Here is a 57526-nt window from a genome sequence, read left to right as displayed (position 1 = left end):
ACGGTTCCCTTCGCGGCGGACATTGAAAAGATGGGTCAGCATCGTGCCCCGGTCAGTACCTATGCTGAACGCAGTGTGGCTTGTGCCGCGTACCGGGCGCTGTTTGACGAACTGGAAAACGGAGTGGTTTCAACCCAATGAGCAAAGAAATTGAACGCAAGTTCTTGGTGGCGGCTGTGCCGGACCTGAGCAAAACGCAGATAGCGGTTGTGCGGCAGGGTTATTTGACGGCGCTCGACGACTCGACTGAGTTGCGGCTGAGGCAGAAGAACGATGCGTTCTTCCTGACCCTGAAAGGGGGCGGTGGTCTGGTCCGAGTTGAGCGTGAGGCACAGATTACGGCAGAGCAGTTCGAAACCTTCTGGCCCGAAACCGAAGGCCGTCGTGTCGAAAAAGAGCGATATACCGGACAATTGCCGGATGGGCTCATGTTTGAGCTGGATATCTTTTCGGGCGATCTGGCGCCATTGCGTCTGGTTGAGGTTGAATTCGACTCGGAACAAGATGCCGAAGCATTTGTGCCACCGAAGTGGTTCGGGACGGATGTGACGGAAGATAAACGCTATAAAAACAAGACGATGGCGACAAAAGGTATCCCGGTTTAGGGCTTTTGCGCCAGATAGATCGTCGTCTCCAGTCCGGGATTACAATTCCGGGCTGCAAATTTCCCGCCATGCATACGTGAAATCGCTGCGACCAATGCCAGCCCCAAACCGGCGTTGCGTTCTGTCCGCGCCGGGTCAAGTGTGACGAAAGGCAGTTGCAGGCGATCCAGTTCTTCGGGCGGGACGCCCGGGCCCTGATCGCGCACGTGCAGGCAGGCAAAACCGTTCGCCGTATCCAGTGACACTGTGATGGTCGACTTCGCGGGCGCATATCGCATCGCGTTTTCAAGCAGGTTGGACAGGGCCTGCGACAGAAGCGGGCGGTGCCCTTCGATAGGGGGGGCAGAGCCAGTGACGTCTAGTGTAATACCCTGATCCGCAGCAACAGGGTCGTATAGTTCGACAACATCGCCAACCAGTTGCTGCAAGTTGATGGTTTCAAACTGTTCGCGTCCAAGCCCGGCTTCGGCGCGCGAAATCTCGGTTAACTGTGCCAGAACACGCAGCACGTGATCTATTTCAGCCGTTGCCCGGGCTATATCCACTTCGCGGTCCAAATCGTTTTTTCCCGGCTCTGACAGGGCCTCGACGCGCTGGCGCAGACGCGACAGCGGAGACCGCAGGTCATGCGCAATCGAATTTGACGTGGTGCGCAGGTTGCTGATCAACTCCTCGATCCGGTCCAGCATGTTGTTCAAAGTGCCCGAGACCTGGTCGAATTCGTCCCCGGTTCCGCGCAGGGGCATCCTTTTGGACAAATCACCCGACACGATGTTTTCTGCCGTGCTGGCAATGTCCGAAAGGCGCGCAAAGACCAGACGCGTGAACAGCCAGCCGGTGATCACGCTCAACACAAAGGCGATCCCCAGCGCCAATGCGACTGATCGGAACAAGACGCGATCAAACTGCTGCCGCGTAGCGGCATCGCGCCCGACCAGCAAACGCTCTCCACCGGGCAGGCGGATCGAGGCGGCAGACACTGGAACAAGCTGGTCATTGTCGGCGCGGCGCAGCTCCAGATCGACCCAACCGCTGCCCGCTGCAACATTGACGGGCCAGGATTTCAGATTGCCCACCAGTTTGACCCCAAGCCGATCCGTCAAAAGGTAAAGCGCGTCTCGTTCAGAAGCACTTGGCAGGCGGCGCTCAATTGCTGTGATCAACCCAAGCAGACCACGCCGTTCATATTCATCTGCCAACCCTGTCAACTCAGCAGAGACAACCGAGCGTGTCTCGGATTCGATGCTTCGGTTCGCTGTGACGTAAACCAAAACCAACACCGACGCCGTCAGGAAGGTGCTGAGAAACATGCTGGTTGCGACCAGCCGTGTGCGGGAATTATTTAAAGAAAGCCGCAGGTTATCCATCAGACATCATGTAACCCGCACCGCGAACGGTTTCAATCAGGGGGGCATCGCCACCTTCATCCAGCTGCCGCCGTAGTTTCGAGATGTGGACGTCGACAACGTTGGTGTTTGGATCGAAGTGATAATCCCATACGCCCTCAAGCAGCATGGTGCGCGACACCACGCGGTTCTTGCGACGCAGGAAATACTCGAGGATCTGGAATTCACGTGGGGTGAGGGTGATCTCATGTCCGTTGCGGGTGACTTTGCGGGTCAACAGATCCATCTCCAGGTCTTTGCACGTGAGCATTGGCATTTCCTCTGCCTCCTGCGGGCGGCGCAACAGAGCCTCGATCCGGGCGTGCAGTTCCTGAAAGGAAAACGGTTTGACCAAGTAATCGTCAGCGCCCGAGCGCAGACCCTTGACCCGTTCGTCCACCGCGCTCATGGCCGTCAGCATCAGAACCGGTGTCTTCAATCCGGCCGCCCGCAAAGACTTGATCAGAGACAGCCCGTCCAAGCCCGGCAGCATCCGGTCCAGCACAACGGCATCGAACCCCCCATCTGTTGCGTGATACAACCCTTCGCGCCCATCTGCGGCGGTTTCGACCACATAGCCTTCTTCGCCGAACCCTTTGGCGATGAAGTCCCTGGTGTCAGCATCATCTTCCACGATCAACAGACGGCGGCTCATGGTCAGGCTCCTTTCTATCGGGATTTAAACACAATTTTCAGGTGATGCACATTGAATTCGGGGACCTTGCCGGGTGCTGGGCGTGCACCCGGCAAGCCCGGCAGACAGTGGACAATTCTGGTCCGCCGGGTGAGGCGCGCCGAAAATCCCCATCAAGCGGCGCGCCCGTGTTCAAGATCAGGCCAGTTCGACTGCGACGAAAATCTGGCTGCCACCGCGATTGATCAGCACCAGGGCCGGATCGGTTTTTTCGCTGTCCAGCGCTGCCTTCAACGCGTCGGGGGTGAACGTGTCCTGGTTGCCCAGTTTGACGATCACGTCACCACGTTGCAGACCGGCTTTTTCGGCGGGGCTGTCGGGTTTCAGGTTCGTAACCACAACACCTTCGACGGTCTCGGCGACACCTGTCTCGGCGCGCACCGTTTCGGTCAGCGGGGCCACTGTGACGCCCATTGTTGTGCCAGCAACCTCAGCTTCGAACGGCGTTTCGACCTGAGCAGACGCTGCCTGATGTTGGCCGATGGTCAAAGTGACCGATTCCTCTTTGCCGTCACGCAGAACGGTCAAAGTACTGTCAGTGCCAACTTTGGTCGTGCCGACAAGAATGGGCAGATCACCGCTGGAATCGACGGCTTCGTCATTGAAGGACAGGATCACATCGCCCTGCTTCAGAACACCATCTGCCGGGCTGTCGGCAACAACGTCAGATACCAGCGCGCCAGCGGAGGCATCGATACCAAGGGCTGCCGCAAGTTGCGGGCTGACATTTTGGATCGAAACACCCAGCCAGCCTCGGCTGACCTGGCCGTCGTCACGCAAATCGGCTGCGATATGCTCTACGATGTTCGAAGTCACGGCAAAGCCCAGACCAACTGATCCACCGCTGGGCGAATAGATGGCCGAGTTCACGCCAATAACCTCGCCATCCATATTGAACAGGGGGCCGCCCGAGTTACCTTTGTTGATCGCAGCGTCGGTCTGGATGAACTCTGCGTAAGGGCCTTCAGAGATGTTTCGCCCTTTTGCCGAGACGATACCAGTGGTTACGGTCGAGCTCAGGCCAAATGGATTGCCAATGGCCACAACGTCTTCACCAACGCGGATAACATCGCTGTCGCCCAGTTCAACGGCCTGCAGCTTTGTGTCTGCGTCGATTTTCAAGACGGCGATATCGGTTAGCGGGTCGGTGCCGACCACTTCGGCATCATAGGTGCGGTCATCATTCAGTCGAACGGTCACGGACGAAGCGTTGTCGACGACGTGGTGATTGGTAATGATGTATCCCGCTTCATCCATGACAAAGCCCGAGCCCAAACCCTGTGCCGGACCGCGCTGGGGTGCATCGAAACCTTCCGGAGCGCCGAACCGTTTGAAGAATTCGCCAAACGGATGTCCGTCAAAGTCAAAATTCTGTCCGGGTGCCGCGCCGGGCACGATTTCTTGTTCCGCGATGATGGTTACAACCGAAGGTGAAACGGTTTCGACCAAATCAGCCAGCGCCTCGTCCGCCATGGACGGCATAGCCGTGGTCGCCAGCAGCGCTGCGCCCAAGGCGCTGATGCCCGTCCAGTTGGAGGTCCGGGGAAATAAAAGCGAGGATTTGCGGATGCTCATATCTGTCTCCTGTATGTGTCGCGCAGATTCGACCACGCGTTGAAACAAGAGATGCGGCAGCAGGATTGGTCTTTCCTGAGGGATACGTGAAGAAATCTTAATTTTGCCACAAAGCGCGTGTTCTGTGGCGGCCGACGTCAAGTGGGATTCGTTAAAATCGCCGGGTTAAGGTGCGCGAATCGGAGGATTGTTGCTGAATTTGACGTCAAACTTTCAAAAACGTTGAATTATTATTGTTTTGTTGACAATGATCCAGCTGCAGGATGGGGAAAATGCCAACTCCTCCAATAGTTGTGTGCAAGCAGGTGTGTCGCCTGACTTGGCCAGAAAACTTTGGCTTTGATGAGGTGAATGTGCGCATAAGTTTGTGCATAATTTCGAATCGTCGCGGTGATCAACAAGACGAAATCGCCTTAAGGTTGATTGGCGGCACCTGCGTTGTTGCTCAAAAACCATTCGACCCAGGGTCAAGTTAACCATTCCTTCCAATTTTACGTTGTTTCGAACGATCAGATCAGTGAGGATGAACGTGCCCAAGTGAGGGGGAACCAAAAGCGCTAGGGGGCGCTGCTGGTTCACTCAGTCACCGAAAGTTTTAGCGGCGTGTTAACGAGGGGGTCTTGTTTAGGTTTGGCAGCTATTCAGTCGGGGTGCTTTGACAGCGCACTGGCCAGACTTTTGGGATTGAGAAAAGTGGTAGTCCTGTATTGGGCATCGGCCCGGTCTGAAAAGACCGGGCCGTGTTTATTCTGGGGTACGTTTCTTGCGCCACGTGTACCAATCATCTGGCGTGTCCAAATCCAGCAACGCGTTCCGGTCAGGCAGGCAGTGCAGGTGCACTTTACCCTGATGTGCCCGTACTACTTTCTGTGCGCCATCATCGCCCTGCAACGCTGAGAGTTGATCAAAGAGCGTCCGATCAAAGATCACCGGATGGCCGGGCTTCCCGTCTGCAGTAGCACCGCGCCAGATGAGACTGTCGGGGTGGGTCTGTCGCGCCGAGAGGACCGCGGCCAGATCGGCCTGAGTCAGGTCGGGTAGATCAGCCAACAAGACCATCACCGCACGAGCGTCAGGCGGTAGCTGCCGCATTGCCGCCCGCAGGCTTGCGTTCATTCCCTCTGTTGCGTCCGGGACAGGTACGGGTTGAACGTCCAGACCGCCCAGAGCCTTGTATCTGGGATGCGGTTCTGGGGGCAGGGCGACAAACACGGGTCCAACGGCCCGCGCGTTGCGCGCTGAACGCGTCAACAGCGGTATGCTGTCGATCAGTTGCATCAACTTGTCCACGCCGCCCATGCGGCTGGATTGCCCGGCGGCCAGCAGGATAATGGGAATGTCAGTCATGCCGTCACAATGCCGCCGGTCAAGCGCGCTGTCATCCCCTCATGCGTGTGCCGTCCGGGTCAAACAAAGGTGTCGAGAGTACCTTTGCATTGCGCATCTGTCCAAGGATTTCGATTTCAACCTCAAGCCCTTCGGACACGCGATCAGAAGGCAAGAAGCCCATCGCAATGGATTTTTGCGCGAAGTGAGAATACCCGCCCGATGTACAAAAACCGACCACAGCGCCGTCCAGCCAGATCGGCTCATAGGCGTTGACGTCCGCGTCGTCTGCATCGACCTCAAAGGCCACCAATGTACGGTCGGTCCCTTCAGCGCGTTCCGCCTCAGCAGCGGCGCGGCCGATGAAATCACTGTTCTTGCGGAATGAGATGAAGCGGTCCAACCCGGTTTCCGCAGCAGTGTAGTCAGGCGAGAACTCCCGCATCCACGAGCCGAAAAACTTGTCCAGCCTCAGGCTCATCATTGCGCGCATCCCAAAGGGAACCATGCCATGCGCTTGCCCGGCTTCCCACAAGGTCCACCAGAGTTGCCGTTGGGCCATCGGGTCGCAGTAGATTTCGTACCCAAGATCGCCGGTATAGCTTACCCTTTGAACGATACAGTCGGTCATGCCAACTGTCATGCGGCGGACATCGAGAAACTGGAAGTCGCTCAGATCATCCCGCGTACAGGCGGCCAGCACCTGCGTAGCCTTGGGGCCTGCAATCTGAAACCCGTTCAACCGGTCACTGATGTTATCGACGGATACGCCGTCCTGCGCATTTTGCAGGAACCAGCGCATGTGGAATGCCTGGCTGCCATATGAGGCCGTCAGTTGAAATTCGGTTTCGCTCAGGCAGGATACGGTGAAATCGCCGATCAGTTTGCCTTTGGGCGACAACATCGGTGTCAGAGACAGGCGTCCCGGTTTCGGGATACGTCCGGCCATGATCCGGTCCAGCCAATCCCGCGCAGCTGGTCCGGTGATCCGGTACTTTCCGAAGTTGTGGACCTCGTTGATACCCACGTTCTCGCGCACGGCCCGCACTTCGCGCCCTGTCGCACCGAACGCGTCAGAACGCCGGAACGAAGGGGTCTCGTACCCAGGCTCATCGCCTTGCGCAAAGTAGTTGGCGACCTCCAGCCCGTATTGTTGGCCCCAGACGGCGCCCAGATCACTGAAGATGTCATACATCGGTGTGGTTCGGTTTGGACGCGCAGCGGGCAGTTCCTCGTTTGGATAGGCGACACTGAAACGTTTCTGATAGTTCTCGATGACTTTGGCACGGGTATAGCCAGGGCTGATCCAATCCCCGAATCGGGCCACGTCCATGGCAAAGACATCACGTTCGGGCTCGCCCTCGATCATCCATTGCGCCAACGTCAGGCCAACACCGCCGCCCTGGCTGAACCCGGCCATAACACCGCAAGCCGACCAATAGTTGCGCATTCCGGGCACCGGCCCGACCAGAGGGTTTCCATCGGGCGCAAAAGTGAAAGGCCCGTGGATCACTGACTTCACGCCAGCTTCGGCCAGAACAGGGAAGCGTTTATAAGCGAACTCGATACTGTCAGTGATCTTGTCGTAGTCATCGGGCAGGAGTTCATGGCCGAACTCCCAAGGCGTACCGTCTACCGCCCAGGGTTTGCAGGGTTGTTCGTAGAAGCCGATGCAAAGGCCGCGCCCTTCCTGCCGGAGATAGCTTTCACCTGCCGGGTCCATCACATGAGGATGCTCGCCACCGGCGTCGATGATCGCTTCAATCTGAGGGATCGAGTCCGTGACCAGATATTGGTGCTCCATCGGATGCAGAGGGAAATAGACACCGGCCATCGCGCCCACCTCACGCGCCCAAAGACCACCTGCATTCACGATATGCTCGGCGTGAATGGTGCCCTTGTCGGTGATCACATCCCAAGACCCGTCCGGGCGTTGGTTGGTTTCACGCACCATGCAATGGGTTTCGATTGTTGCTCCGCCCATGCGGGCTGCTTTGGCATAGGCATGTGTGGTTCCCGAGGGGTCAAGATGCCCGTCCAGCGGATCATAGAGCGCGCCGATGATGCCGTCCGTATTGGTGATCGGGGCAATCTTCTTGATCTCGTCCGGCCCGACGATTTCAGTCTCCAGCCCCATAAAACGGTGCTTGGCACGCTCGGCCAGCAGCATGTCAAAACGGTCCTGATTGTCGGCCAGGGTCACACCGCCTACATGGTGCAACCCGCAGGACATGCCGGTGATCTCTTCCAGCTCTTTATACAGCCGAATGGTATAACCCTGCAGCGCTGCCATGTTTGTGTCGCCATTCAGTGTGTGAAACCCGCCCGCCGCGTGCCAGGTTGACCCGCTGGTCAGTTCGGAACGTTCCAACAGCATCACATCCGACCAGCCCAGCTTGGTCAGGTGATACAGAACCGAGCATCCGACGACACCCCCACCAATGACGGCCACTTGGCATGTGTTTTTCATCTGCACCTCCCACTGTTTGTGGGACGGTGCAAAGCAAAGATGCCAGGTGCTGTCAATTACGCGACAGAAGGTGTCGTTTTTGCTATTTGGTCCGGTTTAAAGCGGCCGAACTTTCAGGCCTGTGATGCGATTTCCATCGCGGGCTGTAACCTCGAACCGGAAGCCGTGGAAGGAAAACACCTGACCCACGATCGGGATCATTTGCGCTTCGTGTATGACCAGACCGGCAAGGGTGTTGGCCTCTTCATCCGGCAGTGACCAATCCAGCGCCCGGTTTGCGTCGCGGATGGTCATTGCGCCTTCGACAAGGTACTGACCATCTTCGGTCCTGGTGACAGGCACCTCTTCGTCGATGTCAAATTCATCGGCGATTTCGCCCACGATCTCTTCCAGAATGTCTTCCAGCGTAATCAGGCCGCGCAGCGAACCGTATTCGTCGACCACAAGTGCAAAATGGCTGTGCATTCGCAGGAACTCCCGCATCTGGTCGTCCAGAGTGGTGGTTTCGGGCACAAAATAGGGGTCGTTGGCTACCTTGCCGATGTCAAAGCTGGCCAGACGGTCGGTACCGCCGCGGCCGCCGGCTTGGGCATACATGGCGCGAAACAGGTCTTTGGCGTGAACCACCCCGACGATGTTTTCCGGCTCATCGCGAAAAACAGGCAGTCGCGTGTGCGGACTTTGCAGACACTGCTTCAGGATTGCTTCGGGGGCGGCGTTGGCGTCGATCATCTCGATGTTCGAGCGGTGCAACATGATTTCTTCCACCGTCCGTTCACCCAGATCCAGTGCACCCAAGATGCGGTCACGATCTTCCTTTTCGACCACACCTTCGGAATGGCCAAGCTGCAGGGCTCCGGCGATTTCTTCGCGCACGGCCAAGATGTTGCTGTCGGGGTCGATCCGCACGCCAAAGAGGCGCAAGACACCGCGCACCAGCAGACGCACCGCGGCCACGATGGGGGAAAACACCGTCACAATCACGCTGATGATTGGCGCTACCGCAGCTGCAGCCTTTTCAGAATTGGTAATCGCATAGGTCTTGGGCAACACTTCGGCAAAGATCAACACCAGCAAGGTCATGACCAGCGTCGCCAGGGCTACGCCGCTTTCGCCGAACAAGCGCGTGAACAACGCAGTCGCCAGCGAGGCCGCCAGGATGTTGACCAGATTGTTGCCCAGAAGAACCGATCCGATCAGACGTTCATTATCATCGGTGATCTCAAGCGCCTTTTTTGCCCCGCGTGATCCTTTGTCGGCTTGCGCCCTGAGCTTTCCACGCGAAGAGGCCGTAAGCGCAGTTTCCGAGCCCGAGAAGAAGCCGGACAAGACAAGCAAAAATAGGATCGCGCCAGAGGTAAACCAGAATGCGCTGTCGATCAGAGAGGGTGAGGGTTCCATTGGTCCTTGAGATTTAGAGTTCTGCATCCGTTATGGGGATACGGTCCCACCGGATCAAGGGCTTAGCCCTCGTCTTTCTTGGCGTCCTTGCTAAGCGGGTGATGCTGCAACACCAGTTCCGCAAGGCGTTCATCCAGAACATGGGTGTAGATCTCGGTCGTGGCGATGTCAGCATGACCCAACAAGGTTTGGATCGAACGCAGATCAGCTCCGTTCGCCAGAAGATGCGTGGCAAAGGCATGGCGTAATGTGTGCGGCGTGACTTTTTCAGGCGAAACACCGCCTTGCACGGCCAGTTCCTTGACCAGCAGAAAGAACCTGTGCCGCGTCAGGTGGCCCGATTTTCCGCGCGATGGGAACAGAAAGCGCGAACGTTGGCCGCCTTTCCCTACGGTCTGATCCTCTGCTTCATCCCGCACGGTCAGCCAAGCTGCCAATGCCTCTCGCGCGGGTGGGGACAGGGGCACCATCCGTTCCTTGCCACCTTTGCCCAGTACCAGCAGCATACGCGGATCGCCACGCGCCGAGGAAACGGGCAAGGACACAAGCTCGGTCACGCGCATTCCGGTGGCGTAAAGAAGTTCCATCATGCAGGTATTGCGCAACCGATCCGCTTTGGTGCGCCCAGTTTGCCGGGCGGCTTCAAGCAAGCGATCCACCTCGGGGACATCCAACGCCTTGGGAAGACGTTTCTGTCGCCCCGGACCTTTGATCTGAATGGCAGGGTTCACGTCGCGCCAGCCTTCTTCGAAGGCAAATCGATAGAGTTGCTTGATGGCCGACAAGCGTCGTGCACGGGTGGAACGGGACAAGCCCAGCGCATCGCAATCGATCAGATAGGCTTCAATCTGATCGCGATCGGCGTGTTCAAATCCCGTGACCCTGTGGTCCATCCACGCGGCAAGGTCTTTCAGATCACGCCCATAAGCCAGCAACGTGTTTGTCGCCGCTCCAAGCTCTGCCGCCTGCGCTTGCAGGAAAGTCGAAATCCAAAGCTCGTTGGTTGCCGGACCGCCCATGATCACCGCTCTTGCAGGATCAAAAGCGTTAGGGCGGCGCGGCGGACCGTGTCCTCCAACCCCACCTTTCGGAAGGTGGCGATAGCGCCGGTCAGATCGACCAGATTGCCGCGTGCGCCATGGGCAAACATTTGCATCGCTTCCAAAATGGCCTCGCCCAGCTGACCGTTGGCCAACAGCGCGTCGATGTCGCTGGGCACAGGCGCCGACCATTCAAATCCTTGTGCGATGGCATCTGCCCGGGGTGAGGGCGATACAGCCCGTCCGGGATCGCCTTGCGCAAGCGCTGCAAGGAACAATGTGTCGGTCGAGTTGTCGGGCGTAACAAGGGCTGCACGTTCATACATCTCGGACAACATGAGGATGCGCCAGCGCAGGATTTCAGTGGCGGTCACTGGCAAGGTAACTTGCGACAGGCGTTCTGCGAAGAGTTCCGCAAAGGGAACTTCAAGGCCCACGCTACGCATCTGTTGCCAGACAATGGGCAGTGTCTTTCCAATGGCCTCGGCATTGCCCGTGTTCAGTGCGCTTTCAAATCGTTGGATGGCCGAGACACGGTCCCAGACCGCGCCGGATGCGGCAGGATCACGTTCGGTGTAAAGGCCCAAGAGCTGATTTGGCGTCAATGCACCGATCCGTGTCAACCGTTCGGCAGCTTCGATCTGGGCCTTCCAACCCGCGACGTCCCGCAGATCTGCGTTGGCAAAGGCGCGCGGCAGAGGGGCGGACGGCAGGCGTTCCCCTATGGCTTCGAATAGCCGGAAACTCAGCGGGTCGGGGTCTTCAGGCTGCGGCAGATAGGCTGCACCTTCATAAAGCTCGGGGCTCAGAAACCGGTCCAGTACTGCAAGGTCTTCGGGCGACAGAAGTTCCAGCGCGTGCGCGGCTTCGAGTGTCAGCGCCGCAGACGCCCAATCCCCGCGACGCGCTTTGCAGAATATCTGCGCTGCATAGTTCTGCGACAGATGAGGTTGGGCAATCAGGGCGGTGCAACTTCGATCTTCGTCCCCGGTCAGCAGTGTCGCGTCAAACCAGCGTTGAAAACGCTCTTGCGTGTCAGTTGGACCGGCCAATTGCACGAGTGATTGTACAGGGTCTGCTGCGCCCAGCTGCATCAGTCGATCCAGGCGGGCCAATAGCAGCACCTCTTGCGCATCTGGCCCGGACGGGGCGCGGGATTCTGACAAGAGCAACGTGAACAGCAAACGCTGCATGGCGGGATTGTCACGAACAGGTATCTTGGAAATCAGTTCTGCCAGAAGGCTGGGATCACTGCTTTGCCAAAGGTCGATCGGCAGGCCCGTGACGGTGGACGACACAAGACCCAGCGGTTGTGACAGGGCCTCAAGCGAAGTCACCTCGATGTCCGGCAAGGCACCGTTTTGAGCCACAGGTGGCTCCAGCAGAACGGTTCCGGGAAGGTTTTCAGGCGGATTAGACAGCCAATCGATGGCCGACAAAGGGGCCTGCGCCTGTGCGGACCCTGCCAGAAAGACGACAAAAAGCGCCTGTTTAGTCGACATCCAGCACGACCGGTTCGCGGATTTCACTTTGGGGTGCTGAAAAATCCGCGCCAAAGAAAGGACCCACATAGGCATAAGCCACCAGCCCAATGAACCCAAGGCAAAGAACATATATCAGAAACTTGATTAGACGGCCCATGGCTTTACGCTGCCTCAATTTTTGATTTTGGCCAAGTTATAACTGGCATTTTTCCTAAGATCACGTCATTCACGTTGAAATGAGCGAAATTAAGCATAACACCCACATTTCGGACGCACAGGGCAGGTTTGATCTGCACAAAACCGTGGTTCTGGTGGGGATGATGGGCGCTGGTAAGACCGCTGTGGGCCGCGCCCTGGCGGCGCGCCTTGGCGTTCCGTTTCTGGACAGCGATGCCGAGATCGAATCAGCCGCCAACATGACCATCCCGGAAATCTTCAAACGTTATGGCGAACCTTTCTTTCGCGTGAAGGAAGCGCAGGTTATCGGACGCTTGCTGGAAGAGAAGAATGGTATCTTGTCAACCGGTGGCGGGGCGTTTTTGCAACCGGACAATCGCCGAACGATCAGCCAGCAGGGGGCCTCGGTATGGCTTCGGGCTGACCTGAACGTGTTGTGGAACCGGGTGCGCCGCAAGGATACGCGCCCGTTGCTTCGAACCGCTGATCCTTATGCAACGTTAAAGGCCCTCTACGAGGCGCGCGTGCCGGTTTACGCCGAGGCGGATTTGACGGTCGAGTCCGATGGCGATACCTCGATCGAGAATATGGTGGACCGGGTGGTCGTCGCTTTGCTGGCGCGCCCCGATGTTTTGGAACAGAAGTAATGCATCAAACAGTACACGTGGATCTGGGCGACCGTTCGTATGATGTTGAGATCGGGCCGGATCTTCTGGCGCGGGCGGGTGAGTGGATTTCCCCGCTGTTGTCGCGCCCCAAGGTGGCCGTCCTGACCGATGAAAACGTGGCTGACCTGCATCTGGACGCACTTCGCGCAGGGCTCAACGCTGCAGGGGTCGAGATGACAGCGCTGGCGTTGCCCGCCGGCGAAGCCACCAAAAGCTGGTCACATTTCGAACGCGCGGTTGAATGGCTGCTGGCAGAGAAAGTCGAACGTCGGGATGTGGTCGTGGCGTTGGGTGGTGGGGTCATTGGCGACCTTGCAGGTTTTGCTGCGGCTGTTCTGCGCCGCGGGGTCCGGTTTGTGCAGATCCCCACATCGCTTCTGGCGCAGGTCGACAGCTCGGTCGGGGGAAAAACAGGGATCAATGCGCCTCAGGGCAAGAACCTGATTGGGGCGTTCCATCAACCCTCGCTGGTACTGGCTGACACGTCAGTTCTTGGGACTATGACCCAGAGGGATTTTCTGTCGGGCTATGGCGAGGTCGTGAAATACGGTCTACTGGGCGACGCGGATTTCTTTGAGTGGCTTGAGGAAAACGGACCAAACGTGTCCGCCGGAGAGATGGCGGCGCGCGTGCGGGCTGTCACGCGTTCTGTGCAGATGAAAGCCGATATCGTGGCGCGGGATGAAACCGAACAAGGCGATCGTGCCTTGTTGAATCTGGGGCACACGTTCTGCCACGCGCTTGAGGCGGCGACGGGTTATTCTGACCGATTGCTGCATGGTGAAGGCGTCGCCATCGGTTGTGCGCTTGCGTTTGAACTGTCCTCGCGTCTCGGGTTGTGTTCACAAGAAGACCCAAGCCGGGTGCGGGCGCATCTGCGGGCCATGGGGATGAAGATTGATCTTGCTGATATTCCAGGGGATCTTCCAAGTGCCCAAGCGCTGGTGGACCTTATGGGGCAGGACAAGAAGGTTGTGGATGGGCAGTTGCGGTTCATTCTCGCGCGCGGCATCGGTCAGGCTTTTGTGACCTCTGATGTACCAAAGGATGCGGTTCTGTCGGTCTTGTCAGACGCTTTGGCAATGGCGTGATCCGGGGCCCTAGCGGCCCTGTATCACCATCAGTTCGCCGATGTTTTCGCGGGTGATATAGCCTACCATGCGCCCGCCATGGGTGGTAACCGCGATGGCTGGTGCGCCTTTGTGCAGGTGTTCCAACACCTCCTCAAGCCCGGTGGTCAGCGAGACCGAAGGGATATCGGCATCCATCACCGAAAGCGCAGCGGTTGATCTGGGCTGATCGCTGGCCAGAGCTGCGAACAAGCGATTCCGGGTCACAAAACCCAGAAGGGCACGATCAGAGTCCAGAACCGGAAACTCGTGCTGTGTCGTATGAATGACGGCTTGCGCTGCTGTGCTCAGCGTGTCCTTGGGGGACAGAGCGTGAAATTCGGTGATCATCGCATCCCGGGCCAATACGCGGCGCGCGGCGGACCGCAATGCAACATCCTGGCTTTCTGCATTGGCGGCAATGAACACAAACACCGCGATCAGGACAAGAATGGGGTTTGCCGAACTGAGCCCAAGGAAACCAAGCCCGACGGCGACGATCTGGCCGCCTATCGCCGCCACTCGGGTGGCTTTGACCCTGTCCATGCGCAGGCACAGAAGGGCACGGAACACCCGTCCCCCGTCCATGGGAAAGGCGGGGATCATATTGAACGCGGCCAGCAGCAAGTTGATATAGGCCAGCCTGTCCAATAACCCGGTTCCAGGCGAGTCGATCTGAGCAAAGGTTTCAAAGGGCGTCCCAGCGCCAAGGACAAAGAGTACGATCCAGATGACGATGTTCACCGCAGGACCCGCAAGCGCGACGTAAACCTCCTGCATCGGTTTTTCCGGCATGCGTTCCAGCCGGGCCAGCCCGCCGATGGGCAGCAGAGTTATGTCAGGGGTTTTGATGCCATAGCGCCGAGCGATGAGAGCATGGCCAAATTCATGCGCAACGACGCAGGCAAACAGCGCCAGAACAAAAATAAGGTTGTCGATGGCGGCTGGCAGACCACCTGCGGAATAGGCTGCAAAGCCGACCCAGGCCAACAACAGAAAGAAGGTGACATGGACCCTCAGTTCGGACCCGAGTAACCGGCCGAGAGAGAAGGACCATGTCATGTCATGTCTCCGTATTGATTAGAACGGAATCTCGTCGTCGTCGATTCCGCCCGATGCCGGCGCCGGAGAGCTGGACGGACCGCTGTAAGGGTCTCCGTATCCGCCGCCCCCGGCCTGACCACCGCCATAACCACCGCCGCTGCCGCCACCGCCTTCACCGCGCGCATCCAGCATCACAAGGGTAGAGCCAAAGCCCTGCAATACAACTTCGGTGGAATAGCGGTCCTGGCCTGACTGATCTTGCCACTTGCGGGTCTGTAATTGCCCTTCGAGATAGACCTTCGACCCTTTGCGCAGGTATTGCTCTGCTACTCGGACCAGACCTTCGTTGAAGATGGCGATCGAGTGCCATTCCGTGCGTTCGCGGCGTTCACCCGTGTTGCGATCTTTCCAGTTCTCTGACGTGGCAATGCGCAGATTGCAGACCTTGCCGCCATTCTGGAATGTCCGCACTTCGGGATCACGACCCAGATTTCCGACCAGAATGACCTTGTTGACTGAACCCGCCATGTTATTCCTCGTTCTGTTCTGACGTAAATGCGCCGAATCTGGCGCAATGAGTTTGCGTGACCCTATACGGCCTGCATCGTGGTTGAAAACAGTTGATACAACACTGTTGAACAAGAGTCTTACTGTAGTCTTTACCAAGCTTTCATTTTTTGCGGGAATACCTATACTCCGATTGGTTTCTTATCGAGCAGGATAGGCATTGATGCGTTCTTGGGTTGCTGGGTTTTCTGTTGTCTGCCTTGTGCTGGCTGTTGCGCCTGCGCAGGCGCAAACTTTGTCCACCAAAAGCCGTAAGGATATTTTTCTGAAGCAATCCAAGGTACTGGATTCGCGCGCAGCAACGCAGTATCGCGATTCCGCACGACTGAAGCCCAAGGCATCCCGCGCGCAAACCAGCAAGCGATATACCGGTAAGTATCGTGGCCAATATCTGGACTTGGCAAAGCAGGCGGCCCAGCTTCACAATATCCCCGAAGATCTGTTCCTGCGGCTTGTGCAGCAGGAAAGCGGATGGAACCCACAGGCGAAATCTCACAAAGGCGCGCTGGGATTGGCGCAACTGATGCCTCAGACGGCCGAACTGCTGGGGGTTAATCCGCACGATCCTAAGCAAAACCTGGAAGGCGGGGCCAGATATCTGTCCTGGCAGTATCGCAAGTTCAAATCGTGGCCGCTGGCGCTGGCCGCTTACAATGCAGGTCCCAAAGCGGTCGAAAAGCATGGTGGCATCCCGCCCTATAAGGAAACCCAGAACTACGTGAAGGTCATCTGGGGCGGGTAAGCTCGGATGCTGCGACGCAGAGCGTCCAATTCTTGATTCCATGCGACTTGTCCAACTAACCTGAAAGGGTACCACCTAGAAACTGGTGAGGCCCATCATGCCTGTCGACCACCCTCAAATTCCCAAAAAAACACTGGCCAACTGGCAGCAGCTTGTAGATCTGGTCGCCGAGTTGGCAGATGTGCCCGCAAGCCTGATCATGAAAACCGATGCGCCTGACCATGCGGTTCTGATCACCTCGGATCATCCCGAAAATCCCTATCCGGTCGGATTGACTTTCCAGCTGAATCCCAAGCTCTATTGTCAGGGTGTTCTGCAACGGGATGGAGAGCTGGTGGTTGAGGATGCCGCCTGTGATCCGGTCTGGTCCGATAATGACGATCTGGAACACGAGATGACGTTTTACATCGGTCTGCCTTTGAAATGGCCTGATGGATCGGTGTTCGGAACAATCTGCGTTCTGGATCGCAAGCAAAACCGTCGGGCATTGCTGTTCCGCGAAGGTCTGACCCAGTTTGCGCGCATGGTCGAGTCGGATTTGGCTTTGTTGCAAGAGGTTTATCTGCGCCGCGCTTTGGAAGAAAAACTGAATGAAACACTGGCGCAACTCGAAACGCGTGTCTCGGATCGCACGCGGGAATTGCGGGAAACCAACACAGCGCTGCGCGTGCTGCTGTCCAGTTTGGAAGATGATCGCAAGAGCCGTGACGCGGAAATTGTCGAACAGGTGCGTAGCCGGGTGCTGCCATATCTGGATAAGGTTCGAGCGCAGTTTGCAGGTGATGAGTCGCAGAGTGTTTACCTCGAACTGGCTGAGAAAAACCTGAACGAGATCACGTCCTCCCTGTCGGACAAACTGACCGATGCATTTTCGGTTATGACCCCGACCGAGATTGAAATCGCGCAGATGGTCATGTTTGGAAAGACAACCAAAGACATCGCCAAGGCCCTGTCGCGAGAGACCTCGACAATCGATTTTCATCGCAACAATATCCGCCGAAAACTGGGTCTTGAAGGGCGCGACCAGAACCTGCGTAGCCATCTTCTTTCAATTTCGTGATGCACGAATATGGGGATTGCCCCCATATTACACCCCTAATTTTCCGGTCTGAGCCAACATGGCTTGGCTTGTTACCCTCTGTGACGAGGTGCGGGCAAAACGCACACGTCCAACAGAGAGGTACACTAAATGGATCGCAAAGATCTGAAGCCGACCATCCTGAAGGGGGATAAGGATCATCTGGCACCGGGGTTGTCTCGTCGGTCGTTCTTCATGGCAGCAGGGGCTGCCGGTGTCGGTGCGACAGCTTCTGTGCTGGGTGCGAAACCGGCTGAGGCGCAGTCTCAGGCCTGGTTGCAGCCGGGGAACAACAACCATGTGATCGACCTGCAGGCGTCGACCGGGCAGGCCAGCACCGGGGCCGTTGGCATCGACTACTACGGTCATTGTGCCATCAAGATCACGTCCCCCAACGGAGCAACCGTGTTGTTCGACCCGTGGCGCGATGATCCGTCGGGTGCGTGGGGTCTGTGGTTCCGCAACGAATTCCCTCAGATCCCGGTGGATATCACCCTGTCGACGCATGCGCATTTTGACCACGATGCGATTGAACGTCCAAACTCGACGATGGTTCTGGACCGGATGGTCGGTAATTTCGAGTTTGCCGACCTCAAGATCACCGGGTTTGCCGACAAACATGCCTGTGTTGCACCGGGCTGGTATGATTGGACAAACGCGCTCGCAGAGTTCGGGGTGGAAGCCTGCCCGCCGAACAATGTGGGCCACATGGATATGGTGGTCTATCTGGTTGAAACCGGCGGAATCCGAACGCTGATCTGGGGCGACAACCGCCACAACCCGCCACAGGAGTTCTGGGATGAGATCGGACAGGTCGATGTCCTCACCCTTCCGGTGGATGGTTCGGAACATATCCTCAGTTATGACCAGGGCAACGATATCGTGGCCAAACTGAAGCCCAAGGTCATCATTCCCACACATTACCTGAACGAGGTCACGTCTTACACGCTGACCACGCTGCAATCCGCAGATGAATGGGTAAAGGGACAACAGAGCTACAAGATGCTCGACAGCGCCAGTCTTCAACTTGAAGCCGGAGAGATTTCCGGAATGAACCAGGAGTTCATGCATTTCGGCAACAACGTCATGACCGGCTGAGAACAATACGGGAGCCACCACTCACATTCTTACTCCCAAGCGTCGCCTGTCTCCCCCCAAAATGCGGCGAAAAAAGAAAGGGCCGGTCTGTGACCGGCCCTTTCTGTGTCTGATCTGGCGGTTATTCCGCCGCGACTTTGATCACCGGCTCCATCCGCGCCAGAATGTCTTCGGCCAGGTGACATTTCACCTGATGACCGTCCGCAAGGGTCTGCACCGGCGGAACATGCGTCTCGCAACGCCCATCCGGCACTTCGGATTTCCAGCGGCAGCGGGTCTGGAACGGGCAGCCCGGCGGCGGGCTCATGGCCGAAGGGATATCGCCATCCAGAACGATATGTTGCTTCTCGACCGAGGTATCCGCAATGGGCACGGCGCTCAGCAGGGCTTCGGTATAGGGGTGATAGGGCGGGGCAAAGACCTGATCCGTGGTGCCCAGTTCGACCACGTGACCCAGATACATCACCATGACCCGGTCACTGAGGTAGCGCACGATGGACAGGTCGTGGCTGATGAACAGCAGCGTCGTTTTGTGCTCACGCTGAATCTCCATCAGCAGGTCGGTAACGGCCGCCTGCACCGACACATCCAAGGCCGAGACCGGCTCATCTGCGACAACGATGCGCGCATCACCGGCAAAGGCGCGGGCAATACCCACGCGTTGTTTCTGACCACCGGACAGCTGGCGAGGCATCCGTTCCGCAAAGGCGCGCGGCAGTTTTACCAGATCCAGCAGTTCCAGCATCCGCTTCTTGCGTTCCGCCTCAGAGTTTCCGACGCCGAAGATTTCAAGCGCACGGATGATCTGACGCCCGACGGTCATCGACGGGTTCAGCGTATCAAACGGGTTCTGGAACACCATCTGAACTTCGCCAACCGTCTTGGCATCCCGTTCTTCAATGGGCACCTGCTCGATATTGCGGTTGTCCAGCAGGATTTGCCCGTCCGTCGCAGTTTCGAGCCCCATTAGAACTTTGGCAAAGGTGGACTTGCCGCAGCCGGATTCACCCACGATGGCCAGCGTCTCGGACTCATGGGCCTCAAAGCTCAGCGTCTCATTGGCCTTTACAACTTTCTTCTCGCCGCCACCGAACAGCGCGTTCGCGGCAACCTCATAATATTTCTTGAGGTTGTCCATCTTCAGAACAACGCGGCCGATCTCGCCCTTGTCCTTCTGATCCGCCAACGTAATGGGCGCGTTCCAGTCGATCTCCTGAAACTTCAGACAGCGCGTATGGTGCCGGTCATTGCCAGGCACGGCCTCCATCAAGATGTCTTTCGCGTCGCAGCGACCTTCTTCAAAATAATCGCAGCGCGGGCCAAAGTTGCAGCCCGGTGGCCGCTCATGGGGCAGGGGGAAATTCCCCGGAATCGCCACCAGCGGACGCGAGTTCTTGTCAGCCCCCGGCAGCGGGATCGAACGGAACAGCGCCTGCGTATAGGGGTGCTGCATCTCGTCGAACACATCCTTGATCGAGCCACGCTCGACCGCTTCACCCGAATACATCACGCACAGCCGGTCACAGGTTTCCAGGACCAGACCCAGATTGTGCGAGATAAACAGCATCGAAGTGCCGTATTTCTTGCCAAGATCCTTGACCAGTTCGACCACAGCAGCTTCAACAGTCACGTCCAAAGCTGTTGTTGGCTCATCCAGGATCAGCAACGCCGGCTTCGACATCAGCGCCATCGCAATCACGATCCGCTGCTGCTGACCACCAGAAAGCTGATGCGGAAAGGAATTCAGCATTCGCTCGGGGTCCGGCAGGCGAACGTCTGTCACAACTTCCAACGCCCGTGAATATGCTTCTTCCGTGCTGACACCTTCGTGGATCATCGGCACTTCCATCAATTGCTTGCCGATCTTCATCGCCGGGTTCAGCGATGCCATCGGCTCCTGATAGATCATCGCGATTTCGTTTCCACGAATGTCACGTAGTTCTTCGGTCGACATTTCCGCTAGATCGCGGCCTTTGAACTTGATCGTTCCGCCTACGACGCGACCGTTCTTGCCAAGGTCTTGCATGACACCCAGCGCCACGGTTGATTTACCGCAGCCGGATTCACCAACCAGCCCCACCGCCTCACCGGGCTGTACGCTGACCGAGAAATCCATCACGGCAGGAATTTCGCGCAGACGGGTGAAAAACGAAATCGACAGCTTGTCGATCTCCAGAATTGGCCCGTCATAATCCGCCATTTTGCTCATCTTGTTCACTCCTCACCAAATGCGGGGATCCCCTTCATCTGGCTGAAAATATCCCGGGGGTCCGGGGGCAGAGCCCCCGGCCTCGATCACGTCAGTCCTTCAGGCTTTCTTCGCGAAGACCGTCCGCCAGCAGGTTCAGACCAAGAACCAGCGACAACAGTGCAAAGGCAGGCGGAAGGGCAGGGTGCAGGTAGATCGACAGAAGCTTGCGCCCCTCGTTGATCGTAGACCCCCAGTCCGGGCTTTCAGGTGGAAGGCCCAGCCCGAAGAAACCCAAGGTTCCCAGCAGGATGGTTGTGTAACCAATGCGCAGACAGAAATCGACGATCAGCGGACCACGGGCGTTGGGCAGGATTTCCCACAGCATGATGTACCAGGGACCCTCGCCACGGGTTTGCGCCGCCGCGACGTAGTCACGGGTTTTGATGTCCAATGCCAGCCCACGCACGATACGGAAGACCGTGGGCGAGTTCACAAAGACCACCGAAACGAAGACCACCAGAATGCCGCCGGGGATATCGAACAGGTCCAAGTAAGTCGGCAGACCCCAGATCCGATAGGCTTCGGTATTGATGATGTAGCCATCGGTCGAGATCAGCGACAAATACAGCCAGATCGCCACGCCCAGAACACCGATCAGCAGCGGTGTGCGGAAATTCGGGCGTGTGTAATAGCGCGAATTCAGCAGTACTCCGATGAACAGGATCGGGAACACGAACAGCACAGCCGCCATATAGTTGGGCACCCCGGTCGCCACGATTTCCGGTGTCACCAGCAGATAGAACAGCAAGATCACAGGGAAGGCGAGGATCAGGTTCGCGAGGAACGACAGGAATGTGTCCAGACGACCTCCGTAGTATCCGGCAGGCAAGCCCAAAGTGATGCCGACCATGAAGGCGAACATCGTCGCCAATGGGGCGATCTGCACCACGACCCAGGCCCCCTTGATCATCCGGCTAAAGACGTCACGAGCCAGGTTGTCGCCGCCCAGAAGGTACCAGGCGTATTGTCCGTCCTCCAGGTTCGGCAAAGGTGTTCCGGGCACTTTGTTCTTCATGCCAGAGATCTGTACAAGTGGGTCATGGGTAACGATCAGATCAAGCGCGCCGAAGATACCGGTGAAGACCCAAAACATCACAAGGCCAAAACCGATCATGCCAATGGGGCTGTCATACAGTTTGCCGTATAGTCCCAACCGCCGCTTAAAGGCGATGGACATGGCGAACATGATGATCAGCGCGACCCATACCGGCATGAACTGTTGGGAAATTGCCCCAACAATGCCGGCGCTGGTTCCCATCAGGACGCCCAGCACCAGATAGGCCACAGCCAATCCAACACTGGCCAGGAAACTGTAGTTCAGCACAAGTTGGATCAGGCCGCGGACTCCGCCGCTCGAACTGACGGACCCATCCGAATTCACGATAATCTGCTCTTCGGGCAGGAAGATACTGGCAATGGTCCAGATCAAGATCGAAAGGATCAGCACCGCCAGTGCGATCATCAGCAATGGGTTCAGGAAGGCAATAGAGCCGGTCCAAGTAAGTGGTTCCATAATCTCACCCTCCTCTTATGAAATGCGGATGCGTGGGTTGAGGTAAACATAGCCGATATCCGAGATCAGCTGCGTTATCAGAACCACAAAGACCGACACGACCGAGATCGCCAGCAGAAGCTGGATGTCGTTGTTACCCGCCGCCTGAACAAGCGCCCAGCCGAAACCCTTGTAGTTGAACAGGGTTTCAACGATCACCACGCCATTCAGCAGCCATGGGAACTGCAGCATGATGACGGTAAACGGCGCGATCAGTGCGTTGCGTAGCGCGTGCTTCATGACGATGTTCGGGAATGACACACCCTTCAGGCGTGCGGTTCGGATGTACTGCGCCGTCATCACCTCGGTCATCGAGGCGCGGGTCATGCGGGCGATATAGCCCATACCATATAGCGCAATGGTCAGAACCGGCAGGAAGAAGTTCTCGAATGTCGGGTTCTCCATCGCTTGCGTCGCGGTTCCTTTGAACCACTTCAATCCAACAGTGGATGAGGTGAAAATGGCGATGAAGATAACGCCGGACACGTATTCCGGTGTTGCCGTCGTGATGATCGAGAATGTGGACAGAGACCGATCCAGTGCCGATCCCTCGCGCATCCCGGCCAGAACACCAACGATCAGCGCGGATGGCACCATCAGGACCAGAACCCAGAACATCAGGTAACCGGTATTGCCGAGACGTTTTCCGACAATGGTTCCGACTTCGTCCTTGAATACGGTCGAGTATCCCCAATCGCCCTGAAGAACACCGCAGTATCTAGCCGTGTCCTCTGCCGTTGAGCCGGGTCTTGTGCACGTACCCACAAACTGGCCATCGTCCAGTGTTTTCTGGAAGCCGGGCATCACGCCCAGCCATTGGCCGTATTTTACAAGTGTGGGCTGAAGATAACCGCGATTGTCCAACCAGGCTTCGACTTGCTCGTCTGACATCCGCTGGTTGCCCTGCGTTTTCGCAAGCTTTTCAAGGTTCGGGTATAGGTTGGTCAGGAAAAAGACGACGAATGTCAGACATAATGCTGTAAGCAGCATGACTCCGAACCGTCGTAGGATGAATAGTCCCATGTTGGCCCCTGTTGTTCAGGTATTCCGCAGATCATTGGACCATTTTCTGGCCTCGGACGTCCGACCCCGCGTCGGCAAGTCTGCGGCTGGAAAGGGGCGCCCGTATCAGGCGCCCCTTGTGGGTCTTTGACAGAGCTTAGGCAGCCCAGCCCCACTTGTAGTGGTGGTGTTCGAAGGTCACGTGCATGTCGGTGCCGACAAGACCCTCTTTCATGTGACGATAGAGCGAACGCCAATAGGGCTGAATAGTGACCCCATCTTCCTGCAGCAGTGCTTCGCCACGTGCCATGACTTCGCGACGCGCGTCCGCGTCAGCAATGGCAAGCGCCTCTTCCAGAATGGCGTCAAATTCGGGGCTTGCATAGCCGAACTCGTTCCAGGCTTCACCCGAACGATAGGCAAGCGCCCAGATCTGAACACCCAGCGGGCGTGGGTTCCAGTTGGTCGAGCTGAACGGATATTTCGCCCAGTCGTTCCAGAAGGTGTTGCCCGGCAGAACCGTCCGCTTGACCTTGATTCCGGCATCGCGCAGCTGCGCAGCCACCGCGTCGGTGGTGTTGCGGCGCCAGTCATCGTCGATCGAGATGATCTCGTGTTCGAAGTCACCGAACCCGGCCTCGTCCATCAGCGCCTTGGCAGCTGCGGGGTCGACCTTCTGCGGGGGCAGCTCTGCATATTCCGGGTGCAGCGGAGCCACATGGTGGTTTTCCGCTGGGGCACCACGACCGCCATAGCCCAGTTCCAGACAAACGGCGTTGTCGACTGCCATCTGAATTGCCTGACGGACACGCTTGTCTGCATAAGGCTTCTGACCGTCGAAATCGGCCAGCTGGTTCGGACGAATAACGATGGTTGCGGCAGTCACAACTTCGGACTTCGCATAGCCAAGACCATCCATCACGTCGATGAATTCACCCACCGATTCATAAAGCATGTCGACTTCATCGGATTCCAGCGCTGCCAGCCAGGCGGATGGGTCGGTGCCGTAGTCGATATACTCGATACGATCCAGGGCAGGGCGGCCATACACTTCATCACCCCACCAGGTGTGATCCGGGTTGCGAACCAGAACGGCTTTTACGCCAACCTCAAGTTCATCCATCAGATAAGGGCCGGTACCCACGTTGTTCAGCAAATCAGTCTCGCTGAACGAGCTGTGAACAATCGCGCCGGGATAGTCGGCCATACCCGGGATAAGCGTAATATCAGGCTTGGGCAGGTTCAGCTTGACCGTGGTTGCGTCAACTACTTCGATGACACCATCGCCTGCCTGACCCGAATCCGCGTCGATCAGCGTCGCAAAGCGTCCCGCCATCGAGTTGGTTTCCGAGGTCTTGTCACACCAGCGTGCGATGTTGCGGGCAACGTCGTCGGCGGTGAAGTCATCGCCATTGTTCCACTTGACGCCCGGACGGACATTCAGAGTGTAGACGGTCGCGTCGTCGTTGACTTCCCAGCCTTCCAACAGCATGCCGCGGAATGAACCGTCCGAGTTGTACTCGACCAGATATTCCAGCGTGCCGCGCGTTACGTTCGCGATCTGTGACCAGTCATAGGTTCTGGGGTCTTTGAGGGCGCGCACTTCCTGCTGCACACGCAGCGTGCCGCCTTCTTGCTTTGCCGCCTGGGCCACTGCAGGTGTCGGCAAGCCGATCATGCTGTAAGCCACGGCAGCTGTAACCCCAAGACCGGTTGCGCGCGTCATGAATTCCCGCCGGCTCAGCTTGCCGTCGCGGTATTCCTGAGCGTGCATCTCGGCCGCCCAGTGCACCTTGTCTTCGGTGGATACGTTATTCGTCATGGATGTCTCCCTGTGACATTGATTTTGTTGATTGATTTATGGCTCTACGCGACTTGGTTTCTCACGGTCGCCAGAGTGAAGATTTTTGGTTTTTGGACTCTGTACATCCCCATGTCGTTATTCGGCACCAGATTTTGGCCTAGGTCAATGTTCGAAATCGTCATTCGAAGTACAAAAACGACATTCTCGCGAAGTTGAGGGCGTGGGTCGACCTTATTCAAGCGGCCCAGAAGGGTGCTGAGATCCCCAATTCTTTTCTTCTTTTGTTAAGGCAAACCACAGAGATTCATTAAGTTTTGTTAAGTATTTAAGACTTGTTTACCGTCTCACCCGGATCGATTCGAAAATTTGGGGTATCATCTTGAGAAATCAACGTGATTCCATGTTTTCATTCGCGCCCGAAACCAGGTGCGCTGGCGTTTCGCAAATTGTCGTGTCGAAATCGTCGCTCGCGCGCGCGCTTGGTCCAAAGTCATGGAGCCATTCAGATAGGCCATAAGCTCTGGTACACCGATGGCCTTGCAGGCGGGTAAGGTGAGGTCAATGCGGTTTTGCATGGCCCGCACTTCCTCGATGGCGCCCCTATCCAGCATCTGGTCAAACCTGCGTTCAATCCGGTCCCAAAGCCACGTCTTGTCAACGTCAAACACAATCGGCACCGTGTCACTCAGGTCCAGAACCGGCGGTGGAGTGTCTGCCTGCCAAGACAAAAGGCTGCGCCCTGTGGCGCGTTGCACTTCCCAAGCACGCTGCACACGAGCCCGGTTGTTTGTGTCCAGCCCCGCCAGCGTTTCATTGTCGACCCCGGCCATAAGCTCTTGATGTGACAGAAGGTCTGCCTCGGCGCGTATGCCCTGTGGTGTGGCGGGAATCTGTGCCATGCCTTCGGTCAGCGCCGTAAAATACAAACCGGTGCCGCCCACGATGATCGGGCGCTGATCGCCGGTCAGCAAGGGAACCACCTCGCGCAGCCAGTGACCAGCCGAATACTCCTGATCATATGCGATGTGACCATAAAGAAGATGCGGTGCGCGGGCTTCCTCCTCAGCGGATGGTCGGGCTGAAATGATCCGCCAGCAATCATAAATCTGGCTGGCGTCCGCGTTGACGATCACTCCGCCGAACCGTTCGGCGATCTCTAGCGCCAGAGCTGATTTTCCCGATGCGGTCGGCCCTGCAATCAGAACCGGTTTGTGGTCGGGGATATTGGGCAACTGTCGAAAAAACTGCTCTGTTGATTGCTGTGCCATATGCGGTTGCCTCGATCCTTACCAACCGCATTGAACCTGCGGAGCTTTTGCTTCATTTTGCGCCGGAAATTAACCCCGTGCCAGCCCGGAGCGCAACATGACCCTTTCCCCTTCGTCAGAAACCACAGAAACCCCAAAAGCCAAGTATAACAGGGTCATGTTAAAAATCTCGGGCGAGGCTTTGATGGGGGATCAGGGATTCGGCCTGCACCCACCAACCGTTCAGCGCATCGCGCAAGAGGTGAAATCGGTTCACGATCTGGGTGTTGAGATCTGCATGGTCATCGGAGGCGGCAACATTTTCCGGGGCCTGAGCGGCTCGGCTCAGGGCATGGAGCGGACCACGGCGGATTACATGGGCATGTTGGCCACTGTGATGAACGCGCTGGGAATGCAATCGGCACTGGAAGAGAACGGGGTTTTCACCCGTGTGATCTCGGCCATTCGTATGGATGAGGTGTGCGAGCCGTATATCCGTCGTCGGGCCGTACGACATCTTGAGAAAAAACGGGTTTGTATTTTTGCGGCCGGAACCGGAAACCCTTATTTTACCACCGACACTGCAGCCACCCTGCGCGCCAATGAAATGGCGTGCGAGGCAATCTTCATGGGCAAGAATGGTGTTGATGGCGTTTACGACAAGGACCCAAAAGAACACGCAGACGCTGTGCGCTATGACACCGTCACGTACGACGACGTATTGGCCAAGCGACTGCGCGTGATGGATGCCTCGGCCATTGCGCTGGCGCGGGATAACAATCTGCCTCTGATCGTCTTCGGGCTGGATGAGCCAGGCGGTTTCCGTGGGATACTGGCGGGTGAGGGGACCTACACCAAAGTTCAGGGCTAAAGCAGACGCTAACGACCCTACAAAACCCCGGCTTTTCGTCGGGGTTTTCTTTTTGCCGTGACTTGACGGTCATGGACGTGCCTGTCTAAGTGTCGGTGCTCTTTTTTGACCAAAGAGCTGCCCTGTGGTTTGTCGTCTTTCGGCACAATCAAAGGTTGGGCTGGAAGACCTGCCATGATTTCTGAGAGGTCCGGAAACATGTGCGGGCATCTCATTGATCTGACTGCAAAACAAAGGAGACATGAGGCATGAGTTCTCTGGATACAGATTTCGTTCGGGCACAATTCCCGGCCTTTTGCGAACCCAGCTTGCAAGGTCAGGCGTTTTTTGAAAACGCGGGTGGGTCTTATACGTGCAAACCGGTGATCGACCGGCTGACGCGGTTCTACACCCAGCGCAAGGTTCAGCCCTATGCCCCGTACGAGGCCAGCCGTCTGGGTGGCGCGGAAATGGACGAGGCGCGTGCGCGCATGGCTGCACTCCTGGGGGTCGACACCGATGAGCTGAGTTTTGGTCCTTCGACCACGCAAAACACCTATGTTCTGGCGCAGGCGTTCCGGCAATGGATGACGCCCGGCGAAGCCATCGTCGTGACTAATCAGGATCATGAGGCCAATTCCGGCCCGTGGCGCCGCCTGGCCGAGGCAGGGATTGAAATACGGGAATGGCAGATCGATCCCGAAAGTGGTTCTCTGAACCTACAGGATCTCGAGAATATTCTGGACGAAAAGGTGCGTCTGGTCTGTTTCCCGCATTGTTCAAACGTAGTTGGAGAGATCAATCCGGTGACGGAAATTACTGCCATCGCCCACGCGGCAGGTGCATTTGTATGCGTAGACGGCGTGTCCTATGCCCCCCATGGTTTCCCGAATGTTGGCGATCTGGGGCCGGATATCTATTTGTTTTCGGCCTATAAAACCTATGGCCCACATCAAGGCTGCATGGTCATTCGCCGCACATTGGGAGAGTTGCTGCCCAATCAGGCGCATTATTTCAATGGCGACGTGCTGTACAAGCGCTTTACCCCGGCTGGTCCGGATCACGCGCAGATTGCTGCCTGCGCAGGCATGGTGGATTACTTTGAACAGCTTTGTGCCCATCACGGTGGGCCAGAGGCTGATGCGGCCTCGCAAGGTGCGTTTGTGCATGATCTGATGCGTACGCAGGAAGTGTCTTTGCTGCAGCCTGTATTGGATGCGGTCAAGGATCGCAACGCCGTGCGTCTGATTGGACCGTCAGATGCCACCAGACGTGCGCCCACGGTTGCCCTGTCTTTAAACCGCCCTGCCGAACCCGTCGCCGCAGAGCTGACCAAGTATGGTGTCATGGCAAGCGGGAGCGATTTCTATGCCGTGCGTCCGTTGCAGGCTATGGGTGTCGATCCGACGCAGGGTGTGTTGCGGGTCAGCTTCACGCATTACACGTCGCAACAGGAAATTGATCAGCTTTTAGACGCACTTGAACGCGTTTTGTGATCCATTATCCCCGAGCCTTCGTAAAACGAAGAAAACCTCGGGGCGGAAATGGAAGACGAGCACACTCCGATCATAATGTGGTTCCGACGGGATTTACGCCTGTCGGACCATCCAGCATTGGCAGCCGCGGCAGAGAGTGGCCGTCCTGTTGTACCGGTGTTCATTCGCGATGAACTTGTGGAACGGCTGGGGGCGGCACCAAAATGGCGTTTGGGGCTGGGATTGGAAGCGCTGTCCGAAACCTTGGCTCGGTTGGGCAGCCATTTGGTCCTGCGCAGCGGGGATGCGCTGGTTCAATTGCAACAGTTGGTCGCTGAGACGGGTGCAAACGCAGTCTACTGGTCGCGATCCTATGATCCGGTCTCGATCGCACGCGATACGGAAATCAAGGCCGCTCTGACCGAGCAAGCTGTTGAAGCGAAGTCCTTTGCCGGGCATTTGCTCTTTGAGCCGTGGACAGTCGCCACCAAAGCCGGTCAACCATTTCGCGTCTACACTCCGATGTGGCGGACTGTTCAGGGTCGGGACGTTCCCGCTCCTGTTGCGGCGGTGAAACGATTGCCATCACCCGCTTCATGGCCGGGTACAGAGGACCTGCGCGCGTGGCAATTGGGACGTACACTGAACAGAGGCGCAGCTGTCCTGCGCCCCTATGTTCAACCTGGCGAGCAAGCCGCCCACGATCATCTGGACGCGTTTCTGGACCGCATTTCGCAGTATTCCAACCATCGCGACCGGCTGGATCAGGACGGAACGTCGAACCTGTCCGAATACCTGTCGCTGGGCGAGATTGGCCCGCGCACGGTTTGGCATCGGGTTCACCAGTCTGCTTTGTTGGGGGTATCAGGCACCGAGGCTTTTCTGCGTCAGCTCGTATGGCGCGAGTTTGCCTATCATCTGATGTATCACACGCCCCGCCTGGTCTCTGATAATTGGAAGCCGGAATGGGATAGCTTTCCGTGGAATACGGACCCCGACCATCCCGACGTTGTTGCCTGGACACAGGCCAGAACCGGTATCCCGGTGGTCGATGCCGGGTTGCGCCAGATGTATGTGACGGGCCGGATGCACAACCGGGCGCGGATGATTGTGGCCAGCTATCTGACCAAACATCTGATGACACACTGGAAAATCGGAATGCAGTGGTTCGAGGACTGCCTGATCGACTGGGACCCAGCCTGCAACGCGATGGGGTGGCAATGGGTGGCGGGATCCGGCCCGGACGCAGCACCGTTCTTTCGGATCTTCAACCCTCAAACCCAGGCCGAAAAGTTTGACCCGAACGATGCATATCAAAGGCGATGGGTTGCCGAGGGTCAGAGAAACCCCAGCGACACAGCCCTTTCTTATTTCGATGCGGTCCCTCGATGCTGGCGCCTGAGACCGGACGCAATCTATCCCATGCCCATAGTTGCATTGCCCGAGGGTCGAATCCGAGCCCTGAGCGCATATGAAAGCCGAAAATCCCACTAAGGAACTGAAAACTTGCCAGAAACAAAATCGCGGCCTAGCCTTAATCCCACACCGCAAAGGGGAGAGCGGATGATCCTGACGACAACTGAAGGGCAGAAAGACCTGCCCAGGTATTTTGCGCAAGTCTTCAAGATGCTGACCCAAATGGAGTACGGGCGTCTTGATATCACTTTGCCCGATGGGCGCACATTCCGGGCCGAAGGGTCCAAGCCGGGGCCGGTTGCTCAAATCAATATCCATGATGGCGATGTTTTTGCGCGCCTGATCCGAGAGGGTGAATTGGGCTTTTCCGATGCCTATCTGGATGGCCACTGGAGCACGCCCGACCTGCGTTCGTTCATGGACCTCGTGCATCTGGGGTCCGAGACCGTGTATGACGGGTTCACTGGCAAGGTGCTTGTGCAAGCTTATGAACGACTTCGGTTCTGGCTGCACCGCAACAACCGGGCACAGGCGAAAAAAAATATCTCGTATCACTATGATCTGGGAAATGATTTTTATGGCCTTTGGCTGGATGATACGATGACGTATTCCAGCGCGATTTTCGAGTCTGGGCAGGAAAGTCTGGAAAAGGCGCAGACTGCGAAATACGCAAGCCTTGTGGATGAGATGGGGGCCAAGCCGGGCGACCACATTCTTGAGATCGGCTGCGGCTGGGGCGGGTTTGCGGAATACGCTGCTAAGGAACGCGGCCTGCGCGTGACATGTCTGACAATCAGCCAAGAGCAGTTTAAGTACGCCAAGGAACGCATTGAAAAAGCAGGGTTAACGGATCACGTTGAATTCAAGCTTCAGGACTACCGTGACGAGCGTGGCGTGTATGACGGTATCGCTTCGATCGAGATGTTTGAGGCTGTAGGCGAGCGATACTGGCCAGTCTATTTCGAAACGGTGCGCGAGAGGTTAAAGCCCGGTGCGCAAGCGACTTTGCAGATCATCACCGTCGGTGATCATCGCTGGGATTACTATAAGAATGGTGTTGATTTCATTCAGAAGTATATCTTCCCAGGTGGGATGTTGCCGTCACCGACGGTCTTGAGGCAGCAAATCCACCAGGCCGGGTTGAGTGTTGTGAAATCGAAAGAGTTTGGCAAAAGTTATGACCTGACGCTGCGCCGCTGGTACGAGACGTTCAACGCCAAATGGGACCAGATCGCCGACATGGGCTTTGATGAGCGTTTTCGCCGCATGTGGAATTATTATTTGACCGCATGTGGTGCAGCCTTTGACACAAGCAATTGTGATGTGACACAGATCACCATAACAAAACCGAACTAACCAACGGAACGTTACATGCCGACTGCCTCGCGTCTTGTTGCCGCTTTTTGCCTTATTGTGCTGGCCTTTATCGTTTCCAGCATGATCATCGAAAACGGTGAAGAGGGTAAGGACTATGGCTATTTCACTTTCGTCAACATGGGGCTCGGGGCAATTTGCGGTTGGAAAATCATGGGTAAGCGTGCCGGGCGTGGCTGGGCGTCGGGGATCAATAACGGTCTGACTGGCGTTGCTTCGTTGGTCTTTTGGGCGCTGTTTGTTCAAGGGTGTTACGAGATGTTCCGTCTAGCCATGCGCAACAGATACGGTGGCCCGTTTGAAGCGGTCATGGCCATTTTCAAGATCGGTATCGAGTATGGCAAACTGCTGATTACACCCGAAATTCTGGTGGCATTTGCCATTGGGGCCGTCGTTTCTGGTTTGGCGACCGAGCAGGCTCATCGCAAATGGCGCTGATCCAGGACCTTCATAAGAGAGTTTGAAATTGCCTGATTTGTTCTTCTATGGAACGCTGCGGTATCTGCCGTTGCTGGAACGCGTTCTGGGCCGCCCTGTGCAAGAGATTTCCGTTCAACCTGCCAGTCTTCCTGATCATGCCGTTCACGCGGTGCACGGGCAGGACTTTCCGATGATCCAGTCCTCTCGGGGAAGCAATGCGCAAGGTGTATTCGTTCAGGACTTGTCACCCGAGGATTTGGCCCGGTTGGCCTTTTACGAGGGGGCGTTTGACTATGATCTGTCTCCGATGACAATTGTTCTGCATGACGGATCAGAGGCACAAGCACAGGTTTTCTTTCCCGCCCCTGGTACCTGGCAGCCAACGGGTCTGTGGTCCTTGCAGGCTTGGGCGGACAAATTGGGCGAGATCACGGCGTTGGCTGCGGAAGAAGAGATGGCGTATTACGGCAAGGTTGACGCTCAGACCATGCTGGGTAACGTCCGTCCGTTTCAAACTCGGGCCTGGGCCAAGATTCTGGCTCGGAAACGGCGTACAGGCGATCCGAGGGATACAGGCAAAGACGTAATCGTGCATCGGCATGAGCGGGCTTATGTCAACTATTTCGGGATGGAAGAGATCGACCTTCAGCACCGTCAGCATGACGGCTCCATGGGACCGGTCTTGCATCGGTCCGGCCTGATGCAGGGCAGTGCCGTGTCCGTTCTGCCTTACGACCCCATACGCGACACTGTTCTTTTGGTTGAACAATTCAGACCGCCAGCCTTTTTGATCGACGACCCCGAGCCCTGGCTGTGGGAGGCAGTGGCCGGCATGATCGATCCGGGCGAAACGCCCGAGCAGGCGGCCCATCGCGAAGCTATGGAAGAGGCCGGGGTCCAATTTGACCGGCTGGAATATGTAAGCGGTGCTTATTCCTCAAGCGGGTCGTCCTCGGGGTTCATGTATCTCTATGTAGGATTGGGGGATTTGACCCACACAACCACAAACGGTGGTCTCGACACCGAAGGAGAAGACATCCGCAGTCAGATTTTGCCGTTTGATCAGTTCATCGACATGACCGATCGCCATCTTTTCAAGGATGTGCAACTGGTCGCTCTGGCCTATTGGCTGGCGCGCCATCGGGATCAATTGCGTGCGTGACTATCGCGCTTGTGGTCGCGGCGGTGCGGCTGTAAATCTTCGGGGATACCAAACGACAAGGGGCCATCATGCGCATTGCACGAGATCTTGCTGACGCAGTAGGGAAAACACCGTTGATCCGGCTGCGCCGCATCAGTGAAGAGACCGGCTGCGAAATTCTTGGCAAAGCCGAATTCATGAATCCCGGTCAGTCCGTGAAAGACCGTGCAGCCCTTTTCATCATCCGTGATGCTATTGCGCGGGGGGATCTGAAACCCGGCGGAACCATCGTTGAAGGTACGGCCGGAAACACCGGTATCGGTCTGGCGCTGGTGGGCGCGTCGATGGGGTTCAAAACAGTGATCGTGATCCCGGAAACCCAATCGGAAGAGAAAAAGGATATGCTGAGGCTGGCTGGCGCCCAATTGGTGCAGGTGCCCGCAGCCCCGTATCGCAACCCCAATAACTTTGTGCACTATTCCCACCGTCTTGCCGAGGAACTGGCCAAAACGGAACCCAATGGCGCGATCTGGGCCAATCAGTTCGACAATGTGGCGAATCGTCAGGCCCATGTGGAAACCACGGGTCCCGAAATCTGGGAACAGACCGGCGGCAAGGTCGACGGATTTATCTGTGCAGTCGGGTCCGGTGGTACGTTGGCTGGGGTTGCCGAAGCACTGCAGCCCAAGGGTGTTAAAATCGGTCTGGCCGATCCGATGGGCGCTGGCCTGTACTCCTATTACACCACTGGCGAAATCGCGATGGAAGGCGGATCGATTGCCGAAGGTATCGGGCAGGTGCGGATCACCAAGAACCTTGAAGGGTTCGCTCCGGATCACACCTATCAGATCACCGACAACGAGGCGTTGCCGTATATCTTTGATCTGCTACGCGAAGAGGGGCTGGTCATGGGTGGTTCGACGGCAATCAACCTGGCCGGTGCCGTCCGTCTGGCCAAGGAGATGGGGCCGGGCCATACCATCGTGACGATCTTGTGCGACTATGGAACTCGGTATCAGTCGAAACTGTTTAACCCGGACTTCCTGCGTGAAAAAGAACTTCCGGTTCCGGATTGGATGACCGAGGCACCACGCAGCATTCCCGGCGTGTTCGAGGACGTATAATGCTGGCGCAGGTCCGCCTGTTTCTGACCCTTCTTTTCCTGTGTCTCGTCGGGTTTGCAAGCGGTGCGGATGCGCAGCTGACAGACCGGCAAAGTGAGTACTATCAGGACTGGCTGAAAACAGCGGACCGCGCTGAATCCGTGATCGAGGCAAATCGGGCCTCTGATGCGGCCCTGGAAAATTTGCGTTCGGAAATAAACGGTTACAGAGACGACTTTAACCGAGCAAGAGGCGCCAATACCGAACGTATCTCAACGTTGGAAAGTCAAATCAAGGCTCTTGGTCCCAAACCCGAAGGGGACGCGACCGAGCCTGAAGATATCGCCAAGCTACGCGCACATCTTGAAAAGCAGCTCAACAGTCTGCGTGTGCCCCGCATCATATCGGAAGAGGCGTACAGCCGCGCCAACGGGCTGATCAGCGAAATAGACCAGATCCTTCGTGCACGGCAAACGAAGGAATTCTTTGAACAGGGTCCGTCACCGATAAATCCCGCATATTGGGGCCCGGCATGGGTGGACGTAAAAGAAGCAGTCCAGAGCCTGGTAAATGAAACGATCACCAACTTTCGTTCAGATGTTGTACGCGAGCAAATCCGTGATCGCGGACTGGCGATCTTCATACTGCTGGCCATGTCAGCCGTACTGCTGATCTTTGGCAAACGGTGGTCCGAAAAGGGGGGTGATTACCTCAGGCTGTGGGGCGGATCAGGGACTGGAGTTTGGTCTTTTGTCATTTCGCTTTTACGCATTCTGTTGCCTTGGGTTGGAGTTTTGGCCGCAGTTACTGCGATTAGCCTTACGGGCGTTACCGGTTTGAGGGGAAGCCTGCTGCTGCAGAACATTCCGTATTGGGCAGGGATAATCTTATTCTACGACTGGATCGGTCGTCAGGTATATGTGATGGGCGCGTCGCAGGGGTTCAAACGGCTGTCCGCTGCAAAAATAACGGAACTGCGCCTGTATATCGATCTGCTCGCCCTGATGCTGATTTTGCACGAAATGGCACTGCTGTTCGAACGGATCGAGAACATATCGGACGCGACCCGGGCCGTTGTCAGTTTCCCGGTCATTGTCGCAACAGCTTTGTTATTGTTGCGGATACGCCAGATTCGAACAACTGACGGTCCGCCGGACCAAGCTGCATCAACTCGCGCTGCAGGCTTCAGCCAATTGGTTGAATTCTTGCGCCGGGCATTGTTCCTGTTAGGGATTGCGTCTCCTGTTTTGGCGATCTTCGGGTACACCAATGCGGCCGAAGCAGTCGTGTTTCCCGCAGTTAAGACTCTGGTGCTCATCGGGGCGTTGGTCATCCTGCAAAGATTCATCAGCCAGATTTACGGGTGGATTACCGGGCAGGGGGATGCAGCGCGGGAGTCTCTTTTTGCGGTGCTCGTCGGTTTTGCAATGGCCATCGTGGCGCTGCCTATTCTGGCGATTTACTGGGGTGCGCGCGAAACCGATCTGCTTGAAGCGTGGTCGCGCCTGCTGCTTGGTTTCGACATCGGTGGTGTCACGATCTCACCAACCAACTTCCTGACCTTTGTTGCTGTCTTCGCAATCGGTTACGCGCTGACACGGTTGCTGCAAAGCGGATTGCGTAACTCGCTATTGCCGAAGACCAGCATTGACCCAGGTGGGCAAAACGCGATCGTCGCCGGTTCGGGGTATGTCGGCATATTTCTGGCTGCACTTGTGGCAATCATGGTGGCCGGGTTTGACTTGTCGTCGCTTGCGATTGTCGCCGGTGCCTTGTCGGTCGGTATCGGCTTTGGTCTGCAAACCATCGTGTCCAACTTCGTATCTGGCATCATCCTTTTGGTGGAACGCCCCATTTCCAAAGGGGACTGGATCGATGTGAACGGTATGATGGGGTATGTGCGCGACATCTCGGTCCGCTCGACCCGGATCGAGACCTTTGACAGGACCGATGTGATCGTTCCGAACTCGGACCTGATCAGCGGGGTTGTCACCAACTATACACGCGGCAACACGATTGGCCGTGTGATTGTGCCGGTGGGTGTCGCCTATGGGACTGATACGCGGCTGGTCGAAACTATCTTGGGCGAGATAGCCAACAGCCACCCGATGGTCCTGGCGAATCCTGCGCCCAGTGTGGTGTTTCAGGGGTTTGGTGCGGATTCCCTGGACTTTGAAATCCGTGCAATCCTGCGAGACGTCAACTGGGTTCTGTCGGTGAAATCTGACATGAACCATGAGATCAACCTCAGGTTCTCAGAGGCAGGCATCGAGATTCCCTTTGCTCAGCGTGACATCTGGTTGCGTAATCCTGAAGCTCTCCAAACCTCCTGCGAGTCAGGGCAGGTCGATCCTGAACCCTTGGATGCCCAGCAGCGTGAGACCACAAAGAAACCGGTGGACCTGACCGAAGCGGATTTAGACCCTGACGCGGGTGATGAGGTCTGAGGTCTTAGTCAGTGGAATGCATCCGGTGGTTTTCGTTGAAAATTTTTGACCGAAGTTATTTGAATTATTCTACGGATTTCACCGAATTGAGGCCTTGCAAATCCAATGACATTGGTCCAAATATCGCCGGCACGGAGAGGTGGCCGAGTGGTCGAAGGCGCACGCCTGGAAAGTGTGTAGGCGGGAAACCGTCTCCAGGGTTCGAATCCCTGTCTCTCCGCCACTAATTTTTCCTGACATGGTGAAAGCTGGCCCCGCCAAGATATTGGTCGGGTTAATTTACTTATGTCGCACGGCGGAACCAGTGTTGAAAACGTGCGGGCAGGTCGACTTTAAAAGCAAGGCGGGAATGCCTGTTTCTTAATCTTAGCTAACTCTCTGAAACTTCAAACGCGCATAGACCCAGGGCCGCAGCCCTTCAAAACAACACTGTTTTCCCACGGGTCAAACAACGCAGATCATAAACATTAACAATAATGTCAATTTGATATAGACTTGCGGTGTTATTGATCAGTAACGCGCGGGTACTCGTGTGACACAGACACTTTATGAAAAGTATGGCGGCTTCAAAACGATCAGCCGTGTCGTGATGACTTTCTATGAAATGGCATTGGAGTCTGATGAAATCGGCCATTACTTTGAAGACATCGATATGCCCCGTTTGATTGACCATCAGACGAAGTTTGTATCCTCTTTGATCGGAGGGCCTGCTTCATTCAACGACGACAGGATCGAAGCCGTTCACCGACATCTGAACATCTCACACGATGAATTTGACGTTATGGCCGAATTGTTCGGTGAAGCGTTGAGCGCCCATGGCATGTCGGACGGTGACGTCAAAACAGCACTGGCAGCAATCGAAGGAAAACGGTCCATCATCGTCGTCCGGACTGCGGCATGAGCATTCTGGCAATCAATGAGCAATTGTTGCGGGCGATCGGTGTTGGTGTCGCAGTGGTCCGCGCCTCGGATCTGGAGTTTGTGTTCCACAACGGACCCTTCGCAGAATGGTTCGGGACACCGGAGGAGGGCAATACACTCAAAGATATCCTACCAAGTCTCGACCCCAAAGAGCTGGAAGATGTCAAACAATCAGGCCTGAGGTACTCTGTCGAGCTTCAGATCAAGCCAAAGCGCAGGACGTTGATCTTTGCGGTGACAGTTTCGTTGGCTAATGGTTTGTCTGATCAGGTGCTGATTGTCGAATGTCAGAACATCACGCGCATTCGCGAGTTGGAAAGCATGATCGACAGTTATTCCACCATGGTCGAACGCAACACCCGAGAGCTTGAGCGTGAAAAGGAGAGGGTAGAGCGCTTGTTGCTGAACCTGATGCCGCGGGCCGTCTATGAAGAGTTCAAGACGTTCGGTGTCGTGACACCTCAGCTATTTCAGCAGGTTTCGGTGGTGATGCTGGATTTTGTCGGGTTCACGGATTTTGCTGCCAAAACCGACCCGACCGTGACCCTAAGTGAGCTGAACGATATCTTTACGGCCTTTGACCGCATCGTCGAGCAGTTCGGCTGTGAGCGGATCAAGACTATTGGCGACGCCTACCTGGCGGTGTCTGGTATGCCAGACCCGACCCCGGATCACGCCACCGCTGTGGCGCATTGCGCCGTGCGATTCCTGCGTTATCTGGAGCGTCGGAACGAGAGCCACCCGCATAAATGGCAGGCTCGGATCGGTCTGGGGATGGGGGCTGCGGTCGGATCGGTCGTCGGTATTCAGAAATACGTCTATGACGTTTTTGGTCCGGCAGTGAATATTGCTTCTCGCTTGCAGGTCTTTGCCAACCCCATGAACATCGTGGCCCCGGAAGAGATGAAGTTTGCCCTGATCGATGAGTTTCAGGTTTCGGATCTTGGGGCTGTCGAAATCAAGGGTATGGGCGAGATGGACCTAATCAATGTGACCTCGGGCCTGAGTATGCCACAGGGCAGCCGGTTGCTCTGACCCGTTTCAGTCGTCTTGCGGAATGAGACCCAAGCCGCGCAGGTAAATGCCAATCCCGCTTTCCAACAATTCTTCAGGAGGGAAAGGTGAAGTTGCGCCAGTGTTGCGGGCGAACAGTTCAACGACACCGTGGCTCATCGCCCAGATATGAGCACTGAACATAGAGGCGGGAGGCCGTTTATCTGGCGGGATATGTTGGGAAAGATCCGCCGCCGCTTTTTCAAGAACCGATTTGGCGCGATTCGCCGCCAGCGAAAGCTCGGTCGTTCGGTTTAACGAAATCCCACTTTCGAACATAGCGATGTAATGGCCGGGGTTCTTGCGGGCAAAGGCCAGATAGGCGCGTCCGGTTGCCTCGAATGCGGCCAAGGCCGAGGGTTGCCCCTTGTCATAGGCATATTGCATCAGGTCTGCGAACATCTCGAACCCTTGCCGTGCGGCTTCGGCAATCAGGTCCTCGCGCCCCTGAAAATGGCGATACACGGCGGCGGGCGTCACTCCGGCGGTTTTGGCGGCCTCGGACAGTGTGAAACCGGTCGGACCCTTTTCTTCGATCAGAGACAAAGCGGCTTCGACCAAAGCCTGTTTCAGGTTCCCATGGTGATACCCGCGTTTCGTCATCCCGGCCTCAGTTGTCTTGATGCAGTGTTGAAAAAACAACGAGATAGAGCAAACATGCGCGACCGTCCAACCTTTGTAACCACACGACTGCGATGAAACACGGGGTTATGCATCCCAAATATCCGGGCCACCGCAAATCTTCGGGTCAATCTTGCCAATGCTCTTTTTGTCTTTCTCATCATAGTCCAACGCGTGCAGCACCGTTCGGATGGCAGCAAGACGCGCGCGTTTCTTGTCGTCCGAGCGCACAATCGTCCAGGGACACGCATCGGTGTGCGATCTGGTCAGCGTTTCCGAGATCGACTGTGTGTACTCATCCCACTTGTTTAACCCCGCCACATCAATCGGGCTGAGCTTCCACTGTTTAAGCGGGTCCGTTTCACGCGCCAAAAAGCGGTTCAGCTGTTCAGCACGCCCGACATTGAGCCAGAACTTGAAAAGTTGAATGCCGTCATTCACCAGACCCATTTCCAGCGGCAGAACTTGGCGGAAAAAACGCTCACGTTCTTCCTGAGTACAAAAGCCGAATACGTTCTCGACAACACCCCGGTTGTACCAGCTACGGTCAAAAAACACGATTTCCCCAGCGGTGGGCAGGTGGGCGACATAGCGTTGAAAGTACCATTGGCTGCGTTCGGCGTCCGAAGGCTTGGCAAGCGCAACGTTGCGCGCGCCGCGCGGGTTCAGGTTTTCGCGGAACCGCTTGATAGTGCCGCCTTTTCCGGCAGCATCGCGGCCTTCAAAGATGATAGCCACCCGTTGGCCAGTCTCCTTCACCCAGGACTGCATCTTGACCAGCTCGATCTGGAGCAACTCCATCTGAGCGTCATAGTCCTTGGATTTTATTTTTTCGCGATAGGGGTAAGAGGTGTTCAGAATATCCCCTTTTCCCGATTTTTTGATCTCTTCCCGCACCGCCTTGGGGGCGTCCTTTTGATAATATCTCTCGATTGAACCTTTTTCGGACCGGGCCATATGTCACCTCGCGATAAAATCCATATCTTACTATGGATTAGAGCCCGGACTAACGCAAACCCGCGCGCTGTGCTGCCCGATCTATCGCGGCGGCAACTTCGGGGGCGGCAACCACCTGTGGCATGTGACCGATCCCAGGCAATTCAACAAGTTCAGCCCCGGGGATCTGGTCGATCAGGCGTTCTGAATGCCATTCAAGACCAACCGTGTCGTCAGCGGTTCCGTGAATGATTTCCGTCGGTACGGAAATCTCGCCATATCTGGGCTGCAAGTGGGTGATCTCATCCAACAGGTTGGCGCGTTGCTTGGCGTTTGCGTGCATCGATCCCTGCCGGATCGTCAGCCCGGGACCGAAGTGTTCGGCGTAACCTTTGGGCGCAGTTTGTGGCGCAAACACTTTGTCCAGCGCTTTCGTGACATACCATTCGGGTATGAATGAGCTGATCAGGGGCAGGGCTAGCGCATTGCCTGCGGTGGTTGAGGCCAGCCGGTTAAACCCATCCAACGGAGTTTCCCATGGGATGGCTGCGGGGGCGATCAGAACCAGGGCCGAGATGTTTTCGGGCCGCGTCACAGCCCACGCGAGCGAGACCGAGCCACCGTAACTCTGGCCTGCTACGATGGGCTTTTCGGCCCCAAGCTGAGCCGCTGCACGTTGCAGAATATCGGCCTGTTCGATGATGGTTTCACCGTCGGGGTTGAAGCTTTCCGAATAGCCCAAGCCGGGACGGTCAAACACGATAACCCGAAAGTTCTGTGCCAGAATGGGGGCCAGGGCAAAGGTCATGTCACGTGCGTTCCCGCTGGAGCCGTGGATCAGAACGACATCCGGGCCTTCTCCCATGACAACGGCGTGTACGGCGATGCCATCAACATCAAGAATCTGACCTTCGGGCGGAAAGGTTGCCTCTGCCATCGCCTCGTTCCTGGCGCTGCGCCAAGCGGTCAGCACGGCCAGGCCCAGAACGAGAAGGCCAATGGATATCAACGCTTTACTTGCCAATTTTGCTCATATCAAAAGGTGTGGACTGATAGATCTCGTTGATCCAGTTACCATACAGCAGGTGCGCATGGCTGCGCCACCGGTTCTGCGGCGTCCGTGAAGGGTCATCATCCGGGTAATAGTTGATAGGCACGTTGATCGGCGCGCCATTGGCAACGTCCCGGTCATATTCCTGCTTCAGCGTGTCGCTGTCATATTCGAAATGGTTGAAGATATAGAGTGCGCGGTGGTCGGGATCTTCGACCAAGCAGGGCCCGACGTCGTCGCTGCCCAATAGAGTGTTCAAACCGGGGGCACCGTCGATTTCATTTTGTTTCATCTCTGTCCATCGACTGACCGGGATCACGCAGTCATCCGAGAACCCGCGTAAGAACGGTGAGGCCGGGTTCAGATTCCGGTGGCGGAAACAACCAAAGGCTTTGGCATCCAGCATGTGTTTGCGCACGCCGTGGAAATGGTTGATCATCGCCATTCCGCCCCAGCAGACACCAAAGGTCGAATGAACATTCGTCTGGGTCCACTCGAAGATTTCGCTGATCTCGTCCCAATAGGTGACGTCGCCAAATTCCAGATGCTCGATCGGTGCGCCTGTAATGATCAGACCGTCAAATTTCTGGTCCTTGACCTCCTGAAAGGGGTGGTAGAACTCAGACATGTGCTCGGCCGCAGTGTTTTTGGTGCGGTGTTCCGTCATGCGGATTAAGGACAGGTCGATCTGCAACGGGGTCGCACCAATCAGGCGGGCGAACTGGTTTTCTGTCTGGATTTTCTTGGGCATCAGATTCAGCATTCCGATGCGCAAAGGACGGATGTCCTGACGCATGGCCTGATCTTCGTCCATGACCATGACGCCCTCTTTCGTCAGGACGTCAAATGCAGGAAGATCTGATGGGATTTTTATGGGCATATGTCAGACTTCGAAGAGAGTAAGGAAAACTGCTAGTTAGGCGTTCTTGCGTTTGGTCTCAAGGGTGCGTTCGATCAACTCATCGAAATCAGCTGCGTCGCGAATTTTGCCGATGTCATTTGCTGCAATCGTCACGCCCCAGTTTTCGGCCATCGCCTCATAGCGCGGCTGACGGTGCGCCAGAGCCTGCGCATAGGTCCAGCGGACAAAATCATCGGGGTTCACATCCGATTCGGCGCACCCTTTTTGATCAAGGTATTCCGCCCAGGCGCGGGTCAGAAATTCCGCCTGGTAAGACATTGGTTTGGGCGCTTTATCGAACCGTCGCACCAATTCGGCAGTATGACCCTCATCCCCCTTCAGCCAGATCATCAGGGTTTGACGGGACAGTTCCGACAGGATCTGATCTTTGGGATCCTCCGGGTCGACCCATTCGCAGATCGAACCACCCGTATCACAGATAAAGTGCGGGTACTCATACAATCGCTCTGCGCGGTCGACAAAGTACTCGGTGTCCAAAAGGGCGTGGATCTCGGCTAGGCGGAACTGTTCCTGTCTGCGACGGTATTCGGGCATTTCCAACCCACCAAGAGCCGGGTTGCCGGGTTTGCCCAGATAGGCGGCAACCGGGGTCAGGTTTGCGAATGATAAATTTGAGCCGATATAGATCGAATCCGACAACAACAAGTCGCGCAGAAACGGAACCTTCATAGCCTCGGCCTTGGCGTTGTCGGTGATGTATTCACCCATGTAACGCGTGCCGATCCGGTAATCGATCGAATAGTGGAACCAGTTCCCCGAATCCCTCAGGATGTTCGACACAAATGTCTTGCCCAGACCTGACATGCCAAAGAACAGCACTTTCTTGCGGCGGGCGGTGCGCCAGTCTTCGGCAGCGGTATAGATCATGGTGAGCTGTCCCTTTTTGCCTTTGCTAAATCGGGCAACGGGCGGCGTCAATCGCGACGGGCAGAGCGATTGAGAACGAATAGACCCGTGGCAAGAATGGCAAAGCCGAAATAGGCATTGGGAGCGAGGGTTTCACCGCGCAACACTGCCCCCAGAACGATGGCAACCGGCGGAATTACCAAGGTCACCAGCATCAGGTTGCCGCTGCCCGCCATAGCTAAGACGCGATAATACAGCAGATATGCCCCGGCGGTCGCCACAATAGCGTAATAGCCAATGGCGGCCCAGGTGATTGCAGGCAACGCAAGAGTTGGCCAGCCGTCGATCATTAGTGTCAGAGGCAGGACCAGAAAGGTCGACCCGGTCAACATGCCCGCAGCGGCAACGATGGGTGGAAGGTCGGACAACGCATACCGCGCCCATGCGGCTGCGAAAGCGTAGGAAACTGTTCCAGCCAGAACGGCAAGCTGCGCTGTGCTTTGCAGGCTGAACCCTGCGAAATTTTGCACGCCGATGGCAACTGTGACGCCGGTAAAACCAAGACATACGCCAAGCAATCGGGGTTTTGTCAGGCGCTCATCGTGAAAAAGCAATGCTGCAACCAGCACGCCAAACACGGCGGTGGCAGCGTTCAGGATCGCGGTCAGGCCGGTGTCGATGTACAGCTGCCCCCAGGCCATCAGACTGAAGGGGATCACGTTGTTGAGCAGCCCCATGATCAGAAATGCCCCCCAAACCTTGGGCGCACGCGGCACTTGGTGCCCCTGGAGCCAGACGATGAGCCAAAGCACAAGCATGGCCCAGAAAGTGCGATGCAGCACAGATGTCATGACTGGAATCGTATCCAGTGCGATTCTTATCGAGACAAAGGACGCACCCCAGATGATGCCAAGCAGAAGCAATTCAGCCCAGGCACGGGGTGATAGACGTTTTTGTGCATTCATGGCGTCACTGTCTCATCCAAAAACTGAAACTGCGACCCGGTTCTTGCGAAAAAGCCCCGCTGGTTGAGCGGGGCTTTGGCATGTCGTTTAGAAGCTACGATCAGTTCAGAGCGTAGGTGATCTGGAAACCAACACTCCAGGCGCTGTTGCCTGAGAAGGTGGCGGTTTGCCCAAAGGCGCCGTCTGCCGTTGCGTCTCCGATATCCGTGTAACGCACACCACCGGAAATCTTGGCGTTCTCAAGCGAGTAGGTGCCACCCAGGCCGATACTCCAGAATCCATCTGTCGGACCGAGATTCGAAACCGGGGTGCCTTGGGATGACTCGTAGCCCAGTGTTACAGCACCAGAAAACTCTTCCGAGAACTGATACCCCAAACCCAGCGAGTAGGTGAAAGTGGCTTCGTCATAATCAACCAGGTTGCTGGTCGGCGGATAGTTTGGTGGGTTGTAGACAAGCTGCGTCCAGTCGACCCAACGGATAGAACCGAACACCAGAGTTTTGGGCGCGACGCCTGTCTGGAAATCCAGGTTGATCGACTGCGGAGTCTCGATTTCACTGTTTGTGTTGAACGTGGCCACAGTTCCCGGAGGAATCGGTGGGAACGGCGGTGGGTTCAGAGATTCCGTTTGCGACAGATCGTGGCTGATCTTCGAATTGTAGGTCAGTGAGACGCGTGCCGCGATCTCGGGCTTTTCCCATGCGACACCAACAACGTAGCCGAATGCAGTGTCAGCGTTCGAGTCAACTTGGTAACCTGCGGCAAGAGGCACGGTGACAGACGCCTTCACACGCTGTGCGCGAAGACCACCAATTGCACTGAAACCACCATCAAACTTGTAGCGCAGCAATGCCGTGATGGCATCCGTATCCGCCTTTGCCCGCAGAGTGTCTGTCCGACCACCTGGAATTGGGTTGATCGAAAGGGGATAGGTGTTTGCATACTGGATGTCAGCGCCAAAGGGCTGATCATACATGATGGCGAAATCAAGTTGTTCGGTCAGTGACGTTTTGAAACCCAAATGCGGTGTGAAAAAGTCGTTGGCCACTTCGCCCGAGTCTTGAGGTTGACCGATATTCGGACCAGCAAGCGCAGGCATGGTGCCGGTCACACTTGGGTTGGTGTAACCCAGACGAAACTGCACGGCAGAGCCTTCTTCGAAAATCAGATTGATGCCTTGCCCGCTTCGATCAAGACCACCTGCATGGGCTGCTGCAGCCCCAACGCACAGCGCGCAGGTAGTGAGTAGTGTTTTTTTCATTTTGTCCTCCCTGTAGGTCATACGCGGGTTTCATGGCGTTAAGTTTGACTTTTGTGATCGCCTGCCCGTTGTATCCTGCACGATACTTTCTATTTGGTTACTTTAAGGTCAACTGGTGACGGAGCGTTACTTGTCGTGACACCTGTTTCAAACTGTTGCCGAACTGCTACGGTTTTCAGACCAGATATTCAGGAAAATCCCGGAAAAGATGACTGCGGCGCCGATCAGAACCCAGTGATCAATGGGCTCGTGATACAGGATCAGTCCAACGACCGCGATTGTGGGAAGGCGGGCAAAGTCGAACGGGACCACGACGGTTGCTGGGGCAATGGCCAAGGCATTGGTGATGCAGAAATGGGCCAGCAATCCGGCCAGCCCAACAAGAATTAGATAAGGGGCGGTGCTTGCGTTCGGCAATGCAATTTGCCCGTCATACCCGGCCGCCACCGCCCCCAAAACCGCCTGCATGGCAGTCAGCCAGAAAACGATGCACCCAATGCTTGCAAAGCGTGTGAGCTTTTTCGTGGTGATCATTGTAAATGCAAAGAAAATCGCGGCCATTGCAGCGGTAACAAGGCCGGGGCTGAGCGGGACCGAGCCCGGGCGAGTGACGATCAGAACGCCTGCAAACCCGATCAGCGCGGCCATGATCTTCAGGCTGGTCAGGCGTTCTTTCAGAAACAGAGGCGACAGCAGGATCACCCATAGAGGTTGCGTAAATTCCAGCGCAAAAACCTGTGCCAAAGGGGCGACTGCAACCGCATAGAACCACAGGTTTTGCCCAGCGAAATGCAACGTGTTTCGTAGGGCGTGCAGCCCCAGACGTTCCGTTGAAACCTGCGCCCATTTGCCTGTGAGGGTCAGAACACCCACAACAACACAGAAGCCAACGATGCTGCGGTACATCATGATCTCAAACGTGTCGTGCGTCACGCTCAACTCGCGCCCGGCGACGGCCATCGATGTGAACGAGGCGATGGCACCGGTCATCCAAAGTGCTGCCTTTAGGACGTGTCCCTGCCCATGACTCATTCATATGCACCCAGTTTTGGTCGCGAGGCTAAACATGCGAAGGAGTGCAAAGCCAGGCATTAGAAAAGACGGCTGAATTTATCCAGCCATTCAAACGCCTATGAGTGAACAGATGCAAGTTCGTATCAGAGAATTTCCGTGGAACCGGTTTGAACGCACACAACGCTTTGTGCGTTCAAACGCTTACCTCTGCGCTGAGTTCGCCCGTCATTCCCACTCGATCGTTCCGGGCGGTTTCGATGTGATGTCATAGGTGCACCGGTTGATGCCCTTGACTTCGTTGATGATCCGCGTGGCGGTTTCGCCCAGGAACTCGTGGCTGAACGGATAGTAATCAGCAGTCATACCGTCGACTGAGGTGACAGCCCGCAGCGCACAGGCATAGTCATAAGTGCGACCGTCACCCATGACGCCCACGGTGCGGACAGGCAGGATGGCGACAAACGCCTGCCAGATTTCGTCATACAAGCCATGCTTGCGAATCTGGTCGATATAGATGGCATCAGCTTCGCGTAGAATCTCCAGCTTTTTGCGGGTGATCTCACCGGGGCAGCGGATTGCCAGACCCGGTCCGGGGAAGGGGTGGCGGCCGATAAAACTCTGCGGCAGGCCAAGTTCGCGGCCCAATGCGCGGACCTCGTCCTTGAACAGCTCGCGCAGCGGCTCGACCAGTTTCAGGCCCATCTTTTCCGGCAGGCCGCCCACATTGTGGTGCGACTTGATGGTCACCGAAGGCCCGCCTGAGAACGACACCGACTCGATCACATCCGGATAGAGCGTGCCTTGCGCCAGGAATTCCGCCCCATCGATGGTATCGGCGTGTTTCTGGAACACGTCGATGAACAGCTTTCCGATGATCTTGCGCTTGGTTTCAGGGTCGCTCTGACCTTCGAGTTCGCCCAGGAAAAGCTCAGTTTCATCCGCATGGATCAGCTGAATGTTGTAGTTGTCGCGGAACATGCCCACGACCTCTTCGGCCTCGTTCTTGCGCAGCAACCCATGGTCCACAAAGACGCATGTCAGCTGATCCCCGATGGCTTCGTGAATCAGGATCGCCGCGACCGAGCTGTCGACGCCGCCGGACAGGCCGCAGATGACCTTTTTGTCGCCAACCTGTTCGCGGATCTTGCGGATCATCTCTTCGCGATAGGCACCCATGGTCCAGTCGCCTTTGAAGCCCGCCAGCTTGATGAAGTTCTCGTACAGCTTTGCGCCTTTGGGCGTGTGGTGGACCTCGGGGTGGAATTGCACCGCATAAAAGTGCCGCGATGCATCTGCCGTGATGGCAAAAGGCGCGTTCGGAGAAGTGCCGAACACTTCGAACCCGGGTGCGATTTCACTGACGTGATCGCCGTGGCTCATCCAGACCTGCTCATCCCCATCGGTGAACCAGCCGTCCAGAATATCCAATGTGCTTTCAGGGGTGACAAAGGCGCGTCCGAACTCGGCGGTGCCATGGCCGCTTTCGACCTTGCCGCCCAGTTGATGCATCATCACCTGCTGGCCATAGCAAATGCCCAGAATCGGTACGCCTAAGTCGAAAATCTCTTGCGGCACACGGGGCGACCCTTCGCGTGTCACGCTGTCGGGACCGCCCGAGAAGATCACGGCGCGCGGGGCCATTTCCCGCACGAAGTCCATCGTGACATTCTGGTAAGGGTGGATTTCGCAATAGACATTCAGCTCGCGCAGGCGGCGGGCAATAAGCTGCGTCACCTGGCTGCCGAAGTCGATGATTAGAAGGCGGTCGTGGGATGTCTGGGTCATGCCTGCGCCTTAGGGCAAGCCCGGTCATTTCGCAAGGGCGACATCCAATTCCTTGGGATTTTCAGGTCTCAAAAAAAAGCCAATTGTAAAAGTTTTGTAACAAAAATATGACAACCCGATGGAATCCAAGCCTGGATTCGTCTGGATAAGGAATATGAATTGCCGATTTCCATAGAAGTTGCTGCGTTGAATCTGGCGCTGGCGTTGTTTTGCGGGGCGCTGATCGGGTCCGAGCGGCAAGTCCGACAGAGGATGGCAGGCTTGCGAACAAATGCGTTGGTGGCTTTGAGTGCTGCGGCCTTTGTTGTGTTCTCTGCGTTGTTTCCTGACGAAGTCAGCCCAACTCGTGTGGCGGCACAGGTAGTGTCCGGCATCGGGTTTTTGGGGGCTGGAATCATTTTTCGTCACGGTTTCACAATCCACGGGTTGAATACGGCCGCAACCTTGTGGTGTTCGGCAGCGGTCGGAATGATGGCGGGGACGGGGGCTTGGTTGTTCGCCTTGATGATGACGGGCTTTGTCATTTTTGTGAATCTGGGTCTCAGGCCACTGGTGAAATGGCTCAAACGTACAACGCGTGCCGGGGTTCCGTTGACACAAGAATTCAAGATCCTGCTGCAATGCAAGGAAGAAACGCAGGCCGATGCGCGTGTCGCGGTTCTGAAGGCGTTGGCCCAAAATGACATTCGAATTGTTGGGTTCGAAAAAGGAGACAGTGCGGACGGTTCGCAAACAATTGCAGTTCTGGTTTCGATGGAAGACCACCTCGAGGAACTTCAGCACAAGGTGGTTGCGCCGCTTATGCTGGAGCCGAGTATCGAAAGCATCGAGTGGGATAGTGTTTCGGAAGCCTGAGCCGCTTTGGGGGTGTTTACCGCGCAGCAGGGTGCCAATGTCGCTTTTCCCCCCAGAGCGCCGCAATCCCGATGCTTGTGATCTGGTAAAGCTGTATCACAAGCTTCAACCTAAACAACCAGACGGGATTTTCTCATGGCAGAGGCAAACACCCGGCGCAGGGCGAGAGGTGGCGGTGGCGCCGCCCGCCGTGCCGAGCGTACCGCAGTTCGTATCGAGACCGAGAAATACATCGAACGGAACATTCCGAATTTCGAGGTTCTCAACGAAGAGGCACTTGAGATCATTGAAAACAACGCGGAAACCGTGTTGGAAGAAATCGGCGTCAACTTCGTTGACAACCCCGCCGCGCTGGAGCGCTGGCGTGATGCCGGTGCGGATATTGATGGTGAACGTGTCCGTATCCCGCGTGGCCTTGCGCGTGAGTTGATCAAAACCGCCCCCAGCGAGTTTACTCAGCACGCCCGCAACCCCGAGAAATCGGTGGTCATCGGTGGTCGCAACATGGTTTTGGCACCCGTCTACGGACCTCCGTTTGTGCGCGATGCGCAAGGTGGCCGCCGGTATGCGACCATGGACGATTTCAACAAGTTCGTGAAACTGGCCTACATGTCCAAGTGGTTGCACCATTCGGGCGGTACGATCTGCGAACCGACCGACATTCCGGTGAACAAACGCCATCTGGACATGCTGAAGGCGCATATGACGCTGTCAGACAAGCCCTTCATGGGCTCGGTCACTGATCCCAGCCGGGCGCAGGATTCGGTCGAGATGTGCGAAATCCTGTTCGGGAAGGAGTTCGTTCAGGAAAACACGGTGATGACCTCACTGACCAACATCAACTCGCCGATGACGTTCGACGATGTGATGATGGGCTCGCTGGAAGTCTATGCGCGTAACAATCAGGCGTGTATCATCTCACCCTTTATTGTTGGTGGTGCGATGTCGCCGGTGTCCGTCACCGGGACTTTGACACAGGTTCTGGCCGAGGTTCTGGCAGGTGTCGCCTATAGCCAGATCATTCGCCCGGGAGCACCGGCAATCTTCGGGGCCATGGTGACATCCATTGATATGAACTCGGGCGCGCCGACATTTGGCACGCCTGAAGCTTCGCATATTACTTATGGGGCTGGCCAGTTGGCGCGTCGCCTGAACCTGCCGTTCCGTTCGTCGGGATCGTTCTGCGGTTCGAAACTGCCGGACGCGCAGGCGGCTTATGAGACCGCAAACTCGCTGAACATGGGTCTGATGTCCGGTGTGAACTTCATGTTGCACTCCTGCGGCTGGCTGGAGGGCGGTTTGGTCGCCGATTTCGAGAAATTCGTCATGGATGCTGATCAGCTTGGTGTTCTGCACGGGTTGGCCAAAGGCGTGGCTTATGACGAGAATGCACAGGCCATGGATGCGATCCGCGAAGTCGGACCCGGCGGGCATTATCTCGGATGTTCGCACACGCAGGCCAACTTCAAGGAATCGTTCTGGAAATCCGAAGTGCTGGATTACAAGCCGTATGAAACCTGGCAGGAAGAAGGTGCGCGGGATACGCGGGCTTTGGCCACCACACGGGTCGAGCATTTGCTGGCCAACTATCAGCAACCGCAGATGGATCCCGACATCGCTGCGGCGCTGGAAGCCTATATCACCGAAAAGAAGGCCTCCATGCCGGACGCGTTCGCCTGATTATTGAAAAATCGAGGCGCGGCTGGCCTGATACAGCTGCGCCTCACCCAACAGCGCAATAAGCAGATCCAGATGCCGCACCAGTGAATATGCGGCATCATCTTCTTTTCGCTGTTCATTTACCTCTTTTTCCATCTCCATCAAACGCAGCAGCGCCGGACCTGAACTGGGCAGCGAACCGTATCCCATAATGCGTTGTAGATGACTGTCCCGATTGTAATCCCGCGCCCCGAGTTTGGCCGCCCGCGCCAGCATACGAGGGCGGCGAAGGGTTGTGATCATCGTCATCAGGTCCTGCATGTTGTGTATCCCTTTTCTTGAAGAAACGTGTGGACTTTGTTGCGCAACCTAAGCGGGTGTTGCCTGTGCCGAAGTCTCTCCGAACGATGGTTTCACGACTGTTTATCTTTTTGAATCAAATCTGGTTCTTGCCTTGTGTGGTTAACGAACGAGTAACGAATGGACCTCTAGTTAGATTTGGTTAACCCGCAATCCGAGGGCGAAAAGTGGCAGTTTGTTTTGTCGATGAGGGCAAATAATGATGGAAAACAACATGGCTTTCTCCATTCCGGCATGGGTTCCAGAGGGGGCGCAAAGATACCTTGCTCATACCGAAACCGGCCGATCGATACGCGATATCGCTCGGTCAGCAGGATGCCATGCGTCAACGATCCTCAGGCAAATTCGGCGCATCGAAATGCGTCGCGACGATCCGTTGGTGGATGCCGCCCTGCAATCTTTGGCTGAAACGCATTTTTCGACACTGGGCGACGTCCGCAGTTCTTTGGAAACGTTCGATGAGACTGCCAAGGAAGAGGAATTTGAACGCGAAGCCCTTCGGATTCTGCGTCGTCTAAGCGAAACCGGATCCGTGCTTGCGGTGGCTGAGGAAATGGACAAGGCCGTTGACGTTCGCGATACAGGCAATAGCGCTGCGACCAGAACAGCTGTTGTTGATTGCAAGATTGCCCAAGCCTTGGCCTTGAAAGACTGGATCAGCTGCGACAACCCGGGACGAATCTCGCGCTATCGGATATCTACGGCAGGAAGAACTGCACTTAGCCACTTGATTGCACAAGCGGAAAACAAGGCTCGGTCAGAGACCGATCCAGGCTTCGCGGAGGCACAAAACGCGTTTCAGGCAAAGTCGTCTGCCGGGCTTGCCTCGGGCGTCAGTCGCATTCGCTACAGTGCGGCGGAAAGCCCTTTGATCGCCTTGTCCCGCCGCCGCGACCGGGATGGCAAGCCGTTTCTGGATGAAACACTCGTCAAAGCCGGTGAACGTCTGCGCGAAGACTTTGAACTGGCGCAGATCGGCCCGCAGGTATCGCAGAACTGGGATCGTTTTCTGACGGCCGGAGGGCGCGGTGCTTATGACAGTGAATCGCATGGGGGCAGGGGGATTTCTGATGCAAGGGATAGGGTGGCGCGCGCGCTTTCAGATCTGAGACCGGGGCTGAGTGATGTTGCGCTGCGCTGCTGCTGTTATCTTGAGGGGCTGGAGCTGGCAGAAAAGCGTATGGGGTGTTCGGCCCGATCTGGCAAGATAGTCCTGCGCATCGCTTTGCAAAGGCTCAAACAGCACTATAATGATCAGGCCGACCGCGACCGCATGATTGGTTGAGTGACGCCAGAAACAAAAAAAGGCCCGCGCGAAGCGAGCCTTTTTTGTGCTTTTGGCTGTTGATCAGGCCATTTCCGGCTCTGCCGGCGCTTGCAGATGCTTCATCAGGTTTTCGGGCGAAGACACGCCATAGGGATCTTCGGGGCAGTTATCCATCAGGCCAGGCTCTTCGAACCACGCCTCGACAACACCATCATTGATGATGGCGGCGTAACGCCATGAACGCATCCCGAAACCCAGATTGTCTTTGTCGACCAGCATACCCATTTTTCGGGTGAATTCCGCCGATCCGTCTGGGATGACATCGACGTTTTTCAAGCCCTGATCCTGTGCCCATTTGTTCATCACGAAACTGTCGTTGACAGACATGCAATAGATTGCGTCGATCCCCTTGGCGGCGAAATCGGCATAACCATTTTCAAAACCGGGCAATTGGTAGGTCGAGCAGGTTGGAGTGAATGCACCCGGCAGCGAGAAAAGGATTACGCGCTTGCCGGCGAAATAGTCGGCCGTTGTCTTGTCTTCCCAGCGGAAAGGGTTTGGTCCTTCGACAGAGTCGTCGCGGACACGGGTGTGAAAGGTCACGTCAGGCAGTTTCGCGCCGGATTTCATGTTCAAGCTCCTGTGATTCACATGTGATTTTATCGTGAATTAAAACAGTTCTAAATCGCATTCAATTGAGGAAATGCCGCATGCGCGAATAATAGCATTGTCGTGTTGCGCGTTGAATTTAATCCGCAAACTCTGATCTCTTGTTGGACTATTCTGCGTCGGCACAATGACGTTGCATAGCGGCTATGCGTCGCTGGTGTAACGCTGCGCTTCTGTCTATGTTATGAGTAACAAGAGTTGACCCAAAGTCAGGAAAACCAACGTGCGAGATCTGAAGATCCCCGAACAGCGCCATCCGGAAAAAGCTCATCGTCCGGATAACGCACAGCCCAAGAAACCAAACTGGATCCGGGTCAAGGCACCCGGTGGAAAAGGCTATGCTGATACGCGGCGGATCATGCGCGACAACAATCTGGTGACTGTCTGCGAAGAAGCTGGTTGCCCCAACGTCGGCGAATGTTGGAGCCAGGGTCACGCCACCATGATGATCATGGGCGAGATTTGTACGCGCGGCTGTACCTTCTGCAACATTGCAACCGGTCGCCCAGACGACCTTGATGCGTTTGAGCCTGGTCGTGTGGCACACGCGGTTGAGAAGCTTGGCCTGAACCATGTGGTGATCACTTCGGTGGACCGGGACGATCTGATTGACGGCGGTGCCGAGCACTTTGCGCAGACTATTCGCGCAGTGCGTCATCGATCCCCTAAAACCACTATCGAAATTCTGACCCCGGACTTTTTGAAATGTGACGAGGACGTGATGGAGGTCGTGGTTCAGGCGAAACCGGATGTGTTCAACCATAATCTGGAAACCGTGCCAGGTCTCTACCCCGAGGTACGACCGGGTGCGCGCTATTTCCATTCACTGCGACTGTTGCAGCGGGTGAAGGAGCTTGATCCGTCGATCTTCACCAAATCCGGCATCATGGTCGGATTGGGCGAAGAGGAACAGCAGGTGCGTCAGGTGATGGACGATATGCGCGCGGCGGATATCGATTTCTTGACCATCGGGCAGTACCTGCAACCGAGTCCCAAGCATCATGGTGTGGATCGTTTCGTCACACCGGAAGAGTTCGCCTCTTATGAAAAGGCGGCCTATGGCAAGGGTTTTCTGATGGTATCAGCGACGCCTCTGACCCGGTCGTCTTACCACGCGGGTGACGATTTCGCGCGGCTGAGGGCCGCCCGGCAAGCGAAGTTGCAACAAGCGTGACACCAGAACTGATCGCGCGGCTAACCCGCCTGCGCCGCGAATTGCACCAAAACCCTGAACTCTCGGGGCAGGAGGAGCAAACTGCGGCGCGGATTGCTGATGTTTTGCGCGAAACCGGAGCAGATCGTGTTCTGACGGGCGTCGGCGGGCATGGGGTGGTTGCGGTTTTTGAAAGTGGCAAGCCGGGCCCTTCAGTGGGTATTCGCTGCGAATTGGACGGCCTGCCGATTCAGGAACTTTCAGACCTGCCATACGTGTCTCAGATCAAAGGCAAAGGGCACCTTTGCGGTCATGATGGCCACATGGTGATAGTGTTGGGCGTAGCCGAAGCGCTGAAGGGACAGCGACCGAAAAAGGGCCGCGTTGTTCTGATCTTTCAACCTGCAGAAGAGACGGGCCATGGGGCCATCGCGTTCAGGGCCGATCCACAATTTTCTGAAATATCGCCAGATATCGTGCTGTCCCTCCATAACCTGCCAGGGTTGGAACTTGGAGTGGTTGAACTCTGTGCAGGACCTGCAAACTGTGCCTCACGCGGTATGCAGATTGTATTGACGGGTAAGACGTCACACGCGGCTGCCCCACAGGATGGAGTTTCACCCGCAGGTGCCTTGTCGGTACTGATCCCCGCTTTGGCCGAACTGGGGGCAGGCGGCGAGATGAATGATGACTATGCCTTGACCACTGTCACGCATGCACATTTGGGTGAGCGCACTGTAGGTGTTGCCCCTGGGCGGGCAGAGCTATGGGTGACGCTGCGCACAGTCTCGGATCGCCAGATGACGCGACTGATGACTGATGCCGAAGCGATGGTGCACGAGACAGCGCATGCAGAAGGATTGACGGTAGAGATCACCTATGACGAAGTGTTCGAAGCCTGCGTCAATCATCCGGAAACCGTCTCAATTCTGAGGCAATCCTGTTTCGATCAGGGAATTGAATGCCGGCTGGTCGATCAACCGCAACGGTTTTCAGAGGATTTTGGACAGTTTGCCAAAAGCGCAAGAGCTGCCATGTTCTGGTTGGGGTCAGGGCGGGATCATCCGCAACTGCACAATCCGGATTACGACTTCCCGGATGCGTTGATACCAGTAGGGACTATGATTTTCCTTAACGGTATTGATGCTATTCTTCGAGACGAGCGCTAGCGTCGATCCATTCAATTGGCCAGATCACCAACAATTCCAACAGCTTCTATGACTGTCTTCGTGTTATCTGAGATCGATAGAACTTCATCATCTACCCGGATATAGCGCTGACCGGGTCCCAACGGCTTAAGCTTCCAGTTGTCGAGGTCGTCGATGTAGTCAAAACTCAGATCATCCGGCAACTTCTGGCCACGCGTGTATCTTTTGACTTGACCGGGTGGAACAGCTTTGCCGTTTGACTTGATAGATTTCTCTACCTTGTTTTTGTTAGCACCTTGCCCTTTGCCTTTATTGTCCTTTGCGGCACCCGAACTTGCAAGTGCCACGATCGCCATAACCACACCGGCTGTAGCAACAATACGCTTCATCAATAATCCTCCTAAGTTGATAGGAAGGGTAATGGTGCGCAATCGAGTTTGTCTATAAATATTCTTGTATTTGAATTTTATGGGCCAGGTAGTCCAGGTAGTACTGGGAGGTCACATCTAATTTCCAGTAAATCGAACCTTACCAATAAAAGGCAAATTACGGTTTCGCTGTGCGTAGTCGATGCCGTACCCCACAACAAACTCGTCCGGGATCTCGAATCCGATCCAGTCTGACCGGAAATCCACCTCGCGGCGGCTGGGTTTGTCGAGTAGTGCAATGGATTTCAGGCGCTCGGGTTTGCGACTTTGCAGCAGCTTGGTGACGTGATTCAGCGTGTGGCCGGTGTCAACAATATCTTCCACAACCAACACGTCTCGCCCTTCAATAGCGCCGCGCAAGTCTTTGAGAATACGTACTTCTCGACTGCTTTCCATCGCATCCCCGTACGAAGATGCCTCAAGGAAATCCACTTCAATGGGAAGATCCAGTTCGCGTACCAGATCTGCGATGAACACAAAGCTGCCGCGCAGCAGACCAACGACCACCAGCTTGTCGGTGCCATCGAATTCAGCCGTGATCTCGCGGCACAACTCCTCGATTCGGGCGGCGATGGCCTTGGCCGAGATCATCTCATCTATCACATATGCGCGGTCAGTCATCGCAGCCCCCTTGATCTTTGGCGCGCAACATACGACATGACGCGCCATTGTCACCTGCAAATACCGGACGCCATGCCTATCCATTCGGAAACCCGCCACCTGCCATACACCGCCCAGCAAATGTATGATCTGGTTGCCGACGTGGCCAATTATCCCCAGTTTCTGCCCTGGTGCGCCGCGGCCCGTATACGCAAGACATTTGTGGCAGGTGAGGCCGAGGTGATGGAGGCCGATCTGGTGATCTCGTTCAAAGTGTTCCGCGAACGATTTGGCAGCCGGGTGACTCTGTTCGCGGATCAGAAGAAGATCGATACCGAATATCTGGATGGCCCGTTCAAATACATGAAATCCGACTGGCAGTTCGATGACGCGCCGGATGGAGGCTGCAATATCTCGTTCCATGTGGATTTCGAGTTCAAGAATGCGATCCTGCAGGGGATCATCGGCGTCGTGTTCAACGAAGCCATGCAGCGGATCGTACGCGCGTTCGAGGCACGGGCCCAAGAACTCTACGGCTAGGTCTTTACGCGACTACGGCGCACGCTAGACTGCGCCCATGACGGATTTTACAGCATCATTGGCCGCGTTTGCAGTCGGCCCGATTTCAACGACATCTCAGGCGCGGATTGTCACGTCTCTGTCTGTTCTGGACTGGATCGCGGTCGGTCGTGCAGGCGCAAACGAACCTGTCTCATCCATCATCCGTGAGATGGTTCTGGAGGACGGCGGCAATGTACAGGCCCATCTTTTTGGCGGTGGAGCGGCGCCATTGCGCGGAGCGGCGCTGGTGAATGGCGCCGTGTCTCATGCGCTGGATTATGACGACACGCATTTCGCACATATTGGGCATCCGTCAGTTGCCATCCTGCCTGCTGCCCTTGCCGTGTCTGAGTGGGATGACCGCATACTGGTTGATTTGCTCGAAGCCGCACTGGTCGGGATGGAAATCTCGATCCGCGTTGGATTGTGGTTGGGTCGGGGGCACTACCAGGTCGGGTTTCATCAGACAGCCACATCGGGTGCATTTGGGGCCGCTGTCGCCGCAGGGCGGTTGCTGGGCTTCGATACGAACAAGATGCGGTCTGTTCTGGGTCTGACGGCAACTCGGACAGCCGGGCTGAAAGCCCAGTTTGGGACGATGGGCAAGCCTTATAACGCGGGTCTAGCAGCCGCCGCCGGGGTCGAAACAGCCTTGCTGGTACAGCGCGGGTTTCAGGCCAACGCCGACGCGCTGGAAGGTCCTTTTGGCTTTGGTGCGACCCATCACGGCACATCGGATCCAAGCGCACTAGATGGTTTGAATGATGAATGGCTGTTTGAAAGTGTCAGCCACAAGTTCCACGCCTGTTGCCATGGTTTGCACGCCGCGCTCGAGGCGGCGCGGCAACTGGATGTCGCAGAACCCGAAGTGGCCGAAATCAAGATCAAGACCCACCCCCGCTGGAT

Annotated in this window: 53 protein-coding genes and 1 tRNA gene (2 of these 54 running past the window's edge); 25 read left to right on the top strand and 29 right to left on the bottom strand. The window is 56.2% G+C overall.

Translation table 11 applies throughout. The features are described 5' to 3' along the window. Both ALB80_RS08280 and ALB80_RS08275 read left to right on the top strand, forming a co-directional pair. Positions 1-141, top strand: partial view of a ParA family protein gene (locus tag ALB80_RS08280; RefSeq protein WP_050603571.1) — the final stretch only. Its footprint begins 615 nt before the window's first position; 141 of the gene's 756 nt are visible here — the last part of the coding sequence; the start codon falls outside the window, past its left edge; it ends in the stop codon at positions 139-141. Then, positions 138-605, top strand: coding sequence for a CYTH domain-containing protein (locus tag ALB80_RS08275; RefSeq protein ID WP_050603570.1), 468 nt, complete (start codon positions 138-140; stop codon positions 603-605). Before ALB80_RS08280 ends, ALB80_RS08275 begins: the two co-directional genes overlap by 4 nt. On the opposite strand, the gene ALB80_RS08270 is transcribed toward ALB80_RS08275, so the two are convergent. The 9 genes from ALB80_RS08270 to ALB80_RS22390 form a co-directional block, all read right to left on the bottom strand. Next, positions 602-1915, bottom strand: a complete 1314-nt coding sequence (locus ALB80_RS08270; RefSeq protein ID WP_253276835.1) for a HAMP domain-containing sensor histidine kinase — start codon at positions 1913-1915, stop codon at positions 602-604. The genes ALB80_RS08275 and ALB80_RS08270 overlap by 4 nt on opposite strands. 49 nt (positions 1916-1964) lie before the next feature. After that, positions 1965-2645, bottom strand: a complete 681-nt coding sequence (locus ALB80_RS08265) for a response regulator transcription factor (RefSeq protein ID WP_050603568.1) — start codon at positions 2643-2645, stop codon at positions 1965-1967. A 177-nt stretch (positions 2646-2822) separates the two neighbouring features. Continuing rightward, on the bottom strand, positions 2823-4259 hold the full coding sequence (locus ALB80_RS08260) for a DegQ family serine endoprotease (RefSeq protein ID WP_050603567.1): 1437 nt from the start codon (positions 4257-4259) through the stop codon (positions 2823-2825). Between the two features lie 744 nt (positions 4260-5003). Further along, positions 5004-5606 carry an NTP transferase domain-containing protein gene (locus ALB80_RS08255; protein ID WP_050603566.1) on the bottom strand — a complete coding sequence of 201 codons (603 nt, stop codon included), beginning with the start codon at positions 5604-5606 and terminating at the stop codon, positions 5004-5006. Positions 5607-5637: 31 nt separating this feature from the next. Continuing rightward, a complete protein-coding gene (locus ALB80_RS08250) occupies positions 5638-8055 on the bottom strand; it encodes an FAD-dependent oxidoreductase (RefSeq protein ID WP_050603565.1) in 2418 nt (805 codons plus the stop codon). A gap of 96 nt (positions 8056-8151) precedes the next feature. Then, positions 8152-9456 carry an HlyC/CorC family transporter gene (locus tag ALB80_RS08245; RefSeq protein WP_050603564.1) on the bottom strand — a complete coding sequence of 435 codons (1305 nt, stop codon included), beginning with the start codon at positions 9454-9456 and terminating at the stop codon, positions 8152-8154. Positions 9457-9518: 62 nt separating this feature from the next. After that, positions 9519-10475 carry a site-specific tyrosine recombinase XerD gene (locus ALB80_RS08240; protein ID WP_050603563.1) on the bottom strand — a complete coding sequence of 319 codons (957 nt, stop codon included), beginning with the start codon at positions 10473-10475 and terminating at the stop codon, positions 9519-9521. 2 nt (positions 10476-10477) lie between these two features. Then, positions 10478-11998, bottom strand: coding sequence for a hypothetical protein (locus ALB80_RS08235; protein ID WP_050603562.1), 1521 nt, complete (start codon positions 11996-11998; stop codon positions 10478-10480). Continuing rightward, complete coding sequence (locus tag ALB80_RS22390) at positions 11988-12137, bottom strand: hypothetical protein (RefSeq protein ID WP_172677872.1); 150 nt, start codon at positions 12135-12137, stop codon at positions 11988-11990. The genes ALB80_RS08235 and ALB80_RS22390 overlap by 11 nt, the downstream gene beginning before the upstream one ends. A 79-nt stretch (positions 12138-12216) precedes the next feature. Between ALB80_RS22390 and ALB80_RS08230 the strand changes: the two genes are divergently transcribed. Next, positions 12217-12804 (top strand): shikimate kinase, encoded by a 588-nt coding sequence (locus tag ALB80_RS08230; protein ID WP_050603561.1) that lies wholly within the window; start codon positions 12217-12219, stop codon positions 12802-12804. Continuing rightward, the gene (gene aroB / locus ALB80_RS08225; protein ID WP_050603560.1) at positions 12804-13916 is read left to right on the top strand and encodes a 3-dehydroquinate synthase; all 1113 of its coding nucleotides are present in this window, start codon (positions 12804-12806) and stop codon (positions 13914-13916) included. Before ALB80_RS08230 ends, aroB begins: the two co-directional genes overlap by 1 nt. A gap of 9 nt (positions 13917-13925) precedes the next feature. Here aroB and ALB80_RS08220 read toward each other — a convergent pair whose 3' ends face one another. Both ALB80_RS08220 and ssb read right to left on the bottom strand, forming a co-directional pair. Next, positions 13926-14996, bottom strand: coding sequence for a site-2 protease family protein (locus tag ALB80_RS08220; protein WP_050603559.1), 1071 nt, complete (start codon positions 14994-14996; stop codon positions 13926-13928). 18 nt (positions 14997-15014) lie between these two features. Then, on the bottom strand, positions 15015-15506 hold the full coding sequence (gene ssb, locus ALB80_RS08215; RefSeq protein WP_050603558.1) for a single-stranded DNA-binding protein: 492 nt from the start codon (positions 15504-15506) through the stop codon (positions 15015-15017). A 202-nt stretch (positions 15507-15708) separates the two neighbouring features. Here ssb and ALB80_RS08210 point away from each other — a divergent pair, with 202 nt between their 5' ends. The 3 genes from ALB80_RS08210 to ALB80_RS08200 all read left to right on the top strand — a co-directional run bounded on the left by ALB80_RS08210 (position 15709) and on the right by ALB80_RS08200 (position 18463). After that, complete coding sequence (locus tag ALB80_RS08210; RefSeq protein ID WP_050603557.1) at positions 15709-16287, top strand: lytic transglycosylase domain-containing protein; 579 nt, start codon at positions 15709-15711, stop codon at positions 16285-16287. 97 nt (positions 16288-16384) lie between these two features. Beyond that, entirely contained in the window at positions 16385-17347 is a 963-nt protein-coding gene (locus ALB80_RS08205) for a LuxR C-terminal-related transcriptional regulator (protein ID WP_050603556.1), read from the top strand. Between the two features lie 129 nt (positions 17348-17476). Then, positions 17477-18463: an MBL fold metallo-hydrolase gene (locus tag ALB80_RS08200; RefSeq protein ID WP_050603555.1), complete on the top strand. Its 987-nt coding sequence runs from the start codon at positions 17477-17479 to the stop codon at positions 18461-18463. 121 nt (positions 18464-18584) lie between these two features. Here the strand turns inward: ALB80_RS08200 and ALB80_RS08195 are convergent, their stop codons facing one another. The 5 genes from ALB80_RS08195 to miaA form a co-directional block, all read right to left on the bottom strand. Further along, positions 18585-20672: an ABC transporter ATP-binding protein gene (locus ALB80_RS08195; RefSeq protein WP_050603554.1), complete on the bottom strand. Its 2088-nt coding sequence runs from the start codon at positions 20670-20672 to the stop codon at positions 18585-18587. A 91-nt stretch (positions 20673-20763) separates the two neighbouring features. After that, the gene (locus ALB80_RS08190) at positions 20764-22227 is read right to left on the bottom strand and encodes an ABC transporter permease (RefSeq protein ID WP_050603553.1); all 1464 of its coding nucleotides are present in this window, start codon (positions 22225-22227) and stop codon (positions 20764-20766) included. 15 nt (positions 22228-22242) lie between these two features. Next, a complete protein-coding gene (locus tag ALB80_RS08185; RefSeq protein WP_050603552.1) occupies positions 22243-23289 on the bottom strand; it encodes an ABC transporter permease in 1047 nt (348 codons plus the stop codon). Positions 23290-23425: 136 nt separating this feature from the next. Beyond that, positions 23426-25090 carry an ABC transporter substrate-binding protein gene (locus ALB80_RS08180; RefSeq protein WP_050603551.1) on the bottom strand — a complete coding sequence of 555 codons (1665 nt, stop codon included), beginning with the start codon at positions 25088-25090 and terminating at the stop codon, positions 23426-23428. Positions 25091-25446: 356 nt separating this feature from the next. Continuing rightward, positions 25447-26340 carry a tRNA (adenosine(37)-N6)-dimethylallyltransferase MiaA gene (gene miaA, locus ALB80_RS08175; protein ID WP_050603550.1) on the bottom strand — a complete coding sequence of 298 codons (894 nt, stop codon included), beginning with the start codon at positions 26338-26340 and terminating at the stop codon, positions 25447-25449. A 97-nt stretch (positions 26341-26437) separates the two neighbouring features. Here miaA and pyrH point away from each other — a divergent pair, with 97 nt between their 5' ends. From pyrH to ALB80_RS08120, 11 genes are all read left to right on the top strand, one after another. After that, on the top strand, positions 26438-27190 hold the full coding sequence (gene pyrH / locus ALB80_RS08170; protein WP_050603549.1) for a UMP kinase: 753 nt from the start codon (positions 26438-26440) through the stop codon (positions 27188-27190). Positions 27191-27438: 248 nt separating this feature from the next. Further along, entirely contained in the window at positions 27439-28665 is a 1227-nt protein-coding gene (locus ALB80_RS08165; RefSeq protein WP_050603548.1) for an aminotransferase class V-fold PLP-dependent enzyme, read from the top strand. A 48-nt stretch (positions 28666-28713) separates the two neighbouring features. After that, a complete protein-coding gene (locus ALB80_RS08160) occupies positions 28714-30138 on the top strand; it encodes a deoxyribodipyrimidine photo-lyase (protein ID WP_050603547.1) in 1425 nt (474 codons plus the stop codon). A 69-nt stretch (positions 30139-30207) separates the two neighbouring features. Continuing rightward, positions 30208-31416 (top strand): cyclopropane-fatty-acyl-phospholipid synthase family protein, encoded by a 1209-nt coding sequence (locus tag ALB80_RS08155; protein WP_050603546.1) that lies wholly within the window; start codon positions 30208-30210, stop codon positions 31414-31416. Between the two features lie 15 nt (positions 31417-31431). Then, positions 31432-31872: a TrgA family protein gene (locus tag ALB80_RS08150; RefSeq protein ID WP_050603545.1), complete on the top strand. Its 441-nt coding sequence runs from the start codon at positions 31432-31434 to the stop codon at positions 31870-31872. Between the two features lie 28 nt (positions 31873-31900). Further along, positions 31901-33016, top strand: a complete 1116-nt coding sequence (locus ALB80_RS08145) for an NUDIX domain-containing protein (RefSeq protein WP_050603676.1) — start codon at positions 31901-31903, stop codon at positions 33014-33016. A gap of 68 nt (positions 33017-33084) precedes the next feature. Further along, positions 33085-34119 (top strand): cysteine synthase A, encoded by a 1035-nt coding sequence (locus ALB80_RS08140; protein ID WP_050603544.1) that lies wholly within the window; start codon positions 33085-33087, stop codon positions 34117-34119. Then, positions 34119-36545 carry a DUF3772 domain-containing protein gene (locus ALB80_RS08135; RefSeq protein ID WP_050603543.1) on the top strand — a complete coding sequence of 809 codons (2427 nt, stop codon included), beginning with the start codon at positions 34119-34121 and terminating at the stop codon, positions 36543-36545. Before ALB80_RS08140 ends, ALB80_RS08135 begins: the two co-directional genes overlap by 1 nt. A gap of 133 nt (positions 36546-36678) precedes the next feature. Beyond that, positions 36679-36768: transfer RNA gene (locus ALB80_RS08130), tRNA-Ser, on the top strand. Positions 36769-37077: 309 nt separating this feature from the next. Continuing rightward, complete coding sequence (locus ALB80_RS08125) at positions 37078-37446, top strand: group 1 truncated hemoglobin (protein WP_083445232.1); 369 nt, start codon at positions 37078-37080, stop codon at positions 37444-37446. Then, a complete protein-coding gene (locus ALB80_RS08120; RefSeq protein WP_050603542.1) occupies positions 37443-38501 on the top strand; it encodes an adenylate/guanylate cyclase domain-containing protein in 1059 nt (352 codons plus the stop codon). The genes ALB80_RS08125 and ALB80_RS08120 overlap by 4 nt, the downstream gene beginning before the upstream one ends. 6 nt (positions 38502-38507) lie before the next feature. Here ALB80_RS08120 and ALB80_RS08115 read toward each other — a convergent pair whose 3' ends face one another. From ALB80_RS08115 to guaA, 9 genes are all read right to left on the bottom strand, one after another. Then, positions 38508-39122, bottom strand: a complete 615-nt coding sequence (locus tag ALB80_RS08115) for a TetR/AcrR family transcriptional regulator (RefSeq protein ID WP_050603541.1) — start codon at positions 39120-39122, stop codon at positions 38508-38510. 105 nt (positions 39123-39227) lie between these two features. Next, entirely contained in the window at positions 39228-40097 is an 870-nt protein-coding gene (gene ppk2 / locus ALB80_RS08110) for a polyphosphate kinase 2 (RefSeq protein ID WP_050603540.1), read from the bottom strand. 49 nt (positions 40098-40146) lie between these two features. Further along, positions 40147-41100 (bottom strand): alpha/beta fold hydrolase, encoded by a 954-nt coding sequence (locus ALB80_RS08105; protein WP_050603539.1) that lies wholly within the window; start codon positions 41098-41100, stop codon positions 40147-40149. Continuing rightward, positions 41090-42007: a homoserine O-succinyltransferase gene (metA, locus tag ALB80_RS08100; protein WP_050603538.1), complete on the bottom strand. Its 918-nt coding sequence runs from the start codon at positions 42005-42007 to the stop codon at positions 41090-41092. Before metA ends, ALB80_RS08105 begins: the two co-directional genes overlap by 11 nt. A 36-nt stretch (positions 42008-42043) precedes the next feature. Beyond that, positions 42044-42916, bottom strand: coding sequence for a hypothetical protein (locus ALB80_RS08095; RefSeq protein WP_050603537.1), 873 nt, complete (start codon positions 42914-42916; stop codon positions 42044-42046). 47 nt (positions 42917-42963) lie between these two features. Further along, positions 42964-43860, bottom strand: a complete 897-nt coding sequence (locus ALB80_RS08090) for a DMT family transporter (RefSeq protein ID WP_050603536.1) — start codon at positions 43858-43860, stop codon at positions 42964-42966. 100 nt (positions 43861-43960) lie between these two features. Continuing rightward, entirely contained in the window at positions 43961-45121 is a 1161-nt protein-coding gene (locus ALB80_RS08085) for an OmpP1/FadL family transporter (protein WP_050603674.1), read from the bottom strand. Positions 45122-45268: 147 nt separating this feature from the next. After that, positions 45269-46153 carry a DMT family transporter gene (locus ALB80_RS08080; RefSeq protein WP_050603535.1) on the bottom strand — a complete coding sequence of 295 codons (885 nt, stop codon included), beginning with the start codon at positions 46151-46153 and terminating at the stop codon, positions 45269-45271. A gap of 207 nt (positions 46154-46360) precedes the next feature. Then, complete coding sequence (guaA, locus tag ALB80_RS08075) at positions 46361-47920, bottom strand: glutamine-hydrolyzing GMP synthase (RefSeq protein ID WP_050603534.1); 1560 nt, start codon at positions 47918-47920, stop codon at positions 46361-46363. A gap of 159 nt (positions 47921-48079) precedes the next feature. Here guaA and ALB80_RS08070 point away from each other — a divergent pair, with 159 nt between their 5' ends. Together ALB80_RS08070 and ALB80_RS08065 are read left to right on the top strand one after the other, a co-directional pair. Further along, complete coding sequence (locus ALB80_RS08070) at positions 48080-48775, top strand: MgtC/SapB family protein (protein WP_050603533.1); 696 nt, start codon at positions 48080-48082, stop codon at positions 48773-48775. A 135-nt stretch (positions 48776-48910) separates the two neighbouring features. Further along, positions 48911-50455, top strand: a complete 1545-nt coding sequence (locus ALB80_RS08065) for a trimethylamine methyltransferase family protein (protein ID WP_050603532.1) — start codon at positions 48911-48913, stop codon at positions 50453-50455. Here the strand turns inward: ALB80_RS08065 and ALB80_RS08060 are convergent, their stop codons facing one another. Beyond that, the gene (locus ALB80_RS08060; RefSeq protein WP_050603531.1) at positions 50456-50755 is read right to left on the bottom strand and encodes a DUF6477 family protein; all 300 of its coding nucleotides are present in this window, start codon (positions 50753-50755) and stop codon (positions 50456-50458) included. A 241-nt stretch (positions 50756-50996) separates the two neighbouring features. Between ALB80_RS08060 and ALB80_RS08055 the strand changes: the two genes are divergently transcribed. After that, positions 50997-52079 carry a DUF6456 domain-containing protein gene (locus ALB80_RS08055; RefSeq protein WP_050603673.1) on the top strand — a complete coding sequence of 361 codons (1083 nt, stop codon included), beginning with the start codon at positions 50997-50999 and terminating at the stop codon, positions 52077-52079. A 63-nt stretch (positions 52080-52142) separates the two neighbouring features. Here the strand turns inward: ALB80_RS08055 and ALB80_RS08050 are convergent, their stop codons facing one another. Then, positions 52143-52691 carry a peroxiredoxin gene (locus ALB80_RS08050; protein ID WP_050603530.1) on the bottom strand — a complete coding sequence of 183 codons (549 nt, stop codon included), beginning with the start codon at positions 52689-52691 and terminating at the stop codon, positions 52143-52145. 262 nt (positions 52692-52953) lie between these two features. Here ALB80_RS08050 and lipA point away from each other — a divergent pair, with 262 nt between their 5' ends. Both lipA and ALB80_RS08040 read left to right on the top strand, forming a co-directional pair. Beyond that, on the top strand, positions 52954-53904 hold the full coding sequence (gene lipA, locus ALB80_RS08045) for a lipoyl synthase (RefSeq protein WP_050603529.1): 951 nt from the start codon (positions 52954-52956) through the stop codon (positions 53902-53904). After that, the gene (locus ALB80_RS08040; RefSeq protein ID WP_050603528.1) at positions 53901-55052 is read left to right on the top strand and encodes an amidohydrolase; all 1152 of its coding nucleotides are present in this window, start codon (positions 53901-53903) and stop codon (positions 55050-55052) included. Before lipA ends, ALB80_RS08040 begins: the two co-directional genes overlap by 4 nt. Positions 55053-55063: 11 nt before the next feature. Here the strand turns inward: ALB80_RS08040 and ALB80_RS08035 are convergent, their stop codons facing one another. Then, the gene (locus tag ALB80_RS08035; RefSeq protein ID WP_050603527.1) at positions 55064-55420 is read right to left on the bottom strand and encodes a hypothetical protein; all 357 of its coding nucleotides are present in this window, start codon (positions 55418-55420) and stop codon (positions 55064-55066) included. A gap of 117 nt (positions 55421-55537) precedes the next feature. After that, positions 55538-56080 carry a hypoxanthine phosphoribosyltransferase gene (gene hpt, locus ALB80_RS08030; RefSeq protein ID WP_050603672.1) on the bottom strand — a complete coding sequence of 181 codons (543 nt, stop codon included), beginning with the start codon at positions 56078-56080 and terminating at the stop codon, positions 55538-55540. A 72-nt stretch (positions 56081-56152) separates the two neighbouring features. Here hpt and ALB80_RS08025 point away from each other — a divergent pair, with 72 nt between their 5' ends. Then, positions 56153-56599 (top strand): type II toxin-antitoxin system RatA family toxin, encoded by a 447-nt coding sequence (locus ALB80_RS08025; RefSeq protein WP_050603671.1) that lies wholly within the window; start codon positions 56153-56155, stop codon positions 56597-56599. Positions 56600-56636: 37 nt separating this feature from the next. Next, on the top strand, positions 56637-57526 hold the 5' portion of the coding sequence (locus ALB80_RS08020; RefSeq protein WP_050603526.1) for an MmgE/PrpD family protein. Its footprint extends 403 nt past the window's final position; the window shows 890 of its 1293 coding nt (coding positions 1-890); its start codon is at positions 56637-56639; the stop codon falls past the right edge of the window.

The sequence above is a fragment of the Ruegeria sp. 6PALISEP08 genome (genome assembly GCF_001238295.1).
In the GTDB taxonomy this organism is placed as follows: domain Bacteria; phylum Pseudomonadota; class Alphaproteobacteria; order Rhodobacterales; family Rhodobacteraceae; genus Ruegeria.
Note: the sequence above shows the minus strand (reverse complement) of the source record. Positions and strands in the feature narration are given on the sequence as shown.

What these genes read in the sequence shown, in the direction of transcription:
- ALB80_RS08260 (WP_050603567.1), bottom strand. Translation starts at nt 4,259, where the DNA reads ATGAGCATCCGCAAATCCTCGCTTTTATTTCCCCGGACCTCCAACTGG.
- ALB80_RS08025 (WP_050603671.1), top strand. Translation starts at nt 56,153, where the DNA reads ATGCCTATCCATTCGGAAACCCGCCACCTGCCATACACCGCCCAGCAA.
- ALB80_RS08055 (WP_050603673.1), top strand. Translation starts at nt 50,997, where the DNA reads ATGGAAAACAACATGGCTTTCTCCATTCCGGCATGGGTTCCAGAGGGG.
- ALB80_RS08050 (WP_050603530.1), bottom strand. Translation starts at nt 52,691, where the DNA reads ATGAAATCCGGCGCGAAACTGCCTGACGTGACCTTTCACACCCGTGTC.
- ALB80_RS08115 (WP_050603541.1), bottom strand. Translation starts at nt 39,122, where the DNA reads ATGACGAAACGCGGGTATCACCATGGGAACCTGAAACAGGCTTTGGTC.
- ppk2 (WP_050603540.1), bottom strand. Translation starts at nt 40,097, where the DNA reads ATGGCCCGGTCCGAAAAAGGTTCAATCGAGAGATATTATCAAAAGGAC.
- ALB80_RS08140 (WP_050603544.1), top strand. Translation starts at nt 33,085, where the DNA reads ATGCGCATTGCACGAGATCTTGCTGACGCAGTAGGGAAAACACCGTTG.
- ALB80_RS08035 (WP_050603527.1), bottom strand. Translation starts at nt 55,420, where the DNA reads ATGAAGCGTATTGTTGCTACAGCCGGTGTGGTTATGGCGATCGTGGCA.
- aroB (WP_050603560.1), top strand. Translation starts at nt 12,804, where the DNA reads ATGCATCAAACAGTACACGTGGATCTGGGCGACCGTTCGTATGATGTT.
- ALB80_RS08165 (WP_050603548.1), top strand. Translation starts at nt 27,439, where the DNA reads ATGAGTTCTCTGGATACAGATTTCGTTCGGGCACAATTCCCGGCCTTT.
- metA (WP_050603538.1), bottom strand. Translation starts at nt 42,007, where the DNA reads ATGCCCATAAAAATCCCATCAGATCTTCCTGCATTTGACGTCCTGACG.
- ssb (WP_050603558.1), bottom strand. Translation starts at nt 15,506, where the DNA reads ATGGCGGGTTCAGTCAACAAGGTCATTCTGGTCGGAAATCTGGGTCGT.
- miaA (WP_050603550.1), bottom strand. Translation starts at nt 26,340, where the DNA reads ATGGCACAGCAATCAACAGAGCAGTTTTTTCGACAGTTGCCCAATATC.
- guaA (WP_050603534.1), bottom strand. Translation starts at nt 47,920, where the DNA reads ATGACCCAGACATCCCACGACCGCCTTCTAATCATCGACTTCGGCAGC.
- ALB80_RS08060 (WP_050603531.1), bottom strand. Translation starts at nt 50,755, where the DNA reads ATGCAGGACCTGATGACGATGATCACAACCCTTCGCCGCCCTCGTATG.
- hpt (WP_050603672.1), bottom strand. Translation starts at nt 56,080, where the DNA reads ATGACTGACCGCGCATATGTGATAGATGAGATGATCTCGGCCAAGGCC.
- ALB80_RS08085 (WP_050603674.1), bottom strand. Translation starts at nt 45,121, where the DNA reads ATGAAAAAAACACTACTCACTACCTGCGCGCTGTGCGTTGGGGCTGCA.
- ALB80_RS08180 (WP_050603551.1), bottom strand. Translation starts at nt 25,090, where the DNA reads ATGACGAATAACGTATCCACCGAAGACAAGGTGCACTGGGCGGCCGAG.
- ALB80_RS08135 (WP_050603543.1), top strand. Translation starts at nt 34,119, where the DNA reads ATGCTGGCGCAGGTCCGCCTGTTTCTGACCCTTCTTTTCCTGTGTCTC.
- ALB80_RS08275 (WP_050603570.1), top strand. Translation starts at nt 138, where the DNA reads ATGAGCAAAGAAATTGAACGCAAGTTCTTGGTGGCGGCTGTGCCGGAC.
- ALB80_RS08230 (WP_050603561.1), top strand. Translation starts at nt 12,217, where the DNA reads ATGAGCGAAATTAAGCATAACACCCACATTTCGGACGCACAGGGCAGG.
- ALB80_RS08080 (WP_050603535.1), bottom strand. Translation starts at nt 46,153, where the DNA reads ATGAGTCATGGGCAGGGACACGTCCTAAAGGCAGCACTTTGGATGACC.
- ALB80_RS08235 (WP_050603562.1), bottom strand. Translation starts at nt 11,998, where the DNA reads ATGTCGACTAAACAGGCGCTTTTTGTCGTCTTTCTGGCAGGGTCCGCA.
- ALB80_RS08155 (WP_050603546.1), top strand. Translation starts at nt 30,208, where the DNA reads ATGATCCTGACGACAACTGAAGGGCAGAAAGACCTGCCCAGGTATTTT.
- ALB80_RS08160 (WP_050603547.1), top strand. Translation starts at nt 28,714, where the DNA reads ATGGAAGACGAGCACACTCCGATCATAATGTGGTTCCGACGGGATTTA.
- ALB80_RS08245 (WP_050603564.1), bottom strand. Translation starts at nt 9,456, where the DNA reads ATGGAACCCTCACCCTCTCTGATCGACAGCGCATTCTGGTTTACCTCT.
- ALB80_RS08150 (WP_050603545.1), top strand. Translation starts at nt 31,432, where the DNA reads ATGCCGACTGCCTCGCGTCTTGTTGCCGCTTTTTGCCTTATTGTGCTG.
- ALB80_RS08185 (WP_050603552.1), bottom strand. Translation starts at nt 23,289, where the DNA reads ATGGGACTATTCATCCTACGACGGTTCGGAGTCATGCTGCTTACAGCA.
- ALB80_RS08240 (WP_050603563.1), bottom strand. Translation starts at nt 10,475, where the DNA reads ATGGGCGGTCCGGCAACCAACGAGCTTTGGATTTCGACTTTCCTGCAA.
- ALB80_RS08270 (WP_253276835.1), bottom strand. Translation starts at nt 1,915, where the DNA reads ATGTTTCTCAGCACCTTCCTGACGGCGTCGGTGTTGGTTTTGGTTTAC.
- ALB80_RS22390 (WP_172677872.1), bottom strand. Translation starts at nt 12,137, where the DNA reads ATGGGCCGTCTAATCAAGTTTCTGATATATGTTCTTTGCCTTGGGTTC.
- pyrH (WP_050603549.1), top strand. Translation starts at nt 26,438, where the DNA reads ATGACCCTTTCCCCTTCGTCAGAAACCACAGAAACCCCAAAAGCCAAG.
- ALB80_RS08190 (WP_050603553.1), bottom strand. Translation starts at nt 22,227, where the DNA reads ATGGAACCACTTACTTGGACCGGCTCTATTGCCTTCCTGAACCCATTG.
- ALB80_RS08065 (WP_050603532.1), top strand. Translation starts at nt 48,911, where the DNA reads ATGGCAGAGGCAAACACCCGGCGCAGGGCGAGAGGTGGCGGTGGCGCC.
- ALB80_RS08090 (WP_050603536.1), bottom strand. Translation starts at nt 43,860, where the DNA reads ATGAATGCACAAAAACGTCTATCACCCCGTGCCTGGGCTGAATTGCTT.
- ALB80_RS08120 (WP_050603542.1), top strand. Translation starts at nt 37,443, where the DNA reads ATGAGCATTCTGGCAATCAATGAGCAATTGTTGCGGGCGATCGGTGTT.
- ALB80_RS08220 (WP_050603559.1), bottom strand. Translation starts at nt 14,996, where the DNA reads ATGACATGGTCCTTCTCTCTCGGCCGGTTACTCGGGTCCGAACTGAGG.
- ALB80_RS08200 (WP_050603555.1), top strand. Translation starts at nt 17,477, where the DNA reads ATGGATCGCAAAGATCTGAAGCCGACCATCCTGAAGGGGGATAAGGAT.
- ALB80_RS08210 (WP_050603557.1), top strand. Translation starts at nt 15,709, where the DNA reads ATGCGTTCTTGGGTTGCTGGGTTTTCTGTTGTCTGCCTTGTGCTGGCT.
- ALB80_RS08095 (WP_050603537.1), bottom strand. Translation starts at nt 42,916, where the DNA reads ATGATCTATACCGCTGCCGAAGACTGGCGCACCGCCCGCCGCAAGAAA.
- ALB80_RS08205 (WP_050603556.1), top strand. Translation starts at nt 16,385, where the DNA reads ATGCCTGTCGACCACCCTCAAATTCCCAAAAAAACACTGGCCAACTGG.
- ALB80_RS08255 (WP_050603566.1), bottom strand. Translation starts at nt 5,606, where the DNA reads ATGACTGACATTCCCATTATCCTGCTGGCCGCCGGGCAATCCAGCCGC.
- ALB80_RS08265 (WP_050603568.1), bottom strand. Translation starts at nt 2,645, where the DNA reads ATGAGCCGCCGTCTGTTGATCGTGGAAGATGATGCTGACACCAGGGAC.
- ALB80_RS08195 (WP_050603554.1), bottom strand. Translation starts at nt 20,672, where the DNA reads ATGAGCAAAATGGCGGATTATGACGGGCCAATTCTGGAGATCGACAAG.
- ALB80_RS08250 (WP_050603565.1), bottom strand. Translation starts at nt 8,055, where the DNA reads ATGAAAAACACATGCCAAGTGGCCGTCATTGGTGGGGGTGTCGTCGGA.